A 57,671-nucleotide genomic window follows, 5' to 3' on the forward strand; every position below is an offset into this window, starting at 1 on the left:
CACTCTGTGTGGGGTGTTTTTTTGTGCTTAGAAATAGGGAATGACTTACCGTTTTCCTTACCACTAAGTTAGTGAATGATGGTGGTATCGGTAAGGAATTTCCTTTTTCCTTACTTATTTTTCTACAAAATTTGCGAAGTCTGAGCCGATAGCGTCTATAGTTCATAAAAAGAATCTAATTCTTAGTATAAGCGCCACAACCTTAATGCCAGAGACAAGAAAAAAGCCATCAAGTTTATAAACTTGATGGCTTTAACTTTTACACTCTACCCTACATCCTTCCGCCCAAACCACCAATAAGCCAGGCCCAGCGAGCAGGCTGACAAGACCAGCCCTACGCCGACATAGCCTAGGTTTAGGTTGTCGCCATGGATGCCTTCGGCGTCGTATACGTAAGCAAAGGGTGTAAGCCATTTGAGGCCACCTAGGCCGGGGGGCGATATTGGCTACTAGTTAGACTAGTAAGAAGCCAAGTGTTAGGTCGATTCCTAGTAGAGATTGGATACTGGGGAGGGAGCCACTTATGCTAGTTTCTTAGCTTATTTTTAAAATTCATCCGAGAATCGAATTTTATCCATGCCTTCAATCTCCTTATAGAAGTCGAAATCTGTCCGATTCAGTCTATCGCATATTTGCTTAATCATATATTTTCCGCGCTCCTCGATCCGCTCATTCACTGCCTTTAGAAAAATAGGGACATCTTGATTGCTTGGAAATAGGTTATCGTAACCGTAACTATGCTTATCCCAGAATAGCTCGGTTTGATAGTCCTTATTTACATAGGGTTGTAGATAAAACATCTCAACGAAATTTATCCATGCTTTAGAGGTTGGGGTTGTCGGATTCAGCCATTCTTGCAGTGATAGAAGGGTGATGTCCCAGTAATCTTTTGAGAAGTTGTATCGCGCAGTATTCATCCAATGAGGGAGTACGGTGAAGTTTCCAATTGTATGAGTGAGTGTAGCGAATGTTTGAAATGCGGGTCGGTTGTTTTTTACAACGTCAAAAGCCATATAAGGTTGTTCTTTAATATTCTTTTTTTCGTCATACAGATTAGAATAAGGTAATTTTTTTCCAGATTTTATTCCTAACTTATCAGATTGCGTATCGTAGTCAGAACTCTGCTCAAGTGCACATTTAAAAGTAGTAAGAAAGGAGTTCATAGTTTCGCCTCTAGTAATAGCGGTATCCGAATTTTGCCAGCCCAAAACTTTATATAGCCTTATCGCTTCCTTGTCACAGTCAGCATTGAAACCAGTATTTTTTGTAATATTAAAGTCACTAGTATTATCTTTGAACCCGCCATTTTTATATTTCAAGAAAGCTGTAATACTATCTTTGGATAACAAATCTTTAGGTTCCGAATCTTTAGGTTCCGAATCTTTAGATGGTGGAACTTTATAGCAATTCTTGAAATCCCATAACCAAGGCTTTTCTTGGATCCTATCGCATTCTTCTAGCCACTCGATAACTTTTTCGTGTTCTTCTTGGTCCATAATGATGCTCCTTAATATCTTCTTTATTCTGTTAGGTAACTATAGCTTTATTATAATTCTTCGATTTTAAAATACAAGGATGTGTTTTAATCATAATAAATGACGGCGGGACACCTAGAACTTTCGAGTAAGAAAGTCAATCTCGGAATAAGTCCCACAGCCTTAATGCCAGAGACAAGAAAAAAGCCATCAAGTTTATAAACTTGACGGCTTTTTCATTTGAGCTCTACCCTACATCCTTCCGACCAAACCACCAATAAGCCACTGCTAGCGAGCAGGATGACAAGACCAGCCCTACTCCGACATAGCCTAGGTTTAGGCTGCCATTAGGAATGATTTCGGCGCCGTCCACGTAAGCGAAGGGTGTGAGCCATTTGAGGGCGCCCAGGCCAGGGGCAATATTGGCGACTAGGTTGGCTAGGTAGAAGGCAAGTACCAGACCGATGCCGGCGCCTAGGCCAGTGCCGCGGCGTTTGCCGGACAAGGCTGACAGGCTTAGGCAGAGGGCGATGAACTCGAGGTGTAAGATTAGATAGGCCAAGTGCAAGAGTAGGAGTTGGCCCATAGGCGCGGACTCACCCGTCAGGGTCAGACTTAAGAGAACAACGGCCAGGGTCACCGCGTTGAGTATCAGAAGCTGGCTGACTAGGGCCAAGGCTTTGCTGGTGACAACAGAAGCCCGACTAAGGGGATGGGTCAGCAGGAATTCGGCGGTGCCGGCTTGCTCTTCTTTGGCTAGGGAATTGCTGGCCAGAATGGCGGCATAGAGGGCGCCACCCAGGCCTAGGACGCTCTGACATTCAACGGTATAGAAGCCGATGAAGCTGCCCATGTTGAGCTTGCCCAGGCCGAAGGCGTCGGAGAAGGCGCCCATGGTGCTGATTAGGCCGTTGATACTAGCCATCTGGTCCTTAACTTGAGGGAAAAGCAGGGAAATCAGGGCCATAAAACCCGCGATGGCCGCCGTCCACAGGATTAGGCTACGCCAACCTTGGCGTAATTCGTGGCGGAATAGAATCATGACAAATCGCCTCCTTCTTGGTAGTAGTGGCGGAAGATTTCTTCCAGACTTGGCTCGGCTAGGCTGAAATCGCGGACTTGGCCACCTGCCAAACAGGCTAGTAAGGCATTGAGGTCTCCTTGATAGAGGAAGCTGGCTTGGTCTTTGCCCTTTGTTTGCCAGTTGGAGACGCCTGCTAGGTCTGCTAGGCCAGGTACTTGGCCGGACAGGCTGACACGTTTGGCTTGGTGTTGCATGAGGCTGGCGACATCTTCGGTGGCTACGATTTGTCCTTGGCGGATAATAGCCGCTCGGTCGCAGTGGTTTTGGACTTCGGACAGGACATGGCTGGATAGGAAGACGGTCCCGCCGGCTTGGCGACGTTCCTCTAGGAGGGCGAAGAATTCTTCTTGGATGAGGGGATCCAAGCCACTAGTAGGCTCGTCCAGAATCAAGAGGTCAGGTTGGTGCTGGAGGGCCGCTACAATGCCCACCTTCTTGCGGTTACCCAGAGATAGTTGATCTGCCGCAATCCCCAGGTCTAGCTGCAGCCGGTCGCTGAGGCGGCGGCATTCGGCTTGGCAGTCCAGCCCTCTTAAATCAGCAGATAATTTGAGCAGGTCGCGGGCAGTCATGCCGGCATAGAATTGGGTTTCAGATGGCAGGTAGCCCACCCGGCGTAGGATTTGGCCTTGTTGGCGTCCAACTTCTAAGCCCAGGACCTGGGCGCTACCACTGGTAGGCTTAATCAGCCCCAACAGGGTGCGGATAGTGGTGGATTTGCCGGCCCCGTTAGGCCCGATAAAGCCAAAGAGCTCGCCCTCTCGGACGGTCAAGTTGAGCTTGTCGATGCCCCGGTGTTGGCCGTAAGTTTTGGTCAGTTGATGTGTTTGAATAGCGTACATGAGATCACTCCTTTCTAAGATAGAGAGACTTCCAGAAGTCAATCAGTTGGTTGAATTCCGCCTCGATGGTTTCGGGATCAACGGACCCTCGCTGGACATGCTCCCAGAGATAACCCTGGGCGGCCCAGGTCATATCCTTATACATGAGCTGAAAATCGATATCGGGCCGAAAGCAGCTCATATCTAGCTTGTCCATGAGCTGGACCTGTTTGGCCTTGACTTGTTTCATGCGTTGGGCCAATTCTGGCATAATCTCGGGATCCTGCTCGTAGTAGGTCTTAAGGCTAAAGGCCAACCAATCGGGATTGAGCCGGGCTAGTTGCACCTTAGTCTGGGTCACGCTCTTGAAGAGCTCGAAGAAGTCCAAGGTCTCATAGCAGCCTCCTTCTTTTAGGAAATCATCGGTCTGCTGAACTAAGAGGTCGAAGAGGAAGAAGTAAAGTTCCTTTTTATTATGGAAATAATGGAAGAGCAAGGGTTTGGAAATCCCCGCCGCCTCAGCAATGGCGCTCATAGGCGCCTTCTTATAGGTGTGCTGGCCGAAGACTCGGAAGCCGGCTTGGATAATGGCCTCCTGCTTGGCTTGGGGCAGGGCATAAAATTTAGGATTCATGGCTTTCTTGGCTCCTTTCATTAAGAAGTTAACTTCATTATAGACCCGTTGACCGTTTTTGAGAAGGGGGTCAGAAACTTGTGTACCCTATCTACTAGTTCTACTAGTAGATAGGGTGTAAGGTGGGCGAAATTACGTGGTGAGATGGTAACAAAATGTAGGGAAACGTGATATATAGGGGATTTAGCTAGTGAAAGCGATTTTCCCATTATATCATATATGATATAATGGGAAAAAGGAGGTGTGCGTCATGGACGCTCATTACAAGATTCCGGAAGACATTCTTGTCTTGGTAGAAGGCCTGCCTTGCAAGCAAGCAGTCAAGGCAGTTGCAGCATTAGAGATCATAGAGCGGGAAGGGCTGACACCCGCTGTGATTGAAAAATGGGGCCGAGGCAAAGGTCAGGCTAAGACACTGGTCATTCCTTTGGGAGAGACCAAAACAAGAAAGGAAGGTGAAGAGCATGTCAGTCGAGTCCTTAAAGAATCGCTTAGCATCCCAATATCCTGATTTCACTTTGGATTTGGCGGAGGAAGCTGCCCGCCAGGAAGTGGCCTTGAAGTTAGTAGAGTTGCGCCTGGAGCAGGGCCTAAGCCAAGCTCAAATGGCAGAAAAACTAGGCCTGCGCCAAGCCAACCTATCAAGGCTAGAGAGTGGCCAAGCCAATCCAACAGTGGGGATGTTGGGGAGGATAGTCGAGTCATTAAATTATGAATGGAATGTGGTGTTGACTAAGAAGGGCTAAGCTTGCAAAGGGGACGATTCAGTTGGAAGAAATTAAACTTGTTAGATCGAGGAAGTACGAAGACAAAATCAAGGAATACAATCTTCAGGATATTGAAAGGCACGAGCAAGAGATTCTAGAGCAGGCTAGGAAGTATCAGGAATATAAGGATGAGCTGAGTCGGAAAAATCTGATTATAAGACTTTGGCATAGAATACTGCAAGCTCTGCGCGTCAAGCATCCTGAAAGGAATTTCATCAATTCTTCATGGCATACGATTCAAGAGACTGAAAGTGATAAGTGGGAAATAGTGTATTTCTATAATCATAGGAAGAAGACGTTGAATTTCGATAATATCTTTCATTTACAATCAGGCGTTGCGAAAAGCGAATCGGAGGATAAATTTTTAAATGTTACCAATAAAGAGATTGATGTTCTTGATAAAATTGTGTTTTTGATGTCGTTTATGTATGCTTGTCTACTCCCTATTGCATCTACCTGGGAATTTATTCAAGAGCTTAAAAGTGGAACAGGCATATCTAAAGAGACTTGGTGGACTTATCTTTTTGTAATGTTGCTAACTGTTGCGCTAGATTTTTGCTTTTTCTATTTAGCTGTGAGTATTAGTAGGAAAGAAAACATAACACTGTGGAAAGTAGCAAAAGAAGCAAAATGGAATGAAAAGCTATCGATATTTTCAGAAAGCTCCACTAAACAGGCGCGCCAGATTATTTATGAATTTTTGTATTTCGTTGTATTATGGCTGAGTGTCGGTCTTGTTTTTCATGTGGAAGTAATAAAATATACACCATTTGAAGTACTAAAAGATGTGCATATGGAATATTTTATGCTATTCATCAATATCTATTGTGGCATTTCGCTGATATTCATTGTTCTGCGCTTGTTTATAAGTCCATTTGGATTTTTCGTTTGTTCAGTCGTTATAACTGCTTTTTTAATGAACGTCAATCTGTGGACCGGCATTACCTTGTTTGTTACTTTGTGGACCGCTCTACTCACGAAAAAGTTTTGGATGCTGAATCCCTCTAGTGAAGTGCCAGAATACATTATTAACCCTACAGATAAAAGTTCGAGGATAATGGAAGCAAATTTATTGAAGATAAAGGTGTATACTTCTATAGGTGTACTCGTCACTTATTATTTGATAGCTCTAGTTGACAAATACCGACCATATTATCATACGCTTTTATTTCTTGGGCGTTTGTCGGAGGAAGAATTGAATCCTTTCTATTATCAGATCTTCACGTATTTGATAGATAGGCTTATGGTGTTTGGATTTGTAATTATAATTATGTTCTTTGTAAAAGAATCATATACTGCTCGTATGAAAGGGGCTATCCATGACATTATAGATTCGTCGATTTCTAGCCTACATAATTTAATCTATCGTAACGTTAAGGAAGTAGAGACACCTATAATTAAAGAAAAAGTTGGTCTAAGTATAGCCTATCTAGATAAAATCAACCCAATCCAGCTATTAGAAAATAGCGAAGCACTTCCAAAGGGTATACAAGTCTTAGTTGAAGGGACTGATGACCCTCATAAACGTAAGGTCGTAGTTATCATGCCGGATTTAACAGTTCACAGTGGCATTGTAGAATTTGAACCCTAATAGCACCCTAGATTTCTCGCCCCCCAATTCTAGGGCTCCCACCCTTCTTTTCAGCTATACTCAACTTGTCAGGAGGTCATACACATGAATATGATGGAAGCTTTTAACCGGACGCTGGACTATCTAGAGTCGACCCTGGACGGGGAGCTAGATGAGTTGCGGGTGGCGCGACTGTCGGGCTATCCTTATGCTATGTTTAGCCGGCTTTTCTCCATGTTGACAGGGACGTCACTGTCAGAGTATTTGCGGGAACGTCGCTTGACAGAGGCAGCGCTGGCTCTGCGCCGGTCTGAGGCCCGAATCATCGACATCGCCATCCAATATGGCTATGAATCAGCCGATGCCTTCGGGGCAGCTTTCAAGAAATTTCATGGGGCAACTCCGACACAAATTAGGCAGGGGGCGCCTTTGCGCCTAGTCGGGCGACTACAGCTACGGCTGACCCTGCAAGGAGGAGATAGTATGAAAATCAATATCCAACAGAAGCCTGCCTTGACTGTGGCAGGGCTCAATGCCAATCATATCCTCAACAGCCAGTGCCCTCAAATCTGGCAAGACCTCTACAGCAAATTCTCCCATGAGGACTTAGCCAGCCTAGGTAGGGGCCAAAGCCTGGGGGTCTGCCATGACATTGATACGCCAGAACGCCTCAACTATATGGCTGGCTATGAGGTAACTGACCGGGCTAAGGCTGAGACTATGGGGCTCGATATCTTGGAGGTGGCAGCCACTGAATATGCGGTGGTTGAGTTGAATGGGCCAGTGCCAGACTGTATCCACGCGGGTTGGCGCTACCTCATGGAAGTCTTCTTCCCTGAGCAAGGTTTCCAACATTCGGGCGCACCTGACTTCGAGGTTTATGGTGAGGGCAATATGGGGGCCCAAGACTATCGTATGGAACTCTGGGTGCCGATTGTCAAGGTGGACTGAGCTAAGTTGAGTTAAGAGAGATAAGAGGACGGGCACTTTAAGAATAGGGGCTCGTCTTCTTACCTATAAGCAATCTGTTCTTTCCTGTGCATTTTGGACATGAGCCGGCAAGTGGACTATAATAGGAAACATCATTAAATTAGAGAGGTGATCCTATGAATAGACTGAAGCAAATGTTCCGATCCCTAGACCGTGACTGGTTAGTCCGTCATTATCTCTTTGCTTTTGCCTTTTATGCCTTTTTCGTCTTTACATCTATTAGTCAAACGGGAAAATTCGAGACGAAACTTTTATTCTTCTTGCTTTGTGCTCTCCTTTATCCCTTCGCTATGTTTGTCTATGAGAGTCTCATCAACCTGATTGTGGGTGACAATGTCTTCTTGATTGGCGGGTTCTTAATGCTAGCCTGGAAGATTTTCCGTTTTGTCATTATCTGGTTCTTGGCGGTGCCAATTGGCTTGATTGGGTTCATTTATCTCTATTTTGTTTGCGGACGTCAATAATAGTTTGCTGTCTCAAGGCCCCGTCATTTTCGAGTGATGGGGCCTTTTGAAATGCCTTTTGTTACCCTGCAACAAAAGGGCCAAATAATCATTTGCTATGTATATTTGGGGCGACTTATGGTACACTATAAGTGATATGCAAAGAATCATCGAAGATTGAAATTAGGAGTTATATATAATGAAGAAACTAGTCATCCGCGGAGGCAAGCCCCTCACAGGTGAAATTACCATTAACGGGGCCAAGAACTCTACAGTTGCCTTAATTCCAGCTGCTATTTTGGCTGATTCAGAAGTTGTTCTAGAAGGCGTGCCAGATATTGCTGACGTCTATTCTTTAATCGATATTTTGGAAGATTTCAATGTTAAGGCCTCTTTTAAGGATAATGTCTTAACCATTGATCCAAGTGATATTAAATCCATCCCAATGCCAAGTGGGAAAATTCAGAGCCTACGTGCCTCTTATTACTTTATGGGGGCGACTTTGTCGCGCTTTGGTGAAGGGGTCATTGGCTTGCCTGGGGGCTGCTTCTTAGGCCCTCGCCCTATCGACCAACACCTCAAGGCCTTCCGTTCCTTAGGGGCTAAGGTAGAGGACGACTTCGGCGTTGTGACTCTGACGACCGACCAAGAAGGCTTAGTAGGGGCACGTATCTATATGGACGTGGTCAGTGTTGGGGCAACCATCAACTGTATCCTGGCGGCCGTTAAGGCCAAGGGCAAGACCATTATTGAGAATGCCGCTCGCGAACCGGAAATTATTGATGTCGTTAACCTCCTCAACAAGATGGGGGCTAAGATTCGCGGTGCCGGGACTAGCGTCATCCGGGTAGAGGGCGTTGAGCATCTGCATGGCTGTACCCACACCATCATTCCGGACCGGATTGAAGCAGGGACCTATATTACGGCTGCCGTGGCAGCAGGCCAAGGGGTCCGCGTCAACAACGTTATTTTCGAACACATCGAAGGTTTCATTGCTAAGATTGAAGAAATGGGCGCGCAATTGGAGATTGGTGAAGATTCCATCTACGTTCATCCAAGTCCAAACCTCCGTATGGTCAGCGTCAAGACTCAGCCTTATCCAGGTTTTGCCACTGACTTGCAACAACCGCTGACGCCACTCTTGGCGATTGCGGCAGGTAACGGGACCATCATTGACACTATCTACCCAGCCCGTGTCAAGCATATTCCGGAACTCAACCGCATGGGGGCCGATATCAAGGTCGAAGGGGCCATGATTCGGGTCAATGGACCAGCTCAGCTGAGCGGGGCACAAGTTAAGGCCAGTGACCTACGGGCAGGGGCCTGCCTAGTCATTGCCGGCTTGGTGGCGGATGGCGTAACCGAGATTACTGGCGTCGACCATATCTTACGTGGCTACTCTAATATCGTAGGCAAATTGCGCGATTTGGGTGCCGATATTGAAATGATTGAAGTAAGCGAGATGCAAGAGGCCTAAGGGCCTTTTGCTGTTTAGTGGAGGCTCTTAGCCATGAAAATACATAAAACCAATGCTATGCGACTACTCGACCAACACAAGGTGACCTATCAAGTACGAGACTACAGTCAGACGGGCGCCTTATCAGGCTTGGAAGTAGCAGAAACCTTGGGCCAGAATCCTGACCAGGTCTTCAAAACCCTAGTAACCGTGGGTAAATCGGGTGGCCATTATGTCTTTGTCATTCCCGTGGTGGCTAGCCTGGATTTGAAGAAGGCCGCGCGTGCCGTAGGTGAGAAGCATATCGCTATGATTAAGGAACGCGACCTCTTGCCCCTAACGGGTTATGTTCACGGCGGTTGCTCGCCGCTAGGTATGAAGAAGACCTTCCCAACCCATGTTCATGCTAGTGCCTGGGAGCATCCTTCTATCATGGTTTCGGCCGGCAAGATTGGCCTGCAGCTAGAGCTAGACGTTCGGGATCTGGCTTCTGTCTTAGCTCTGAGCGCGGATGATTTAATTGAATAAGTGATGGCAAGCAGCAGTCCTCAGGGGCTTGCTGCTTTTGATTTTCAAAAAAACCTTGCTTTAGCATAGACGCAAGGGGCGTCTTGCGCTATAATAGAATTAAGAAAACGTATACATAGCAGGAGGGGTCAACATGTCAGACTTAAACAAGCAACAACACGTGGTGACCGTCATTCAAGCTAATGGGCAAAGCGAATTTGAAAGTATTCCTATTGAAACCATTGAAGGGGATAGTCAATTGTGGCAGATGCTCGGCTTGAGTGCGGCCCAACTTACTTATTTCCTAGAAGATGAAATTCTAGAGAATCCCTTCATTGAACTAGACTATCCTAAGACCAAGCCCCAGCAAGCATCGGTTACCCTACAAGAACACAGTGCCATTATTGGGGTGGATCCGCAGATGCCGGAAGCACCGCGTAATCTGCCCATGTTTCTCTTCGAACAGATTATGATGTACCGCCATACCATCATTCGGGACGCCATGGTGCGCTTGATTGATTTATTAAATCCTCAAGGTTATCTGCCATACAGCTACCAGGAAGTGGCCAAACAACTAGGCATCGAACCCATTATTGCCTTGGATGCTATTACCCTATTCCAACAATTGGAACCTGCCGGGATTGGGGCCTATGACTTGCGTGAATGCTTGATGTTGCAGACCGAGCAAGATGCGCATGCCCCTAATGTGGCCTACTACCTCTTAGAAGAATATTTTGACCAACTCAAGGCAGAAGATTATCAAGCCATCGTGACAGCTACTGGCCTGTCGCTAGCAGATGTCCTGGCCTGCGTTAGCTACTATCAAACCTTGCGGACCAGTCCAGCCGATCTCTTCCAAGTGGAAGAAGAGGAGGGTCTCCTAGATGACGTGACCGTTCTCCAAGACCAGGAAGGCATGAAGGTACGCTATAACGCCCACTACTATCCAAAAATAATCTTCAATGAGCCCTACTATCAAGAGATGTTAGCGACCCAAGATCCTGAGGTCGTCGCCTTCTCCAAGCCGCAGAAACTCATGTATGATCGTCTAGCACGTAACTTGCGGGTGCGGGAGCAATTGATTCTGAAAGTCGCGCAAGCCATTGCAGCGGTTCAGCACGATTACTTTAGCCAACTTTCAGATTCTAAGGTGCCACTCTTGCTCAAGCAGGTGGCAGAGATTACCGGCTTGCCTGAACCAGTCGTCAACCTCTTGGTGTCTAACAAGAACATGGGCTTTGGCCAATATGTCCTGCCAATGACGGACTTTATCACAGTGGCGACACGAGAAGACCGAGATGGCTTCTCCGCTGAGAAGATTAAGCAAATTATTCATGAGATTCTACATGTTGCGCCAGCTGATTTAAGCGATGAGGAGCTAGTGGAACGCCTAGAAGAACGTAAGATTATGATTAGTCCTTTTATGGTGCGTAACTATCGCCAAGCACTAGGACATTAAAAGTAAACACCCGCTCTAGCCTTGACGCTTGAGCGGGTATTTTATGTTAAATTGAAAAGCAAGATTTTGGTGTGACTTGTGGTTAACTAGAAGTCGCCCTAAAATCGTGATAGGACAAGAAAGTGATAGTTACTCCTGTAATTGCCGTCAAAATAAGATAGGGACTCATTTTATTGTTGAAAATATCGTATTTTAGACAAAAAGAATCCCCCGACTTCCATCAAGGAGTCCGGGGGATTTTACTAAGTTACTATTTAACTTCTGCACGGTTGAAGAGTTTAACTGCAATCCAGAAGAAGAGAAGGAAGTAAGCAAAGGCGACGACTGGCGTCAAGTCGAAGTTTAGGTTGCCCCAGGTCAGCGGCTTGCCTACTTTTAGGAAGGTGAAGAAGAAGGCAAAAGCCTCATTCGCACTCATGAATTTCTGAACCACATTCCCCATGCTATCGCGATTAGTGGTTAAGAAGGTATAGGCTCCGCTTAAGATTGGGTTAATGAAGCTGAGCAGGAGGTAAGTGAAAATCAGTGGTCCCTGGCCAGCGAAGAGGAAGGCAGGAATGCTTAAGAGGGCGATGTATCCTAGGAAGAGAGGGATGCTAGGAATCAAATAGTTGGTGAAAAATTCGAGGATTTCATTGCTTTTGAAAGTAGCTCCCGACATGCTGCTCCCGATTACGAGAGCAACTAGGCCCAAGCATAAAGCCAGTAGGAGGTAGAAGAGTCCTACCAGGATCTTGCTGAGGACGACAGAGCGACGGCGGTGGCCATAACTGATGGTGTTAATCAAGGTCCGGTTCTTAGTCTCGTTGTTAAAGGTCAGGATTTGAGCCACAAAACAAAGAATCAGAGGCATTTCCTTTAGGCCAATGATATAGGAACTCAAAACTTGATTGCCCACAAGAGCCTTTTGCAGTTCAGTGATTTCTACAGTCCTTAGTCCGGCGAAAAGCATGATGGTAGCCAGATAGGCAATACCGAGTGTCGCCAAAAAGCTGAGCAGCAGCATAGTAAAAGGCGCCACCCGATGACGGATTTGATAGAATTCTGCGCGTAATAGCTGGAACATCTTAGTTGCCTCCTTCTGTAAGATTCAAGAAGACGGATTCGAGGTCATTCTTGTGGCTACCCAGGAAGAGAAGTTCGAAGCCTTCATTTACTAGGCGTTTGGCAATTTCAGGTAGGTGCACTTCTAAGTCATAGATGGCAATTAGATCCTTGCCATCTGCTGCCACCTTATCTTGGCCCAGCCATTGACTGAGGAAGTCCAGTGCCTTGGCATTGTCGGTTGTTTGAACTTGATAATAGGTGCTAGCTTGATGGGCGAGTTCTTGAGAGCTAATGTCGGCTACCTTGCGGCCTTTGTTAACGAAGACGAAGCGACTTGCCAAGTGCTCCAATTCCGACAGGATATGGGAAGAAATCAAGATGGTCATGTTCTTTTCCCGGTTGAGTTTCAAGAGTAGCTCCCGCACATGGATAATCCCAGCAGGGTCCAAGCCGTTAATAGGCTCGTCTAGAATTAAGAGGTCGGGATCATGTAAGAGGGTTAAGGCAATGGCCAAACGTTGCTTCATCCCCAGGGAGAAGTTTTTGACTTTCTTATTGCCGGTCTTGTCTAAGCCAACCAAGGCCAAAACTTCGTTGATACGGGCGCCGCGGTCTTTGACCTTGCGTTGCAGGGCATAATGAATCATATTCTCCTTAGCGCTCATATTATCGACAAAGGCAGGAGCCTCAATCAAGGCGCCGACGAAGTGGCGGTTGGTTAAGAGGGCCTCGTAGTCCACCGAGCCAAAGAGCTGAATGTTCTTCTCAGATGCAGGGGTTAGGCCCACGATGCTACGTAGCAGGGTGGATTTACCAGCCCCGTTGGGTCCGATGATGCCGACGATTTCACCGCGCGAGACGGAGAGGTCGAAGGAATCTAGGGCCCGTTGCTTCTTATAAATCTTAGTCAGCTGGCTTACTTCCAAGACAGACTCTAAGACGGATTCGGTCATGTAAATCTTCCTTTCTTAAAGGGAATCGCTATCTATAGTATAGCAAGGATGCCTCTTGATTCCAAGCCAGATGGGTAGTAGGCGGGTGTGCCTGAGGCAAAAAGATAAAGATTACGGTTGACATCCAGTCAGAAAGGCGTATAATAAATTATGGAAAAAGTAACCATTACATATTTTCATAGGAGGAAGATCGAATGAAACGTAAATTATCTGCACTTTTAGCAAGCCTTGTATTGGTAATTGGCTTATTAGCACCATTGGCAAGCACCGTCTCTGCCGCTGGTAAGAAGAAGGTTATGACTACCTTCTATCCAGTCTACTACTTAGCTCAACGCATTGCCGGGGATAAGGCGGAAGTTTCCATGCTCTTAGAAGGCAACCAAGATGCCCATGACTACGAAATGAGCGCCCGCGATGCAGCTAAGGTTCAAACGAGTGACCTCTTTATCTACCAAGATGATGAGATGGAGCACTTTGTTGAAGACTTAACCAAACTCTTGGATACTGACAAGACTAAAGTTCAAAAGACTACCGAAGGTATTGAACTCCTCAAGGGCGATGCCGACCACGAAGATCATGAAGACCACGACCACGATCACGAAGCGGAATCTGGTCAATCTGGGGAAGAGCATCATGAAGAGGGCGAAGAAGGCCATCACCATGAATTTGACCCGCACACATGGATGGACCCAATGACTTACGCTAAGCAAGCTGAAAATGTGAAGAAGGCTTTGGTGGCCTTAGACCCTGAAAATGCGTCCACCTATGAAGCCAATGCTACTAGCTTAACAGAAGATCTTAAGAAATTAGACCAAGAATTTAAGGACGCAACCGCTAAGTTAAGCGACAAGAACTTTGTGGTACAACATGCTGCCTTTGGCTACCTAGCCCACGCTTACGGCTTAGAGCAACATGCCATTACGGGGATCTCTTCTACGGCAGAACCAAGTGCGGCTGCCCTAGCTAAGATGCAAGAATTTGTTAAGGAACACAAGACCAAGGTCATCTTTGTCGACCCATCCTTGGATGATGCCATTGCCAAGACCGTAGCATCTGCGACTGGCGCTGAGCTCCGTCCATTGCGTACCTTGGAAACTGTCAGCGCAGAAGAAATTGCGGCTGGGGCTGACTACTTCAGCCTTATGCGCGAAAACCTAGCTAACTTAACCAAGTAAGCTAGTCAAGATTAAGACACCTCAAGCAAGCGGTGGCACTGGCCACTGCTTGCATTTTTTGTCCTGAGTGGTCTATAATAGGAGAAGCCAAGTGTAGCAATTACTATCCAACTAATTGCAACGCGATCGTTTGCGTCCCGCCTAGCAGGAGGGACCTTTTTAGCCAGCAAATTATCTGCCAAGGAGGCAAGTCATGACCCTAGTCAGTGTCAAAAACCTCTCCTTCTACTATGATCGGGAGAAGGTCCTTAATGAAGTAAACTTTGAAGTCAACCCGGGCGAGTTCGTCATTCTGACCGGGGAAAATGGGGCGGCCAAGTCCACCCTCTTGAAGAATATCCTAGGCCTACTTAAGCCAGCGTCAGGAACGGTCACGATTGCCAAGACTAATGCCCTAGGCAAGCCCTTGTCTATTGGCTATGTGCCACAGAACGTCAACTCTTTTAATGCTGGCTTCCCTAGCCGAGTTCAGGAGTTTGTCGAGTCCGGTCGTTATCCAAAAGGGCGTTGGTTCAAGCGCCTAGATGCCCATGACAAGGAACATGTGGATCGGGCCCTATCGGCTGTCGGCATGAGCCATTTGCGCCATAAGAAAATCGGAGAATTGTCAGGCGGTCAGAAGCAACGTATCTGCCTAGCGCGGGTCTTCGCTACTGATCCGGACTTCTTCGTCTTAGATGAGCCAACCACCGGTATGGATATTGAGTCCCGACGGGCCTTCTACCGGCTCTTACGCCATGCCTGTAAACATCACGGCAAGTCCATCCTCATGGTGACTCATGCCGACCAAGAAATTGAAGGTTTCTATACCCGAGAAATCCGACTAGTGAGAGAGGAGGGAACCCCATGGAGATGTTTCAGCTTGACTTCATCCAACGCGCACTCCTAGCAGGCCTGGCTATTTCTTGCATTACGCCTATTATCGGCCTCTTGCTGATTCTGAAGCGCCAATCCATGATGGCCGATACTTTGTCCCATATCTCCTTAGCGGGGGTAGCCTTGGGAATGATTTTGCGGGTCAGTCCAACGGTGACCACTCTACTAGTCGTCATTGTGGCTTCGGTCTTACTAGAATATTTGCGACTCATTTACCGCGACTTCTCCGAAGTGTCGGTGGCCATTATGATGGCTGGAGGTATGTCGGTGGCCTTGGTGCTTATGAATCTTAACCGCAACGCCTCAAACTTTAAGATTGAGCAGTTCCTTTTCGGTTCTATTATTTTGATTTCACCTCAAGAGGTAATTCTCTTGGCCGTCCTAGCGGGCATTGTCTTGGCCCTCTATCTGCTCTTCCGTCGCCCCCTCTATGTCATGAGTTTTGATGAAGCAACGGCGCATACGGCGGGTCTGCCTGTCAAGTTCATGTCCATTCTACTGTCTGTTGTGACAGGGGTGGCCATTAGTGTCATGATGCCGATTGTGGGGGCCTTACTGGTCTCTGCCCTCATTGTAATCCCGGCGGCCACTGCCATTAAGCTGTCCTCAAGTTTCAGACAGACTATCTTGATTGGCTTTGTTATTAATGTGGTAGGGATTATCGCTGGTTTGATGGCCTCTTACCATCTGAATACACCGCCAGGAGCTTCGATTACCCTGGGCTTTGTTATCTTATTCATGCTTATTTCGCTAGGCCAAGGCATTCTGAGCTGGTGGCGGAATCGTAACTAGTTGTGTGATGCTCCGATTGAGTCAATAGATTCAATCGGATTTTTGTTTTTATTTCACTAAATAGACAACAATGATTTGATAGTCAATATAATGCGCGTAAGTTATATATTGAGAGTATGGCTTGAGTGTTTTAGATGCTTCATGAGCATGTTTTGTATATAGGCGCGCACGCCTAGGCTTTCTAAATGTCTAGACCTATAGCGAAAAAATTCATGAGTAGAACGAATATTGTGAAAAATAACTATGTAAAAGGCTCAAGTATCTGATATAATAGAGTCAAACCAAAAAGGAGTTGTGTATCATGGGTGTAGAAGCCAAGAAATTTAAACGCAATCATCGGATTGTTTTCATATGCCAGTACTTAATGGAACATCCCAATCAGCTAGTCACCTTGTCCTTCTTTGCAGACTACTTTGATTCTGCCAAGTCCTCAATCAGTGAAGATATTAACTTTGTACGTGACGTTTTCCAAGAGAATGATTTAGGGGATATTCGGACTGTAGCAGGGGTGTCCGGCGGCATTATCTTCTACCCCACCATTCAAGATCGTGACTTGAAGGATCTTTTTCAGCGTGTCGCTAAGAAAATGGAGTCCGGCAAGCGGGTCCTGCCTGGCAACTATATTTATATGGGCGATGTCTTGCAAGATTCTGACATTCTTAACCGTTTAGGTAAGTTGATTGCCTCTCGTTACCAACGTAGTGGCGTGGATGCTGTTATGACCATTGAGACCAAGGGGATTGGCTTGGCAGTCGCTGTTGCTCGCTATCTCAATGTCCCTCACGTGGTGGTGCGTCGTGACTCACGTGACGCTGAAGGGTCAACTATTTCTATTAGCTATCTATCTGGCTCTCTGCAAACCGTCAACAAGATGGAGCTATCCAAACTAGCCTTAGCGCCTAGAAGTAAGGTTTTGATTGTTGACGACTTCCTCCGCAATGGGGGGACTATTTTTGGTCTCTTGTCTATGCTGGATGAATTTGAGTGTCAGCTAGCCGGTGTCTGTGTCTTTGCGGAGAATACGGACCAAGAAAAGCAAAAATTGCCACCTCACGAGTCCTTGATGAAGATTCAAATGGTCTATAACCCAGAAATCGAACATTTTGAGCTCTATACGGAACCTGGCAGCTTCTTCACAGAAGGAGAGGCTTTCGAACCATTCACAACGTCTCTACACTAGAAAATAACAAATTGATAAAAAAAGATAATTCGATTGGATATCTGCGCCTGAAATCGGTATAATAGTATCGGTAGATTACGAAATCAACGTGCCATGTCGTACGTAGTAAGCAAAGGAGTATGATGAATGGAGAATCGGATGGCAGTCATTCTAGCTGCAGGGAAGGGCACACGCATGAAATCTTCCCTCTATAAGGTGCTACACCCCGTGTGTGGTTTGCCTATGGTAGCCCATGTGGTGCGAGCGGTTGAAGCCAGCGGTGTCAATCAAATCGTCACCATCGTGGGGCATGGAGCGGAAGCTGTACAAGCCTACTTGGGCGATAAGTCTAGCTATGCCTTACAGGCAGAACAACTAGGGACAGGCCACGCAGTCTTACAGGCAGAAGCTGCCTTGGGACATTTAGCGGGCAGCACTCTGGTGATTTGTGGTGATACACCGCTCTTAACTGCTGAGACTTTATCGGCCCTTTTTGACTATCATCAAGCGCAAGGGGCAGGGGCAACCATTTTGACCGCTGTTACCGAAGACGCGACAGGTTACGGACGGATTGTCCGTGACGCTGAGGGACAAGTTCTGAAGATTGTGGAACAGAAGGATGCCACAGAGCAAGAGGCGCTGATTCGTGAATTCAACACGGGGACCTATGTCTTCGACAATCAATTATTGTTTGATTGCCTCAAACGTGTCGGCAACGACAACGCCCAAGGCGAATACTACTTGCCGGATGTCATTGCTCTAGCCCGTCAAGCAGGGCGGACTGTAGCTGCTTACGTTATGGCAGATGAGACCGAAGCCATTGGGGTTAACGACCGAGTAGCCCTAGCGGAAGCGACCCAATCTATGCGCCGCCGCATTAATGAATATCATATGCGCCAAGGCGTGACCATGATAGATCCAGCTTCAACCTATATTGAAGCCGATGTGGTCATTGGTTCAGATACCATTTTGGAAGCTAATGTTAGCCTCAAGGGCCAAACCCGTATTGGGGCTCAGTGCCAAATCGGGGCCAATACTGAAATCCATGACAGCCAATTAGCGGATGGCGTATCTGTGACCCAATCCGTTATCGAGTCTTCGACGGTCGCCACTGGTGCTACTGTGGGACCATTTGCCCACCTGCGACCAAATAGCCACCTAGGCCAAGATGTTCATATCGGCAACTTCGTCGAAGTCAAGAACTCTACCTTAGGGGCAGGCGTCAAGTCAGGCCACCTAACCTATATTGGCGATGCTGACCTAGGTCGTGATATCAATATCGGTTGCGGCACCATCTTCGTCAACTATGACGGCAAGAAGAAGCACCGTTCAACTGTAGGTGACCAAGCCTTTATCGGCTGTAATGCTAACATTGTCTCACCAGTTAAGATTGGCGACCAAACCTTTATTGCGGCGGGTACCACCGTGACACGCGACGTGCCAGATCAAGCCTTGGCCATTTCCCGTGTCAAGCAAGACAACATTCCCAACTATTGGCAAAAATTTAGCAAAAAGTAATTTTTAGGAGGAACCATTGTGGGTAAACATTATAAAGATCCGAAGTTGAAGATTTTCTCTTTGAGTTCAAACCGTCCTTTGGCAGAGAAGATTGCAGAGGCAGTTGGTTTAGAACTAGGGAAAATTAGTATTTCGCGTTTTTCAGACGGTGAAGTCAAGGTCAACGTGGAAGAAAGTATTCGGGGGGCGCACGTCTACATCGTGCAGTCGACTTCTGACCCAGTCAACGACAACTTGATGGAACTCTTGATTATGATTGACGCTTTACGCCGGGCAAGTGCCAAGACTATTAACGTAGTCATGCCATACTACGGCTATGCGCGTCAAGAACGTAAGGCTCAGTCGCGTGAACCAATTACCGCTAAATTAGTTGCTAACATGATTACTATTGCCGGGGCAGACCGTGTCTTAACCTTAGACTTGCATGCACCGCAAATTCAAGGCTTCTTCGATATCCCAGTGGACCACTTAATTGGGGTGCCACTCTTAGCTGACTATTTCTTAGAAAAAGGCCTCTTCGGGGAAGATGTCGTGGTTGTTTCTCCTGACCACGGTGGGGTAGTGCGGGCTCGCAAACTGGCCGACTTCCTCAAGTCGCCGATTGCCATTATCGACAAACGCCGTCCGCGTCCTAATGTCTCTGAAGTCATGAACATTATCGGGGATGTGGCAGGCAAGAAATGTATCATTATCGATGACATGATTGATACCGCAGGGACCATTACCTTAGCGGCAGCCGCCCTCCTAGACAAGGGTGCTGATTCCGTCTATGCTTGCTGTACCCATGCTGTCCTATCTGGTCCAGCTGTCGAGCGCTTAGATGAATCTGAAATCAAAGAAGTCATCGTGACTGACTCTATCCAACAACCAGAAGGTCGCCACTTAGACAAACTCCAAACCATTTCTGTCGGCAACTTAGTCGGGGAAGCTATCAAGCGTATCCACGAAAACCGTTCAGTAAGTCCACTCTTCCAAGAAAAATTCAAGTTGGAAGATTTAAGCAAGGAAGACTAATCCTATTCCAGTCTAGAAAGGAAGAACCCCATGAAACAATTCTTCAAAAAAATGGCCGCTCTTTTAATGGCCCTGACCCTGATTTTCATCTCTTTACCTAAAGTACAAGCAGAAGATTTAGCAATCTCTGAACTTTTAGGCCGTAGCTATGAAGCCTACCGCGGCCTTAAGAGCTTCCACACCCAAGGGACGCTCAAGGCTGCTATTGATCGTCAGACCCAGCATATGGACCTAGGCCAAGTGCAAGTCGATGGTTATGTTGATATCCAAAACCTAAACGTTGATCTGAAAATGGTCATTGATTCAATTTTCCTACCGCAATTCCGCAATGTTCGTTGGGGTGTGAAGGACAATCAAACCTTCTATGAAATTGATGATCGCATTGCCCAAGTGGAAGACACTAGCGCGGAAAAAGCTGATCTTAAGAAAACTTTAGAGCGTGAAGGTTTCAACTTCCCTGCCAAAGACGAAGTCGTTAAGGCTTTGGCTCAACATGATGAGCTAATCAAGCAAATTTTCAAGCTCACTGAGACAGATAGCGAGTATGTACTTAGTCTTCGCGATGATATTGATGCCAAGAAACTCTTCGATGATAACAAGGCTGCTTTGGATGAATTTAAGCAACGAATCTATGATGAGATGGAAGAGCGTGGCGAAAAAGTGTCGCCAAGCTACAAGGCACAAGTTGACCGTTTCTATAGTGCTGAGACCTTAAGCAAGTTCTTGGAAAGCAAGCCGGTTTATGAAGTTCATTTTGCTAAGGATAGCTACCTGGTGACATCTTATAAGGTGGAAGTGACCTTGCGCTTCACAGACTTCCTAGATAGCAAAGAAGTTGAACAATTTGGTCTCTATAGCTTCTACTACAATGCAGAAATGACCTTCGACGGCTTCAACGAGAGCCGCGAGATTAGAGTGCCAGAAGAAAAATTACCTGGTTCAGAGTCTGAGTCAAGTCGCTTGACAGAATCAAGTGAAGACAGCTCTTCAAGTTCTGCTTCAGAATAAGGACAATTTTCTAGCAGCCCCTAGGGGTTGCTTTTTTTTGTAGAGCCAAGGCTAGGGACGAACTTTCCTTGCTTTAGACCCTGTGTTTTGTTCGGAATAAAGGGCTTTTTCTCGGTCTAAAGTATGAAATTTATATGAAATCGAGGGCTTTTGGTTGTAATTTGAGCTGAGCGCGTTATAATAGGAACATGTAAAATCTTTTACGTAAAGGAGAATGATGATGAAATCCATCAAGAAATTTTTTGCTGTAACAGCTGTAGCTGCTACTGTATTCGCTACTACCCCTGCTACTACTGCTCACGCTGTAGGTTTGAATGAACTCTTCAGCAAAGCAGATGCAGCTTTGAAGACTGTGAAGTCTGTAGAATTGAAAGGTGACTTAGCTGTTGCTTTTGACCAAAACGGGACTAAAGTTAACTTCGCTAACGTTAACTTTGAAACAGAGTTAGACTTAGAGAACGTTCAAGGTGAAGGTAAAGTTGAGATTGCAAGCCAATTGTCTCCATCTGCTCAGAAACAAGCTTTCCAATTGAAAGATGACACCTTATCAACTCAAACTGGCGATAAAGATTGGACAAAGGCAGACTACTCTGCGCAACGTAACCAATTCAAGACAGCTCTCCAAAACGCAATGAAAGAAGCATACAAGGATTTAACTCCTGAACAAGAAGCTACTTTAGGTCAATACTTTGAAATCAAAGAAGACGGCGAAGACTATGTTTACGCCCTCAAACAAGGCATCGACGGGAAGAAATTCTACGAAGATAACAAAGCAACCTTCGAACGCGTTAAGGAGCAAGCTTTAAAACAATCAGAAGCTAACGGTCAATCTGTATCTGATCAACAAAAAGCAACCTTCGACAAGCTTTTCAGCGCTGATACCATGGAAAAATTCTTTGCATCAAACCCTAAAGTAGAAATTCGTTACAACAAATCTACTTTCTTAGTTTCTAAGGTTACCCTTGATGTTAACTTGAAACCTGCTGACTTCTTACCAGCTCAATCAGCTCAAGGTGCACCAGGCAATATCGCTGTGCAAGCTAACTTAGAAGCTAAAGACTACAACCAACCAATCGAATTAGAAAACCACTAATCCGTAATGAAAGCACCCCTAGGGGTGCTTTTTTGTAGCTTGCTAACTGGTCGCTAGCAAAAAACGATGGTTATTCTACTGATGTCTGATTTATAGGAGGAAAGACTTGAAGTCTAAGCTCTAAAGTGTTAGCATAAAATTAACAGGAGTTTGACTAGTCAACTCCTGCAATGTAACTGAGACTAAGAGGAGGAATGAAAATGAAAAAATTAGTCAAAGTGTTAGTAGTCTTCTTGGCTTTCTTTAGCCAATTACCTTTCGCTGCAGCTCAAGATGCTGCCCCATCTTTCGCTGATTTGATGGCCCAAGCCAACGAAGCAGCACTCAAGTTGGAGACTTTCCACTTGGAATCTAGCCTGTCCGTTATTGGTACTACTAAGACTACACCACGTAGTTTAACGGCTAACCTAACAGGTGACGTGGATGTTAAGAATGCTGAACTCCAAGGTTCACTTGATTTACAATTGCCACCAACCACCAATGGCCAATTTGAGGCAGTGGTAAAAGGTGCCAAAGCCTTCTTCCGTGAAGGAGACAAAGACTGGCATGTATCAGATGTTTCCGTCAACAAACAAGAATTCCAAAAAGCTTATGCCAAGTTTTTAGAAGTAGCTAAGACAAATTCTGAGTTAGACAAAGAATTTAATACAGCTCTTTCTGAATTATTCAATGTGGAAGCAAAAGATGACGAGTATCAAGTTTCCCTCAAACAAAACATTGATGGTGCTAAGTTCTATCAAGATCACGAAGCCCTCTTCAAGAAATTGCAACAAGCGGCTCTAGACCAAGCTAAACAAGCAGGTCAAAACGTTAGCGAAGAAAGCTTCAGCAAGGTCTTCACTGCTGAGAACTTCAAGAAGTTCTTCGAATTGAACCCTAGCTTGGTAGTGAGCTATGATAAAGAAACTCACTTCATCAAAGCTTTCAACCTTGTCCTTCATGTAGACGTGGCTCAAGTAAATCCTAAATTGGCTGAGGGCGACGACGCACCACAAACAGTGGATGTGACTTTCTCTGTGACTGTAAGCAACCACAACCAACCAGTTGATATCAAGGAACCTGAAGCAGGGGCTGGCAATGCTAATTCCGCTTCATCTTCTGAAGAATAAGCAAGCAATAAGGCTAGGACTTGGTCCTAGCTTTTTCTTGTCTAGGATTTATTTTAGCATCAAAAGTGCTCAGGATTGCTTGTCCTCTAAGCCTTAAGGTATAATGAAGAGGTAGATGAATCCTGGAGGGATAATATGAATATCAAAGCAATTGCCAAGGAAGTCTTAGAATTCCTGGTTTACTTAATTATTATGGTAGCGGCGGTTTTCGCCTTGCGTCATTTTGTGGTGGAGTCCTTCCGTGTGGATGGACACTCGATGGACTATACTTTACAACATGATGAACGTCTCTTTATGTGGAAACTGGCTAAAATCGAACGTTTCGACGTGGTAGTTATTAAGGCGCCGAGCGACCCTAGCAAACGTTACATCAAAAGGGTCATTGGCGTGCCAGGTGACACCATTGAAGTGCGCGACGACAAACTTTACCTCAATGGCGTGGCTACTGACGAGCCATACTTAGCTGAGAAGGTGAAGGAGTACCAGGCAGCCAATCCAAATGGCAACTTCACGCAAAACTTCACCCTAGCTCAAGTTGCAGGAGCTAGCACAGTGCCAGAAGGTAAGTACTTCGTCTTGGGGGATAACCGTCAGAACTCACTAGACGGCCGTTCCTTTGGCTTTATTGATGCCAACACGGTCGAAGGGGAAGCCGATGTCAGCTATTGGCCTTTAAATCGCCTAGGCCTCTTGCAAAAGTATAAATTAAATGATGCGGGGCAAATTGTGAACCGCTAAGTGAGTCAGGTCCAGGGACGCAGTCCTGGACCTTTTTTCTTGCTAGGAGCCAGCAGAGGACAGCTTGACAAAGGGCTTAAAAATGCGTATATTTATAGCTGTAAATAGACTAGTACAGTCCCTATGGTTTTAGAGAGTGCGTCCTTGGCTGGAAGATGCATACCCTCTGGTGGCTTGGAACCTACTATTGAAGAGAACAAGTGGGTTGGCCTCCTTATCGGCTATAAGTTGGCCGGCGTCTATGTCGGCAAACAAGGTGGTACCGCGGAGTGACTGTGCTTCGTCCTTGATTAAGGATGGGGCACAGTCACGATTTTTTGTAAGGAGGTTTACCAGATGGTAACAAGACAAGAAGATTTCTCAAAATGGTATTTACAAACCATTCAACAAGCAGATTTAATGGACTACTCGCCAGTGCGAGGCTGTATGATTTTTAAACCAGATGGCTATGAAATCTGGGAACATATCCAAAAAGCCATGGATGCTCGTTTCAAGGAAGAGGGCATCCGTAATGCCTACTTCCCAATGTTAATTCCTGAATCATTCTTCAACAAGGAGAAGGATCACATCGAAGGCTTTAGCCCAGAATTACCATGGGTAACGGAAGCAGCAGGGGAGAAGTTAGAAGAACGTTTGGCCTTACGTCCAACATCTGAGACCATTATTGGGGATGCCTTCTCTAACTGGATCCAGTCCTACCGTGACCTACCACTCGAAATCAACCAATGGGCCAACGTGTTCCGTTGGGAGAAGAAGACCTTACCATTCTTGCGGACCTCTGAGTTCCTCTGGCAAGAAGGCCATACGGCTCACGCTGACGGTCAAGAAGCCTTGGACCGTACCATGCGTATGCTCCAAATCTATAAGGAAGTCGTGGAAGGTGTCTTGGCGGTGCCAGTGGTAGATGGTGAGAAAACACCTTCTGAGCGCTTTGCCGGGGCAGTGAGCACCTTCTCCATTGAAGCCATGATGCAAGATGGCAAAGCTGTTCAAGCCGGGACTTCCCACTACATGGGGACCAAGTTTGCGGAGGCTTTCGACATCCGTTACCTCAATACTGATAACGAGCACGTTTACGCGCACACCAGCTCCTTCGGGGTATCCACTCGTTTAATTGGGGCCATGATTATGACTCACGGCGACGACAAGGGCTTGGTCTTGCCACCAGCTGTTGCCCCAACTCAGGTAGTCTTCGTTCCAGTAGGCCCATGGCAAAAGAACCCAGCCATTCTGGACAAAATCCATGAATTACAGGCACAACTCAAAGCTGCAGGTATCCGTTGCCGCGTAGACGACAGCAACAACTCACCAGGTTTCAAATTCAATGAATGGGAACTTCGCGGGGTGCCAGTTCGGATTGAGTGTGGTCCACGCGACTTAGAAAATGCGCAAGTCATGATGAAGGCTCGCGACTTAGATGACAAAGTAGCCGTGCCATTTGACAACTTCTTGGCGAGCGTTCAAGCGGAATTGACTGGCTTGCAAGGGCGACTCTTAGAAAAGGCGCGCCAAATGAACCAAGCCAACTACTATATGGACATCAATAGCTTAGACGAGCTCAAGGCCCACATCGAAAGCAAGCGAGCAGCTGGCCAAGTGCCTGGTTGGGTGTTAGCAGGTTGGGATGGCACTGAAGAGAGCGAAGCCAAGATTAAGGAAGAAACAGGCTTCACCACGCGTAACATTCCATTTGCAGGTCAAGTGCCAGAGAAAGCAACCTGTATCGTGACAGGCCAACCGGCTAAACACACCGTATGGTTGGCGCGGGCCTACTAAGAAAGAAGGAAGCTAAGATGGAGGCTAAGTTTTGCCGCGAATCACGAGCGGTGCAAACCCACCGTATTCTACCTTTCCATTGTAATATGCACCAAACCCTCTATGGCGGTCAGCTCATGGAATTCATTGATAACTGTGCCAGTATTACAGTGTCCCGCCATACGCGCAGTCTCTGTGTGACGGCCTCGATGGACCAGCTCAACTTTATCCGGCCTCTGCACTTGTCTGACTCCGTCTGTGTGGAAACCATTGTCACAGGTACCGGCCGTACCTCGGTTGAAGTCTTTGCCAAGGTAGTAGGGGAACGACTTGAGACGGGGGAACGTTATTTAGCAGCGACGGCCTTCTTGACCTTTGTGGCCATCGATGAGACGGGGGCTTCGGTTGAGGTCGCCCCTATTCAGCCAGAGGGCCCAGAGGAAATTTTCGTCTGCGCAGGCTACCCAGAACGCCAGGCCAAACGCATGGCCGAACGCCAAGCATCGGCTCAATTCCAGTCAGGCCTCAACTTAGATTTTCCCTGGGATATCCACTAAGGTCTGTCTGACGCCAGGTGCTAGCTTTTCTAGTTAAGGGCCAAATTTATTCTTTACATTTGGCAGAGAATTAGGTATGATATTAGTGTTGCACCGAGTGCAGACAAATAACTCTAGACTAGCAAATAGCCTAGGGCAGAAAGGAAGTTCATAAATGAGACCAGATATTCATCCAAACTACCAACCAGTTGTCTTCATGGACACTACTACTGGTTACAAATTCTTGTCAGGTTCAACGAAAACTTCTAACGAAACGGTTGAGTGGGAAGATGGCAACACTTACCCATTAATCCGCGTGGAAATTTCGTCTGATTCACATCCATTCTACACTGGGCGTCAAAAATTCACCCAAGCAGATGGTCGTGTGGACCGCTTCAACAAGAAGTACGGCTTCAACAAATAAGCCACTATTCTATCCACAGAAGACTAAGAGCCCCTCGGGGCTCTTTTTTGATTTTACTTAACAATCTTTCGCAAAGCGTGACAAGACAAGGTTTTTGGCTTATAATAGAGGACGAGACTAAAATTCGAAAGGATGTTTTTTTATGAGTACATTATGGACTGTTTTAGGGATTATTGCTGGGATTGTGGTCCTATTAGTAGTCTTCTGGGCATCTGTCTACAACCGTTTAGTTCGTTTACGTAACTGGTCTGAAGAGAGCTTCAGCCAAGTAGACGTGCAACTCCAACGTCGTAACGACTTAATTCCAAACTTAGTGGAAACAGTCAAAGGTTACTCTAAACACGAGAGTGAAACCTTAGATGCCGTAGTGAAGGCACGTCAACAAATCGTCAACTTGCCAATGGATGCAACACCTGAGCAAAAGAACGAATTATCAAACCAATTGACAGGCGCTTTATCACGTTTATTGGCTGTAGCAGAAGCTTATCCTGAGCTCAAAGCTAACCAAAACTACTTAGACTTACAACGTAGCTTGGAAGAAACCGAAGACTTGATTGCCAAAGCACGTCAAATCTACAACTCAAGCATTGGCCAATACAATACTGGGATCCAAACCTTCCCTAACAGCTTGGTAGCTGGCTTAAGTGGCTTTGCACCAAAGGCTTACCTACAAGCACCAGCTGAAGCAAAAGAAGCACCAAAAGTAAGCTTCTAAGTCTAAACTTGCTCCCATTATATTATTGACTTACTAGCTAGCATGGAAAGGAGGCATGAGATGAAACGGGTTAACCTCTATGTGCATTATGACTCGGTTACCAACTATATGATGACCCGGGCCCTAAGTCTGACTAGTGACGACTTTAGTGCACAGAATTTACCTAATAACTTGATTTTGGCAGAAGCGCCGGCTAATTTTGGTCGCTTTGATGTGCAGACCAACTTCAAGATTTTGCGGGGACGGTCAGAAGTCTTACGGTATATGGAGACAGTCCAAGCCCAGAAGCTGCGGATGTCTAACTGGATTGACTTCGAATCCATTGAACTCATGCATCAATTGACTCCTCAGGAAATTGCGGAATTGCTTTACCTCTTCCACTCTTCCAATGTCCTGCGCTCAGCTTTCTTCTATAAGTTGCAGAACAACTTTGTCTATCTCACTTTACCTAATGGGCTCAACAAGCTCTTCTATCGGCATATTCAAGACTTCTACCCGCGCTTCGCTCGGAATATGACCGAACGCATGACGGAGCTAGTCAATGAGAATAAGAACCTCTTCTTCTCTAAGCGTCAGACCGTATCTCTTTTGCCTGCGCACGTAGCTGAGGAATTGGCTCCCTTATTTGCTAATGGTATTAAAGTAGACTTTGTGCAAGCTCACTACCTAAATGGAAAATGGTTAGTTCCCCTATTTGTCATTGAAGATGAATTGACCTTGCTCTCCCAGAATCAGAATTTGGCTGAGCAGATTGGGGAGATTGTCTATGATACTAGTGCCAGCCATTGGCGCCTAGTATTGAATATCTAAAATTGATGGAGGAACTTTACATGAAAATCGTCTTACTCTATGGTGGGCAGAGTGCTGAACATGATATTTCCTTGATTTCAGCACATAATATTATGCAGTCCATCATGTACAATTACTATGAAGTACAACCAGTTTATATTACCAAGCAAGGAGACTGGCTCAAGGGGGCTCCTTTATCAGGTCCGCTTAGCCACTCTAATCAACTTGCCCTAAGCGCTGGTCCGCAAGCACGTTGGGCTGAGGGGCCAGAGGGTCAATCAGTCGGGACCTTAATTCAACCTGGCGACATTAAGGAAGCAGATACCATTGTCTTTCCTATCTTACATGGGCCTAACGGCGAAGATGGGACCATCCAAGGTTTCTTGGAAGTCTTGGGTATGCCTTATGTCGGGGCTGGCGTGACTGCTAGCGCCTGCGGTATGGACAAGGTCATTTCCAAACAACTTTTCCACCAAGCTGGCTTACCACAAGTGCCATACGTGGCCTTTGATTCTCGTGAATGGGCTCAGTCCCCTGAGGAATGGATGAATCGCTGCGAGGGCAACTTGCTCTATCCGCTCTTTGTAAAGCCTGCTAATATGGGCTCTAGCGTGGGGATTTCTAAAGCCACCACAACCGAAGAGCTGCGTGCAGCCGTAGAGAAAGCCCTGCAATTTGACCGTCGCATCGTGGTGGAACAAGGGATTTCTGCTCAAGAATGCGAAGTAGCAGTTCTAGGCAACGATGACGCACACGCTAGTGTAGTCGGCCGTCTGGTTAAGACCGCTGATTTCTATGACTACGATGAAAAGTATGTCAACAACACAGTTGAAATGGAGATTCCGGCTCAATTGCCAGACGCCATTAGTGACAAGATTCAAGAATATGCCCTACGCGCCTACCGCGCATTGGATGGCAAGGGCTTGTCGCGGGTTGACTTCTTTGTGACGGCTAGCCACGATATCTATATCAATGAAATTAACACCATGCCAGGCTTTACCCCTTACAGCATGTATCCTTGTCTTTGGGAAGCGACCGGGCTTAATACCCGTGACTTGATTGAAGAGCTCTTGCAGTTAGCGCTTAAGAGCTTCGAAGACAAGCAAGCTTATAAACAAGTAAGTCGTTAAAGACAAAACCACATGGCAGATGCCGTGTGGTTTTCTTTGTCGCACAAAAACTTTATCAGAAAGGAAGTTAGCTGTGTCAGTCACTGCCAAACGCGTTTCCAACTACGAATTATTTTATGACTTGGTCTTTGTCATGGCCACTTCGTCTATGGTGGGCATGTTCCATCACGTTGGGGAGCACTCGCCTATTGGAGCTTTAGATATCATCCAATTTGTGGTGGTCAACATTAGTTTCTGGAGCCTATGGTTTACTCAAAATATCTATATGAATAAGTACAGTCGCAGGGACCGTAATGATATTTACTCCCTGATTCTGTCCATGTTAGTCATCGGTAATCTGGCCATCAACTTGCATGCTGAATGGCGCACGACTATCCTTAATTTTAATGGGCTGAGTCTCCCAACATATTTTGTATTTAATGGCTTATTAATCCTAGCTTATGCCATTATTTTGCTTCAGTACTGGCTGCATGGTCGCCGCTATAAGGTTTGCACGCCAGATATGGCAATGCAAATGCGTCTGATAGTCTTCGTAATCGTCATTCTCTTATTGACTTTGCCGCTTATCGCAGTGCTTCCTGTTGAGATGGGAGTCTATGTTTATGGGCTAGCCTATCTCTTGATTGTAGGGGTGCCTCTATGGATTGAGCGCTATAACAATCATGATGCCATGAACTTTCCCCATTTGGTTGAGCGGATGCAGCTGATTACGATTCTGACCTTTGGGGAAGCTGTTATTAGTGTAATTCGAACTTTCCCTCTGAGTCAGAATGTCTGGCTAGCGCTTGTGACCTTTGCCTGTCTGGGGGCAGCCTTTATTAATTATGTCTCACAAACGGCCATTTCCTTGGAACATAACCAAAAGAATAGTCCAACCCTTTTAATTTCTGCTCATCTAGTACTCTTAATGGGACTCAATATGTTTACGGTTGGAATTGAGCTAACAACAAGTGATTTAGCCTATTTGACTAGCCCCTTCTTAGTCTTGCTAGGCCTGGTGATTTATCATCTTTGCCTACTCTTAACCTCTCGCTATAACAAAGAAGAGCTGCGTTTGACCCGGCGCTTGCTATTACAATATGTAGGGTTATTGGCTCTAGGCGTAGGCTTGGCTTGGTACTTCCGGGACAGCATTTGGATCTTCTTCTCTGTTATTGCCCTTATGGAGTATGCCATGATGCGTGTGGGTTATCTTCATAGACGAGACTGGATTCGTCAAAACCTCAAATTCTAATGAGAAAAGCGAAGTGCAGAAGCACTTCGCTTTTTCTTAGGCATTGAGGGCCTGAATAATGTCTGCGATTAAATCTTGCGGGTCTTCAATCCCTACGGATACTCGTAGTAAGTCGGCTGTTAAACCATAAGACTCGCGAATGTCTTGCGGGATGTCAGCATGGGTTTGGGTGGTTGGATAGGTGATGAAGCTTTCGACACCCCCTAAGCTCTCCGCAAAGGTGAAGACCTTGAGAGCGCGTAAGAAGCTGTCTACCTTGCTGGCATCTTGAATCTTAATGGACATCATGGCACCGCGACCAGGGTAGAGTACTTCTTTGATTTGCGGGTGTTGGCTTAGGGCTTGGGCTAGGGCCTGAGCATTGGCTTCTTGCCGGTCTAATCGCAGGGACAGGGTTTTAAGTGAGCGGATAAAGAGCCAACAGTCAAAAGGTGACAAGGTTGGGCCTGTTGTGTTGGACAACCAGACTAGTTGCTCGCCCAAGCTAGCATCCTTGGCCACCACCACACCAGCCAAGATGTCGTTATGGCCAGTCAGGTATTTGGTGCCTGAATGAATGACTAGGTCAGCCCCTAATTCTAGGGGACGTTGACGTAGGGGCGTCAAGAAGGTGTTGTCCACGATAAGGCGTGTTTGGTGGTGTTGACAGAGTTGGGCCACAGCCGCCAAATCAATTTCCTGCATTAGCGGGTTGGTAGGTGTCTCGACGAAGACAGCAGCTACTTGGTCGCTAATTAAGGAGGTCAAGTCTTCAAAATCTTGGAAATAAGTAAATTGATAGAAGCCTTGCGCTTGGAGCTTATCGAAGTAGCGGAAGCTGCCCCCATATACGTCTCGTGTTACCAGGAATTGACTGCCAGCTGGGAAGAGGCCCAGGACTAGTTGGATGGCACTCATACCAGAAGAGGTCACCACTGCTTGGGCGCCACCTTCGAGGGCAGCCAGGCCTTCTTCTAAGACCGTACGAGTAGGGTTTTTGGTTCGGGTATAGTCAAAGCCTGTACTTTGGCCCAAACCGGGATGGGCGTAGGCGGTAGACAGGTGAATAGGCAGGGAGACCGCGCCAGTTTGTTTATCTTGTCGGTTGCCCAGTTGGGCTAGTTGAGTGTCGCGATGGGTCATCAGGGTCAACTCCTTTATGGATTAATAGGTCAAAGAAAAAGCCCGACGCACAGGAAAAGGCCTGCGCGCCGGGACGAATCTTCGTGGTACCACCCGATTTTGTACTTGCCTCACAGCAAGCACCTTGGTAAGTCTAAGACTTGGCAGTAACGTTGCGAACGTCTCACTGGCTGAAAAACAGTGAAATTCTCAGAGGTCATCTTGGGTCAAGGTGGCCACCCCTTTGCAGCAACTAGGGCTCTCTATAGACCGTGGCTTGACTTACTCATCTCGTCATCGAAGTAGTATTTGCCTCAGTGTAACACGAAAGCAGAAGCCTGTCAACAGAGCCATTTTGTCCTGAGTCGACTAATATGACTGTCATGGGCTTTAATCATATTATTACCTCTCGGTGGCAATTCTTGACCTTGAACCACTAGGGGCTATCCAGTATAATAGAGACTATATTGGTGACCAATTGGACTGAAAGGGAGGCACTATAATGGCGCAAAAAAATACAAAAAAATCTTGGGTTTGGCTTCAGCTAGGCTATTTAGTCTTGTGTCTTTTAGTCGGTGCTGCAGTTGGCTTGCTGATTGGGCGCTTCTTCGGTTCTTCACTGGCCAATCAGATACGTCATGTGTCCATTACCTATTTGCTGGCGACCTTTATAGTGAGCACGATTTTACATATTATTATTCATGAAGGGGGCCATTTGCTTGGTGGTCTGCTGACGGGTTATAAATTTGTTAGTTTCCGGGTCATGGATTTAAAATTGGAAAAATCTGAGTCAGGTGGCTTTAAGTTTCGTTGGCAACATGTGGCCGGAACAGGTGGCCAATGTTTGATGCGCCCACCACGCTATCAAAGTCAACATTTTCCCTTTAGGCTCTACTTAGCGGGTGGATTTCTGGCCAATATTTTGACTAGTGTCTGGGCCTATTGGCTCTGGCCTAATATCTATGTCTTTGTCTTTGCTAGTCTAGGGATTTTAATGGGCCTGACTAACGCCATTCCCATGAGTTTTAATGATGGCAAAAACTTACTTTTATTGAGCAAAAGTGAATTAAACCGCCTGGTTCTCTTCATAATGTTAGAAGATAATTACTGGGCCAATCGTGGTAAGTCTTATGATGAGAAATATCGCTATCTACGGCGTGTTACTATTAATGAGACGAACTTCTTGACTGATGCTACGATTTTCTATGACTTAGAGCAACTAGTGGATCAGGGTCAGTTCGAAGAAGTCTATATCCTGGCTAAGAAAATCTACCAGGAACGGGAGGATATGGTGACGCCCTATCGTCAGGAAATCTTGCGTCTCTTATTTTTTGCGGCTAGCCTACAACATCCGGAAGATCCCCTGATTACGACCTTACTGGAAGATCCACTCTTAGTGGCCATGCTGAAAACCAAGCGACCAGAAAATTCAACGGCCCAGGCCGCCTATCACTGGCGGGTCAAGGGTGATATGGTAACGGCTCTGGAGCATTTGGCGCAAGCTAAGAAACGACTACCTCGTGCCCATAATCTTAGAGCCCAGGAGCAGGAAGCTCGCATTATTGATTACCTGGAAGAGAAAATCCAGGCAGAACAAACCAGCAATAATTAAGAACCTCAAGAATCGGCTACTAAACCGATTCTTGAGGTTTTTGGTTAAGTCAGAATACAGGACTAAAAAAACGGACGTTTACATATAGTAGGCGCTTTTTGTTCGGAAAAGCTTTACTTTGAGCAGGATAATCGCTATATTTAGATTAAACAATTTGAAAGGAGTGACAGTATGAACTGGTTCATATTAATTGGTATTGTTATTATTGTCCTTGGTTTTTCGCTTAAGTTGGATACCATGGCGGTCTTAATTGTAGCAGCCCTATCCACAGCCTTGGTGGCTGGTATTAACTGGCAAGAGGCGCTAATTCTCTTGGGGGAGAACTTCGTCAAGAACCGTTTGGTCACCATCTTCTTGATTCCAATTCCTATGATTGCTATGGTAGAGCGCTTCGGCCTGCGTCAACAAGCCCAGCATCTGATTAGTAAGCTCAAGGGCTTGACGGCACCTATTTTGCTTTATACCTATGTCTTGATTCGTGAGGTGTCCCTAGCCTTCCATATCCCTCTGGGTGGACATGTTCAGTTCGTTCGCCCCTTGATTTATCCTATGACCGACGCCACTGTGCGAGAAAAATGCGGCGATGATTTAAGCGATGAGGAGGTTGACGCTATTAAGGGTAAATGTGCGGCCGTAGAAAATATCGCCAACTTCTACTCTCAAAATATCTTTGTCGGTTCTTCAGGGGTCTTGCTGATTATTTCTACTTTAACTGAAGCAGGTTATGATGCGGCGGCAACAGATGTTGCCAACACAGCTCTGACTGTAGGGATTGCTAGCTTAATCGTGGTAGCACTCTATATGGCATACTGGCAGCAAAGTCTGAATAGAAGGGGGAGAAAATAATGGAAATCACTGCAGTACGTGATCTGATTTTAGAATTCGCTTATTACATTGCGGGGGTAATCTTCTTCCTGTCAGCCTTCTATGTTTATCGCTCAGATAGTAAGACTCGATTGGGGGCTACCATCTTCTGGAGTCTCTTAGGGGTTATTTTTGCCTTTGGGTCTTACTTGCCACCATTTATAGTAGGGGTTCTGTTAGTAGTCATGGCGATTTTAACTGTGACTAAGCAAGTGACTACTCCTAGTCTTCATACGGTGTCCGATGCTGTGAAGGAGGAACGTGCTAAGCGCTATGGCTTATGGATTTTCTTGCCTTCTCTGACCTTGGCCTTAGTTGCCGTCTTGTTAGTTTACAATGTTAAAGGTTTAGGGGGGCAAGCGCCTTTAGTAATTGGTGGCTTAATTTCCTTGGCGGTTGCTTTGATTATGTTACGTCCTAAGCCAAAAGAAGTCTATGATGGGACCACTCAGATGACGCTACAAATGGGGGTAACCATCATTCTGCCTCAATTACTTGCTGCTCTGGGAGTTATCTTTACCAAGGCACAAGTAGGAACCTTGATTTCGACAGCTGTAGCCTCAGTGGTGCCAGCGGAGAATCGTTTGTTAGGTGTAGTAGCCTATGTTTTAGGGATGGTAATTTTCACCATGATTATGGGGAATGCCTTCGCAGCCTTTACAGTAATTACGGCAGGGATTGGGATTCCGTTTGTTTTCGCTTTGGGAGCTAATCCGGTGGTAGCCGGCACCTTAGCTATGACAGCGGGCTATTGTGGGACCTTGATGACACCGATGGCAGCCAATTTTAACTCTATGCCTGCTTCTCTCTTAGAAATGAAAGACCCGAATGGCGTCATCAAGCAGCAAATTCCTGTTGCGCTTGTCATGATTGTCTTGCACATTGCCTTGATTTACTTTATGGCATATTAGAATAGGAGATCAACTTATGAAAATTTTAGTAACAGGTTTCGATCCTTTTGGCGGAGAAGCCATTAACCCCGCCTGGGAAGCCGTTAGTCGCTTACCTAAGGAAATTGAGGGTGCTGAGATTGTGACGGTTCAGATTCCAACCGTTTTTGGTGATTCGGCTAAAGTCCTCTTTGAAGCAGTTGAGCAGCTCCAACCCCATGCGGTGGTCTGCGTCGGTCAAGCGGGCGGTCGCTTTGGCATTACGCCTGAACGGGTAGCCATTAACGTGGATGATGCGCGAATCGCTGATAACAAGGGCCAACAACCTCTAGATACAGTCATTCAAGCTGACGGGGCGCCAGCCTACTTTACGACCTTGCCGGTTAAGGCCATGGTAGAGGCAGTTAAGGCAGCGGGCTTGCCTGCTAGCCTATCTAACACGGCTGGGACCTTTGTCTGCAACCATATTATGTATCAGAATCTCTATTATCTGGCTAAGCATCATCCTAATACTCAAGGGGGCTTCATTCATGTCCCTTATGTGACGGAACAAGTGGTAGACAAGCCGGGTCAAGCCTCTATGGCTTTAGCTGATATTGTTAAGGGACTGACGGTCTGCTTAGAGACTCTTGTGGCCTACCAAGGCAAGACGGATGCTCGACTTGTGGGCGGCGAAACCCATTAATAACAAAAAATGAAGCCAACCCAGGGTTAGGCTTCATTTTTTTTGTCTGAACTTGCTTCTGTTTCCTTAATGATATAGATTGGACGCCGTTTGGTTTCCATAAAGATTTTACCGATATAGTTACCGATAATCCCTAAAGATAGGAGTTGGATACCTGAGAAGAAGAGGATGATGGAGACAATTGAAGGCCAACCAGCCACTCGGTCGCCGAAGAGAAGGGCTCTTACGATAATAACAACTAAGAAAAAGGCTGAAATTAGGCAGGTGATGGTCCCCATAATGGAGGCTAAGGTCAAAGGAGCCTCGGAGAAGTTAATAATGCCATCAATGGAGTAACGCAGCAATTGGAAGAAGTTCCAACTAGTTTGGCCAGCTACCCGGTCACGGTTCTCGAATTCTAGGTAGATTGTATCAAAGCCCACCCAGCTGAATAAGCCTTTGGAGAAGCGATTGTATTCTGATAATTCCAAGATGGCGTCCACCATTTGGCGAGTCATTAGGCGATAGTCGCGCGCCCCATCTACGATTTCGGTCTGGCTAATGCGATTGATGATTTTGTAGAAGAGACGGGCGAAAAAACTACGAATGGGTGGCTCACCCTTGCGGGTAGTCCGTCTAGTCCCGACGCAGTCTACCTCTTTGCTTTGGATAAGTTCAAACATCTGTGGAAGGAGCTCCGGTGGATCTTGTAGGTCAGCATCCATTAAGGTGATGTAGTCACCACGACAGGCTTTGAGTCCAGCAAAAATGGCGGCTTCTTTACCGAAATTACGAGAAAAGGAGAGGTATCTCACTCTGTCAGGATGCTTTTGATGTAAGTTACGTAGGACAGTTAGGGTCTCATCCTTTGAGCCGTCGTTAACAAAAATATATTCTGTTTGGCAGCCAAGGCCTGTGATCACTTCTTCGGTCGCAGCAAAGAAATATGGGATGGCATCTGCTTCATTGTAGCAGGGCACAATAATAGATAACATGCTGATTCCTCCTATCCTATCTCGTGACTATTATAGCACAGAGACCTTACTATTGCGAGGTTTGTGGCGAAAGCCTGCGCCTGGTCCTTGTATCAAGTGATGATAAAAATGCCTGAGGAGAAATTATGTTAGCTCAAATGAAATAGCTTACAAACAGTTCAAAATATGCTAAAATAAAGTTGGCATCCATTCGATGATGGATAGCGAATAGAATATCGCCCCACTAGGGGTGTTAGGGGAGTCTTACAGATGAAAGAACCAATCCTGGTCATCATGGCAGCCGGAATGGGCAGTCGTTATGGTGGCCTCAAACAGCTTGATTCAGTCGGACCAAGAGGGGAGGTTATGCTGGATTATTCGCTCTATGATGCGAAAGAAGCAGGCTTTAAGAAGGTTATTTTTATCATTAAACCCGACATGGCCGAACGATTTAAGGCCCAAGTTGGCGACCGTGTAGCACAATATATGACAGTAGAATATGCCTATCAGAAATTAGAAGATTTACCGGCGGGTTTTGCTGTGCCGACTAGCCGAACCAAGCCTTGGGGGACCGCCCATGCGGTTTGGTGCGCGCGAGACCTGATTGACGCGCCTTTTGCGGTTATTAATGCCGATGATTTCTATGGCCGGCATGCCTTCCAATCAGTCTATGATTATTTGGTTAAAATGCAGACCTATCGTAATCCACGTTATAGTATGGTGGGTTATCCTCTCAAGAAAACTATCTCGGCTAACGGGGCGGTTTCGCGTGGCCTTTGCCAGATTAATGAGTCAGGCTACTTAGTTGAAATCGAAGAGCAGACTCAGATTGAAGCCTATCCAGAAGGGATTCACTATACGCAAGACGGCTTAAACTGGGTGGATGTAGATCCAGAAACCATTGTGTCCATGAACCTCTGGGGCTTCCCCGAAGCTTTCATCCAAGTTATTGAAGGCTATCTACCAGAGTTCTTGGAGAAGGGTCTTCGGACTAAACCTGATAAATGTGAGTACTACCTACCAAGTGTAGTTCGCAAACAAATTAAGTCTGACCAAGCCAGAGTCAAGATTTTAGAAACCCAATCCCAGTGGTTTGGGGTCACCTATCAAGAAGACAAACCTTTAGTGGTAGAAGCCATTGAAAGCTTGACTCAGTCAGGTGTGTACCCAAGCCCCTTGTGGCCAGAAGTTTAGGATAGCAGTAAAAGGAGTGAAGCATATGTCAACCGTTCTAGCGACCGATTCGCCGGCCTACTTGGCCTATCAAGCTTATGATTTACCAGGGAACTTGCTTGCCCTAGAGCCCTTAGGCAACGGCCTGATTAATAAAACCTACCGCATCCAACAAGGGAATCATCAAGGCTGGCAAGGGGAGTATGTCCTCCAAGAAATCAACCAGTCTATCTTCCCAGATGTGCCCGGACTTATGCAGAATATCTTGGCCGTGACAGATTATATGAAGGGAATTATCAGTCGCCGTGGTGGCGACCCCGAACGGGAAACCTTGACGGTTGTGCTTAATCGTGAGGGCTTACCATATACGCGCTTGGAAGATGGGACCTATTGGCGCATCTATGAGTTTATTAAGGATAGCTTCAGCATTGAACAAGTCACCAATGAGGACGAGTTCTATCGGGCTGGCCAAGCCTTTGGGGCTTTTGCCGCTGATTTAGATGATTTTGATGCTAGCCAGCTGACTGAAGTCATTCCCAAATTCCATGATACTCGTCATCGCTATGCTCAGTTTGAAGAGGCCATCGCCCAAGACCGTGCGGGACGTGTGGCAGAGGTTCAGGAATGGATTGATTTTGTACGAGCCCGCAAATCTGATTGCTACCTGCTCTATGACTTGCTAGATGCAGGCCAATTACCTCTGCGCGTGACCCACAATGATACCAAGCTCAATAATATTCTCATGGATGCTAGCACTGGCCAGGCCCTCTGTATCGTAGACTTGGATACCATTATGCCAGGTCTGGTGCTCTTCGATTATGGGGATGCCATTCGCTTTGGGGCCAACCATAATATGGAAGACGAGTCGGATTTGAGCAAGGTCCAATTTGATGCCCATTTATTTGAAGTCTATACGCGCGGCTTTTTGAAGGGGATGGGGGATCGCCTAACCACCTTAGAAATTGAATTGCTGCCTTGGGGGGCACGGGTCATTACCTTGGAGCAGGGGATTCGATTCCTGACCGACTACCTCAATGGCGATATCTATTATGGCACCAGCCGTCCAGGTCAGAATTTGGATCGGACAGCTACCCAGTTGACCTTAGTGGCTCAGATGGAAGCTCAATGGCCAGAGCTTAAAGCCATTGTAGCGCGCGCGGCTCAAAGTCGCTAATCACTAATAAATGAGACTCGAAAATGCCGACTGAGTCGGCATTTTTGCTTGGCATTGAATAAGTCAAAAAAGTTTTTATGGCTTTAAGTAGATTTTAAGTAAGCATCCTATACTTAAGCTATCAACTAAAACAAAAGAGTTGACGAAAGGATGATTAAGATGTAAAAACTACATAAAATTGCCGCACTCACTACTTCTGCTTTTATCTTAGCGCAAGCCAGTCTCATGACGCTGACGCTTAATACCCCACTTGTTCAAGTTCAGGCAGCACCACCTCAAGCACCTCCAGGTGGAGGCGGAGGATTTGGTGGATCTGGCACCGTTAATCAAGGGACGACTGCTACTGAAATTACCGAGGACGGCACTGTGACCGATACTCAGTATAGCTCTACTGGTGATGATGAAAATGCCCTCAGAGTAAGTAATGCTAAAGTGACCTTAACAGGCGTCAAAGTGGATAAGACAGCAGGAGCAAGCTCTAACACAGAAGACGGTGACTTCTACGGGATGAATGCTGGCTTACTAGCAACAGATGGTGCCACCGTGACCATCAAAGATGCGACCGTTAATACCAGCGCTCAAAACGGGAATGGGATTTTCTCCTATGGCCAAGGCACGACGGTGAATGTAGCGGATACGACCATTACAACCACGGCTGACAACTCTGGTGGGATTCAGACGACAGGGGGCGCGACTATGAGTGCGACCAACTTGACCGTCGAGACAGCCGGGAACTCAGCAGCTGCTGTCCGGTCAGACCGGGGTGGTGGCACAGTAGTGGTTGATGGCGGGACCTATACTTCTAAAGGTTACAACTCACCAGCCATTTACTCAACGGCCAATATTACAGCTAAAAATGGGACCTTCACAGCTCAGAACTCTGAAGCCCTCGTAATCGAAGGGCAAAACTCGATTACCTTAGAGAATGCGACAGTTGAAGGCAATATGAGTGATACCAAAGGTAGCAGCTCTGATACCAATGTCCACAATGTCATGATTTACCAGTCTATGTCTGGGGATGCTGAAGTCGGTAAAGCTGCCTTCACCATGACGGATGGGAACTTGATTAGCAACAATGGCGATTTAATCTATGTCACCAACACGCATGCTGACATTAACTTAAGCAATGTCACCATCAAAAACCTGGATACAGAAGGTCGACTCTTAGCTGTCTTAGGGAATGATGCTAGCCATGGTTGGGGGACTGCCGGTGCCAATGGCGCTAACGTCACCATGACAACCCAAAATCAAACTTTGGAAGGCGCAATTGAGGTCGATACCATCTCTACCTTGAATTGGACCTTAGGCAAAGGCACCAACTTTACCGGCACCATCAAAATCGTCGATAACGCAGATGGGGGTACGGCAGTTGCGGATAATGCAGTGGTCACAGTAGAAGAAGGGGCGACTTGGAACTTAACTGGGGATGTCACCTTGACTAGCTTAACCAACAACGGCACGATCAACTTCAATGGCCACACCATCACCTTAGCAGACGGGACTGTCCTTAAATAAGCACAAAAAGCAGCCCTCCCACTTAGGGGAGGGCTCTTGCTGTGTTCGGAGGTTTATTTGGCTGACTGGTCATCAAGCCTGGTTAAATCATAAGGTGTTTGTTGATAAACCAAGTTCAACCAATTATGGAAGAAGAGATAAGCGCTAGATCGCCAACGATGTTGGGGCGGTAAATCCGCTTGGTCTTGCGGATAGTAGTTCAGAGGTAGGCAAACTTGGGGATTAGAACCGAGGTCTCGTCGATATTCCTGATCTAAGGTTAAGGCGTCGTATTCCATATGACCCGTGACAAAAATCTGACGATTGTCCTTAGAGGCGGCCAATAGGGTGCCTGTTTCAGGTGCAGTGGCCAGTACATCTAACTCTGGGTGCTGGGCCAGTCTCGCTTCGTCAATACCTGTGTGACGTGATTGTGGCGCCAAGAAAGAGTCGTCCATTCCTCGTGTTAGGGGATGGTGACGTTGGGTCAATTCATGACTAAAAATACCAAAGAGCTTAATAGGTAGGCTATGTTTAGTGATGCCATAGTCGGTATAGAGCCTTGCTTGCGCCCCCCAGCAGATATGGAGGCAAGAAAAGACATGGTTTTTAGACCAGTCGAAGATGCTTTGGAGTTCCGACCAGTAGGTGACGTCTTCGAAGTCAAGGTGCTCTACTGGAGCTCCCGTCACGATTAAGCCGTCATAATAGCGGTCCTGGATTTGATTAAATTGGTAGTAGAATTTCTCCAAGTGCGAGGCATTGGTGTGGCTGGACTTACGGCTCGACATCTGGAGGAAGTCAACTTCAATTTGCAGAGGTTGGCTACCTAGAAGGCGTAGAAATTGAAGTTCAGTTTCTTCTTTTTTGGGCATGAGGTTGAGGAGCAAAATTTTAAGCGGGCGAATATCCTGGCGCTGTGCTGTCTGCTCTTCCATGACCTGGATACCTTCATGAAGTAATTCTTGTTTGGCGGGTAGGCCATCAGCAATACGAATAGGCAAAGGGCAACCTCCTTACGCGATAACTCCTATCAAGTAAAGGAGCTTTTCTCTTATTGTAAGGGCTAAAGCGGGCAAGGGTCAATCATCTGGCTATATTGATTTTATAGGAGTATCTATAGTTTTTAACTATAAATATGTAGGATAAATAAAAAATATAGGGTATAAATAGCTATTTATCTTATAAAAGGCGAAAGAAAACATATAAAATAGGTGCTATTATTAAGTTGGAAATAAAAAATAAGAATACATTTAGAGAATATTCTAAGAAAGTTCAGCTTATTCCGAATATTTAGTGAAACGAATCTCTATTTATTTAGGAAAAGATTATGAAAATCAATGTATTGACCAAATGTCATTGACGTGATATAATTATTTCGAATTCGAGATAACTAAGTGCTTTAAGCGACTGCTTTTAGAACAGAGGGGAAGTAGTTCTTTTACTATGAGTCATTTCGAATTTAAGATGAGTGTGACAACGGGTGATATCAATTACTTCAATCACTTGTTTGGTAGAAACCTAAATCTTTAGCTACTTATGGTTCTTTTTCTCGCCCGATGGCGAGATCGGCTAACAGAAACTAACTTTGTCAAGCAACTGCGGCGCGTTGTAAATGGTGACAAAATATGTGAGTAGGCGAGAGAGGCGGGACAAGTGATAGCCACTAATTGGTAGTTGCAATGAATAGTGAACTCACTATTCGGATGGAGTGGAGACTTTCTCCCGTTGTTCACATTATCTGAGGTTGCCTTTTGAAAAGGCGGAAGATACCTCGCCTTGGCACCTATCGTAGACCACTAAGATTGAGGGATCTTGGTCAGATAGTCAAGGTACCATAGCTAGCAACAGGCTAGCGCAACCTTTTTAATTATTGGTTACTATTGATGATAGATGGCTCAGTTAGTGCTTTTCCCTTTAGGGGAAGGTAAAAGTACAGTTGGGTGGAGCATCTTCAGTCAAATAGGAAGTTTAGGGGCTTACCGATTACTTTTCTATTTTGACGCGTCTATCATTATGAGAAAAGCGTGTTGACTTGGGGAAGTCAACACGCTTATTCTTTATTATTGAGTTTTAAGGAAATGGATATACTTGTTTCCCCAGGCCCCCAATTGTTGAAGCACTAAACGAAATTCCATGCCGATAGCGGAAAGTTGATATTCTACCTTAGGTGGAATCTGAGGATAGGCCTTGCGAATAATGATGCCATCTTCTTCCAACTGACGTAATTGTTTGGTGAGGGTAGCTTGAGTGATTCCAGATAATTCACGGTGGAGAACATTAAAGCGTTTAGGACCTTGCTCGAGGGCGTGGAGGATGAGAATACTCCATTTGCCAGAGAGAACTTTTTGGGTAACAACAAAGGGGCAAGTAGGGAGTTTGTCACTGCTGAAGCGTGCCATATCTATTAAGTCCTTTACATAATTATTTTTGATACTTAATACAGTGTATAAAGTTATATTTAAAAGGTCAAGTATAAATATTTCTCTTGTTTAAAAAAACAAGACTTGTTATAATGGGACCTTAAGAAAAAATAGGAGGAGGTTGGCCAATGCATCAAGAATTAGCTTTGAAAGTGGTTGTGGGACTTATGCGGACCAGTGGCCAACTGACACAATTTTTAAAGAATGACGTTAGTAGTTACGGACTTAATTCGACAGAGTTTGGTGTTTTAGAATTGCTCTGGTCTAAAGGAGAGTACCCTGTACAGCAAATTGCTAAGAAGATTCTGATTTCTTCCTCCTCGACCACCTATGTCATTAATCAGCTAGAAAAAAAGGGGCTTGTTCAACGGAGAATTGATGCTAAGGATAGAAGGGTAGCTTATATTGGCCTAAGTCCATCAGGTTTTGATTTGATGCGAGAGATTTTTCCTGTTCACGTAGCCAAACTTGATAAAGTATTTGGTAACTTAAGCGAAGCGGAGTTGCAAGGGCTTAGCACCCTACTCAAGAAGATAAATTTCGATCTACCATAGGCGATTTCCATCCGTTTATAATAAAGTAGCGCTGTTCTGCCAGAAGAACAGCGCTACTTTTATATTTCAAGAAAGGACTGCTTTACTTAGTCATGCCCCACCCAGAAAGATGGGGCGTGTGAGTGCTACTCATAAGCCTATAGTTTGTCGCAAAAGGTCTATATTTTGTACAGTCAGGGTCATGCTATAATAAGGGTGAGGTGATGACGATGAAAGTAACATTTCCAGTAGATTTTTGGTGGGGTGGGGCAACTTCTGGCCCACAAAATGAAGGGCGATTCCATAAACCCCATGTCAATGTATTCGATTATCATTATGATACCAAGCCGGAAGATTTCTTCCGCTATGTTGGGCCGGATGTGGCATCCGATTTCTACCATTTATATGAGTCTGATATCGCCCTGTTCAAGGAGTTAGGGTTTAATAGTTTGCGGACCTCCATTCAATGGACCCGCTTGATTGATGATTTAGAGGAAGGAAGCTTGAATCCAAAGGGAGTAGCTTACTACAACCGGGTCATTGATGCCCTCATGGCTGCCGGCATTCGGCCGATTATCAATCTTCACCACTTTGATTTACCAATCGAACTCTATGAGCGTTACGGTGGTTGGGAGTCCAAGCATGTCGTAGAGCTTTTTGTGAAATTTGCGTGCCGGGCCTTTGAGTGTTTCGGTGATCGTGTAACGGACTGGATGACCTTCAATGAACCCATGGTAGTCGTAGAAGGCCAGTATCTCTATGGTTTCCACTATCCTATGTTGGTAGATGGCAAGAAGGCGGTTCAAGTAGCCTATAACCTACAATTAGCCTCTGCCAAGGCCATTCAAGCCTACCGCCAAATCAATCAAAATCCGCAAGGTCGGGTCACCATTGCTCTTAACCTAACGCCGGCTTATCCAGCTAGCCAATCTGAAGAAGATTTGGCGGCGGCACATTTTGCCAACTTATTTGTCAACCGCCTCTTCTTAGATGCTTCCGTTAAGGGGGAGTTTCCAGAGGAATTAGTGGCCATTCTGGCTAAAGATGGTGTGTTATGGGAATCGACGCCAGAAGAGTTAGCCATTATCCGCGACAATCGCGTGGATTATATCGGGGTTAACTACTACCACCCTCATCGGGTCAAGGCGCCAGAAATTTCGCCTAACAGTTTAACGGTTGACTGGATGCCGCAACGCTACTTTAACGATTATCAAATGCCAGGTCGGCGTATGAATGTGGACAAAGGCTGGGAAATCTATCCTCAAGCTCTCTATGATATTGCTAAGAACCTTCAAGACAATTATGATAATATCCCTTGGTTCGTCTCCGAGAACGGGATTGGCGTTTCGCGTGAGGAGCGCTATCTGGATCAGAAAGGGATTATCCAGGATCAGTATCGGATTCAGTTCTTCAGCGAACATCTCTACTGGCTTAACCAGGCCATGCAAGAAGGGGCCAACTGCTTTGGCTACCATGTCTGGACACCAGTCGACGGTTGGTCCTGGCTCAATGCCTACAAGAACCGCTATGGCTTAATCTCTAACGATATTCATACCCAGACCCGGACCGTCAAACAATCCGGCTGGTGGTTCAAAGATTTAACTGCTAATCATGAATTTGAATGGGAGGAAATGACATGACCGAGCAACTACTAGTTTGCGATGTCGGGGGAACAAGCGTGAAGTATGGCATCTTTGATGGGCAAGTCTTGAGCCATCAAGGGAAGTTTCCCACGCCAGAAACTTGGGAGGGACTCCAGTCCGAGCTTGCTAAACTCCGCCAAGAATTGGACGTGCCTATCAAAGGAATTGGCTTTTCCGTGCCAGGGAGCGTTTTGCCGGACAAGGGCCTTATCGAAGGCATTAGTGCCGTCCCTTATATCCATCATCGGCCTTTTGTTAAAGAAATGACCCAGGCCTTCCAAGTGCCTATCACCATTGAAAATGACGCCAACTGTGCGGCGGTAGCTGAAGTTCATTCAGGAGCTGCTCAGGGAGCCCAAGCCGCCGCCCTCCTAGTCTTAGGATCTGGTATTGGGGGCGCCCTAGTCTTAAATGGCCAGCTTTACCGGGGGCCAGGGGGCTTTGCTGGTGAGTTTGGTTATGGCATGGTCGACTTTAGTCGCCGGGTCAGCCCAACCATGAGCCCGGTCAATGTGGCACGGCGTTATAATGGGTCGAGCGACTTCAAGGCCCTTTTGGAACTGGCGGAACAAGGCTATCCAGAAGCTAAGGAAGCCGTCGATCAAATGGTAGATGACTTGGCTCTCTTGATTCATAATCTCTACGTCTTCATGGATTTGCCACTTATTTTGATTGGGGGGGCCTTGTCAGGCAATCAGGACTTCAGCCGGGCACTGGAAGAAAGGGTCAAGGCCTTCTTAGAAGCGTCTGAAGTTCCCCATCATCCTCAGGTACGTTCTTGTGCCCATCAAGCAGATGCTAATCTGATTGGGGCAGGAGTAACCTGGTTGGCAGCAGCTGAACTTAGTGAGTAGCCTGGCTTCCAAGGAGTCTAACTCGTTTAGCTTATATTTCAGGCATGACTGAAGTCATGCCTTTTTACTTTGATCTAACGCGACCATAAAGTCTAGTAAAATATCTGCTTAATTTAAGAGCGAGAGAGGGCCTTAAAAAGTACAAGTTAGTTGCTAGAGTCTCGGGCGAAATAACTATTTGCCTATACGGGTTTAGTGCACAATGTATGATTTAATACCTATAATTTTTAATAAATTACCTATGATTTGAGGATAGGAAGTCAGGGGCAATTGGCGTATAATACAAACTGTAAACGTTAACAGAAAAGAGGAGTGACAATGGAAGCAGCGAAAAAAGCTAAAAGCTCCAAAAAACGACGCAAATGGAAACAAAATATACCCTTGCTTATTATGACTTTACCGGGGCTGATTTGGCTCATTTTTTTCTACTATATTCCAGTATTGGGGAACGTGGTGGCCTTTAAGCAGTTCCGTTTCTCCAAGGGAGGATTTGTTCAGTCTATCCTCGACAGTAAATGGGTAGGGTTCGCCAACTTTAACTACCTATTTTCAAGTTCTAAGGCCTATCTTATTACCCGGAACACTGTCTTATACAACCTAGCCTTCATTATTATTGGCCTTATCTTCGCCGTTATGTTTGCGATTATTCTTAGCCAATTACGTAGTAAGCTTTTGGTTAAGACCATTCAAACCTCCATGCTCTTACCTTATTTCTTGTCATGGGTTATCATCAGTATTTTCGTCTTAACCTTCCTGTCTACGGACCGCGGGCTATTGAACCAAATGTTAGGGGATATGGGCATGAAGGCCGACACTAACTGGTATACAACGCCTGACATGTGGCCACCATTCCTTGTCTTCATGGGGATTTGGAAAGGGATTGGTTATTCTTCCATTATCTACTTCGCGACCATTGTGGGGATTGACCGGACCTACTATGAAGCCGCCCAAATGGATGGGGCCAGCAAGTGGGACCAAATTCGCCACGTTGTGATTCCGCATTTGGTACCAATGATGATTATTCTGGTTATCTTGGGGATTGGGAACATCTTCCGGGCCGACTTCGGTCTCTTCTACCAAGTGCCACTTCAATCTGGTCCACTTAAGAATGTGACGTCCGTCTTAGATACCTATATCTATGATGGTTTGAAAAACGCAGGGAACCTGGGGATGACCACCGCAGCCGGGCTTTATCAGTCCTTCGTTGGTTTCATCTTGTTGCTGTCAGCTAACTTGATTGTGCGCAAGATTGATCCAGATTCTGCTTTATTCTAGGAGGTGCCACCATGACTCAGACCAAGAAAAAACTGGGTAAGGTATCGGTGGATACCTTCGGCCCCAAAGCTAACTTCTTCTTCAGTCTTCTGATGACCTTGGTTGGTTTGACGGGTGTCTTTCCCTTCATCTTTGTTATCATCTTATCGCTGACCGATGAAAACTCTATTGTGCGGAACGGCTATCGCTTGATTCCGGATGCCTGGTCTACAGCAGGTTACGAGTATCTCTTTACGCAAAGTTCTACCATCGTCAATGCCTTTATGGTGACGGTCTTCGTGACCGTGGTTGGGACCTTGATTAACGTAACAGTTACGTCGACTTATGCCTATGCCTTATCACGACCTTACTTCATCTTCCGCCGCTTCTTCCTCTTCATCATTTTGGTGACCATGTTGGTAGGGGCTGGGATGGTGCCAAGCTATATCGTGATGACTTCCTTACTCAAGCTAAGAAACTCTATCTGGGCCTTGATCTTGCCAATGGCCTTGAGTCCATTCAACGTCATCATCATGCGGACCTTCTTCCGCAAGTCTATTCCTGAATCTATCATTGAATCCGCTCGGATTGACGGGGCAGGCGAATTTCGGATTTTCCGCCAAATCGTCCTACCACTGGCCATCCCAGGGATCGCAACTATCTCTCTCTTTGCGGCTATTGGTTTTTGGAACGACTGGTTTAGCGCTTTGCTTTACTTAGATGATCAAAACCTCTTCCCACTGCAATATGTCTTGATGCAAATCCAAGCCAATATTGACTATATCGTTAAAAATGCTGCCCAAGGGGCTTCGGCCGTATCGGGCGTCTCGATTCCGCGGGAAGCAACGCGTATGGCCATGGTGGTTATCTCAACCCTGCCAATCGCCTTAAGCTATCCTTTCTTCCAGAAATACTTTATTTCTGGTTTAACCATCGGTGGCGTCAAGGAATAGACGTGTCCACTCCATTCTTACAGGTAATAACAATATAAAAATTTTAGGAGGAATCCACAATGAAAATGAAACGTCTTGTACGTAATATGGCTATGTCTGCTTTAGCAGCAGTATCGGTAGCTTCTGTCTTCACTCCAGCTGTTAAAGCTGAAGAGCCAACTACTATCACCATGTACCAAATCGGGACACCACCTGATAACTTGGATCAACTTTTGGCTAAAGTTAACGAAGCTTTCGTTCGTGACTTAAACCTTAAACTTGAAATCCGCTACCTAGGTTGGGGTGAGTACGATGACAAGATGAACGTGATGACCAACTCAGGTGAAAAATACGACATCGCACGTGCCTCTGGCTACATCCAAAATGCTTCAAAAGGCGCTTATGCTGACTTGACTGACTTAATCAAAGAACACGCTCAAGACTCCTTCAAGTACTTAGATGAAGCTTACATCAAAGGGAACACAGTTGACGGCAAGATGTATGCTTTCCCAGTGAACGGGAACGTTTATGCGCAAGAGTTCTACACCTTCAACCCAACCTTCTTGAAGAAATATGACCTCAAATTAGACGGTATCAAAGAACTCAAAGATGTAGAACCTCTCTTACAAACCATTAAAGACAAAGAACCTAGTGTAGCACCTTTAGCTGCAGGTCGTGGCTGGCGTGTAGGGCATGACTTTGACTATGTCATTGGGGATGCTGTACCACTCGGGGTTTACCTCAAAGGCGATACTGCCAAAATTGTGAACCCTTATGAAGAAACAGATGCCTTCATTCCAGAAATCAAGGTAATGCACGAATTCTACAAGAAAGGCTTCGTACCTAAAGACGCTGCCACTTCTGACCAAGGTTACCCATTAGATGCTGATACTTGGTTCATGCGTCGTGAAACAGTAGGGCCACGTGACTACGGTAACTACTTACTCCGTGCTGTTTCTGGTAAAGCCTTAGAAATCGTGCCTCACGGCGACACCATTATCAAGACTAACGCTCAAGCACGCATGTCTAACTTCGTTATCGCTCAAAACTCTGATCACGTTGAAGAGTCAGTTAAATTGCTTAACTACATCAACTCTAAACCAGAAATCATGAACACCTTGGTTTACGGTCTAGAAGGCGAGAACTGGGAAAAAGTTGGCGAAGACAAGATCAAACTCTTGCCTAAGTACAACGAAGGTGCAACTCACATGTCTGCATGGAACACAGGGAACGCTGCCTTGCTTTACAAAGATGAACGCATCACACCAGAACAATTGGCTGCTTCTGAAAAAGGCTTGAAAGAAGCAACAGAGTCTCCACTCTTAGGTTTCAACTTCAACCAAGAACCTGTAGCGGACGAAATTGCTAACGTCAACAACGTCGTTAACGAATATGTTGCAGGTCTCCACACTGGTACTGTTGACCCTGAAAAAGTCTTACCTGAGTTCAACAAAGCTTTGAAAGACGCAGGTATTGATAAGATCAAGGAAGAAATGCAACGTCAATACGACGAATTCTTGAAAAACAAAAACTAATGCCTAATGAATGAGGCGAGGCTGGGACTCAGTTCCAGCCTCTTGTTGTTAAAAGACGGCTCAATCCTTGCGGCTCGAAAGCAGAAGGCGGGAGCTTTTGCACTCCCTCGTATCAAAGATTAAGGATTGAAAGAAAGGAAGAAAAGAGATGTCAGCTCCTTACCAAACCATTGATACCCGTTGGGGGACGCGGAATAGTCACCGCTTAGGTCAGGGCAACACCCTGCCTTATACTGGGGTGCCCTTTGGCATGAACCATTTTGTTTTGGAGACTCGGCCTGGGGAACCACGCTTTTTCCATCCGGAAGATGGGACTGCCTTTGGGATTCGTTTGACCCACCAACCCAGTCCCTGGATGGGCGACTTTGCCTGGGTGACTTGGCAGGTGGCCTGCCTAACGGATAAGGAGTGGGGTCAACTTAAGAGTCCGTTGTCGGCTGAGGCCAGTCGAGAACTAGCGAGTTCTGGCTATCGCGGTGATCTAGCTCAATTTCGGCCGGGCTTTTTGTCCTACCAACGTTTGCGGGATGGTTTGCAGGTGGCTTGTTGTCCAACGCGGGATGGGGCCAGTCTTAAGGTGACACCTAACCGGCGCTATCCTAAGGGGCATTGGGTCATGAGCTTGATTTTGGCCCAAAGTGGTTGGTATGAGTTAGAGGGTCATCAGCTGACTTTCTACACCAATCAGCTGGCAGGGTCTAAGTACGGTCAGTATGGTCAATATAGCCGGATGCTAGCGCCGGAGGGGGTGACCTTTGAGCTGTGCCAGGTGGTGGATTTGGGAGAGGGTCTCCACCAACTTTGGCTAGAGTTGGCCGGCATTGAAGCTATCTCAAACCAGTCCTTGCATTTGGAATGGGTGACCTCTTATATTAGTCCAGCCCAGCTGGAGCTTAATTATCGGCAATCCAATTTCTTCGGCCAGTCCTGGGACCAGCAGTGCGCACAGACAGAGGCAGCGTGGGAGGACTATCTAAGCCGTTTGACAGTTAGTCATCGAGAGGCCAAGCTAGTCGATCGATTTTATCATTGTCTCTATCGGACGGCCACCTTCCCTCAGGCGGCCTATGAGTGGTCGGCGGCCGGGGAGCCTATTCATCAATCGCCTTATACGGGGAAGTTGGAGCCTGGCTACTTCTTGACCAATAATGGCTACTGGGACACCTTCCGGACTAATTACCCACTCTATGCCTTAATTGTGCCTGAAATGGTGCCACTCTTCCTAGAAGGCATTCTAGCAGTTGCCCGAGAAGATGGCTTCTTGCCTAAATGGTTGTCTCCTGACGAACGGGGGCTTATGCCAGGGACCTTGGTGGATGCAGTCATTGCGGATGCCGTCGTTAAGGACCTAGTCCCATCAGATTTGGCCCTGGAGCTTTATCAGGCCATGCTTTATACGGCTGAGACAGAGAGTGTTCACCACTTGGAAGGCCGCCAGGGAGCTAGCGATTATCGTCGCTTGGGCTATTTGCCAGTAAGCGATGGCGAGTCGGTCAATAAAAGTCTGGACTACGCCTACAGCGACTTCTGTATTAGTCAGGTAGCCCAGGCCTTGGGCGATTGGGAGAGAGCTAAGGACTACCGCCAACAATCACTCAACTACCGCCATCTATTCGATGACGAAACTGGGCTGATGCGGGCCAAGGATCAAGCTGGCCAATTCCTAGGCGACTTTGTCAGCCAAGCCTGGGGTGGCCCTTATACCGAAGGTTCTGCTTGGCAGCAGTCTTTCGCGGTCTATCATAATTTGGCTGATTTAGTGGCCCTACATGGCGGAGATGCTGCCTTCTACGAGCAGCTGCGGGCTTTAGTTAATCAACCTGCCAGCTACCGGGTGGATGGCTATGGCTATGAAATTCATGAAATGTTAGAAATGGCCCGTCGCGACTGGGGCCAGCTGGCCCTGTCCAATCAGCCCAGCTTCCATTTGCCTTACTTGCCAATCTATGCTGGCTACCCACATATGGCCCATCAATTGCTTAAATCGCTCATGCTAGAAGCCTTTAAGTTGGAAGAAGAGGGCTATATTGGCGACGAGGACAACGGCTCCTTATCAGCCTGGTTTGTTTTGAGTTCTCTTGGAATTTATGCCGTGACCCCAGGGACTAATCAATATGTCTTAGGGATCAGTATCTGGGACCAGGCCAGTCTCAACCTAAGTGAGGGACGGGGCTTCCAATGGACTACCCTGAATCCTAGCCAGGTACTCAATGTGGTTTTGAGCCGCCAATTAAATGGCCAAGATTATGATGCTCACTTCCTGACTTATGAGGATATCATGGCGGGTGGCCAATTAGAGCAAGAGCTAGGCTTCCTGCCGTCACTGAATCCAACGGAGCCATCTTTAAGACCGTTTTCTCTAGCGCTAAATGGCCAAAGGGAGTATAATAGTCTTGATTGTAAGATAGAGGAGGAAGCGCATGGAAACTAAACTTGTTGAGATGATGATGCGAGTCTACTATTGGATGAAGGGAGCTGCCTTTTTCTGGTTAGGGTGGTTGGCTGGATTGGGCATTTTTGGCACCATGGCTAGTCTGACGGCCTTAACTGAAGCCCACCAAAGCGCTAAGTGGCGGGCAGACCTGCTAACCTTCTCTGGCTTTTGGGATAGCTATAAGGCCAACCGCCGTGATAGTTGGGGCCTTAATCTCTTCTATACCCTCTTGTCTGTTTTCCTGTGCTGGTTGATTTTTATTACGTCTCAAATGCGGGGTCTGATCTTCTTGGTGGCCCTTGTCATCCAAGTGACCGTTTTAGTCTTAGTGAACCTAGCTTTAGTGGCAGAGAGTCAAATGCGGGTAGTCTACCAGGGGGAAGCTAGCCAATTCATTAAGTTTAGCTTCTTCCAACTTTTGGTGACGCCACGTCCCAACCTTCTGACCTTGGTTTATAGTTTGGTTATTGTCTGGGTGGTGATGACCTTCCCCGCCTTGGCCTTTATCTTCGCGGTCCCTCTCTGGGTGACTAGCTTGTCGTCCTTCTATTTGAGAGAATGGCGCCGGCAAGGAGTGATTCCGCATGAGCCAGAAGAAGAATCCCAATCGCTTTAGTCGGCTCTTACGCTACTATGCGACCCTGATTTTGGTCTTAGTTTTTCTTCTGCCTCTAGTAGCGGTCTACTTGCTCTATCAACATAACATTAACAATGCCCTGGCTGAGCTCAATCTCATGCACTACCATATTCAGACAGAACTCAGTCAGGCCGACCAAGACACCCAAAAAATTGCGCAAAAACTGACGGAGTCAACCAAGCAGATTGAAGCCTTGCGCCATTATGCCAATTATAGCTACCAGGAGTCGTTAGAGAGTTTTCTGATGAATCGTCAGTACAATCTCTATTTACCTGATAAGCTCTATCGGCTTCATCGGGAGTTTCAAGACATTACCTCGATTCTTATCCATGTCGATAATGCCAAAGAACTGATTGTCTCTACAGCGGACAACACACGTGGGCGTAAGATGATGCCGTCTGATATAAGTAAAGAAGAGGGTCAAGAGATTGGCTTTGACCGCCCTTTATTTGACTTGCGTTCTGGCCATAGTTTGGGGCAGGTACAAGTCAACTACCATGCCGATCGTTTCTTCCAAGGGCTGGCTGAGTCGCCGCTCTTAACCAAGGCTCAAACTGTCGTCGTCGATGCCAAGCTAAAACGCATGCTCCTAGAACGAGGCAAGCTGAGTCAAGACAAGCTGCAAGCGGTCATCAGAGGAGAAAACGTGCCTTCTGGCTACCTGATCAGCCGCATGGAGACGGGCGAAGATTTACTAATCATCAGCCTTCTGCCTAAGTCGATCATCTGGCAACGGGTTACGGGTCCAGTATTAGTGATTACCTTGATTACCATACTTGTGGCAGTCATCCTCTTGGCCTTGCTTTATCGTTTCTTCGGGGCCTATTCCAATCAGGTTCATGATATGGTCACGACCCTCAAGCGAATTGGAGAAGGGCAATTTTACTATCGTATTCGGGAAACGGATAAGCGGGATGAACTACGGGAAATTACCCATTCCATTAATACCATGTTAGACCAGTATCAGGTTAACATACAGGAACTCTATTCCATGGAAGCCCGAGAGCACGAAGCCATTCTCAAGGCTTTGCAGTCGCAAATCAATCCGCATTTTATGTATAATACCTTGGAATTTATTCGCATGAGTGCCCTAACGGAGGGGGCGGATGAGTTAGCCGATATCGTCTATGACTTCGCTGCCCTACTCAGGAATAATATTAGCGATGAGAAGGAGACGACCTTGGAACGTGAGCTTTCCTTCTGTCGCAAATATATCCATCTCTACCAGGTGCGTTATCCTAACAAACTACAGGTAGAGATTGAAGTGGCGCCAGAATGTCAAGCCTTCGTCTTGCCTAAGTTTACCCTGCAACCCTTAATCGAAAACTATTTTGTGCATGGCGTAGATTTTGCCAGAAGCGATAACCGCTTGGCCATCAAAGCCTGGGTGGAAGGCGTGGCCGACCAAGCTAGCCTGACTAGCAGGCTCTGGATTGAAGTGTCTGATAATGGGAGAGGTATGTCCCCAGAAACCCTCAGCGCCTTAAATCAAGGATTAAGAGAAGGAGCTCGACCCATTGAACCGAATAGCCGGCAGTCAATTGGAATCTTTAATGTGGCTGAGCGACTCCATCATTATTTTGGTAGCGAGGCTACTTTATCTTATCAAATAAATGAAGAAGGAGGTGTCCGTGTATGGCTCCAGTGTCCTTTCAACCCACCCCACTCAGGGTCATGATTGTGGACGATGAGTACATGATTGTCAAAGGCTTAGAACGCCTGATCCGCTGGCAAGAACTAGGTTTGCAACTTGTGGGGACAGCTGGTAATGGCCAGGAAGCCTTGGACTTAATGTGTCACCAAGCGGTGGATATTGTCATCACCGATGTCAATATGCCTAACGTGACGGGGATTGATTTTATTAGTCAAGCCAAGGACCTAGGCCAGGACTTTGTCTTCATTTTTGTGTCAGGTTATCAGGAATTTGAGTACGTTAAGCGAGGCATGGAATTAGGAGCCAAAAATTATCTGCTTAAGCCTATCGACAAGGTAGAGCTTCATCGGGTGCTTAGCCAAGTGGCCCAAGAAATCCGGGATAAGCGAGCCCTAGCTCAGGTTATTTCTGACCATGAGCAAGCTCAACTGACTAGTTGGCTAGAGATAGGCCAAGGGAGCTTGCCTCTTCGTTACCAGGATGTCACTGCCCCCAATTGGCAGTGGGTTTTGGCACAAAAGACTTGTCAGCCCCAATTGTTGGCTGCAGGTGGTTGGTCTATTATGGTGCTAGGTGACTGGCTACTAGGGATTATACCTCAGTCGGATTTTAAGCAAGATCCTCAAGATAGTGGCATGCAAATACAGACTAATCTGTCGCTGACCAACATCCATCATAAACTCCAAGCCTTCCTTCAGGCTGAGAGTCGACGGCTTTTCTATGAATGGGAGTGGGATGAGGAGCGAGCTAGGCAAATCTTTTGGCAGAATGAGAGTGACGCTTCCCAAACGGATCCTACAACCGTTAAGTTAGTCGATCAATTAGTGGGCCACCTCTATGAAGCCATCGATAATCAGAATAGCATTAAACTGGATGCGGACTTAGATAGCTTCTTGGCCTTTTGTCAGGAGCAGGAACTAGCGCCTCAGGAAGTGGTGCAATTAACGGCCTTGATTCGGCATTACTTTGATATTAAATCTAACCAGCATACCCCAACCAGTCTCCTAGATGAAGGGGCCAATCAGCCTCTGACTTTTGCCTCGCTAAGCCAACACCTCAAGGAAAGTTTGGATTTAGGTGGACGTGAGAAGCGTCACCACCTCTATCCGCCAATAGTCAATGAAGTCTTGGCGGCTATCTATGAACGCTATAACGAGAATATCTCCATGAAGAGTTTGGCCGATGACCTCCATGTCAATGTCATGTACTTGGGCCAACTCTTTAAGCGTGAGGTCGGTATGACTCTGTCCCGCTATATCAATCAATATCGTCTAGCCATCGCCAAGGATTTACTGATTGCGTCTAAGCTGTCGGTGGCCCAGATTGCGGTCAAGGTTGGCTATCAGAATCAAGCCTATTTTTATCGGGTCTTTAAACAATCTGAGGGTGTCAGTCCCAAAGAGTATCGTCAACACTATCATGATCACCTTAAGGCTCAGGAAGATAAGCAAACTACACGGTAAGGTTTGGCCTTGCCGTGTTTTTATTTAGGACCGGGACAGAATCCTGTGGACTAAGTGGGGCTCTTTTTAGCGAAAATACATTGTATTTTGACCCAATCAAGAGTAAAATAGTACTGATACAAAAGAATGCAAATCTATAGAAAAGGTGGCAGTATGATTTTGAATAAAGATATAGCCGGCTATGTCATAGACATCGTTGAAAGATTAAATCGGGGGCAGAAACAATTTTTCTGGGCCATCAGTGACTTAATAAGTTTTATTGTAGCCATTGTGGTATCCTATGTCCTCTTCTATACCTTGATTAACCCCAATCCCTTTGACTATATTGTGTATGTGGGGTTAACTTTTGCAATTTACCAAGTCTTAACCCATCTTATGGGCTTGGCAGCAAGTATGAGCCGCTACAATTCCCTAGATGAATTTATGAAGCTCTTTTCCACCATCGCCATTTCCAGTGTGGTGGGCTATGGCATTAGCTATGTTTTCTTGCCTCAGTTTTCAGTTCGCTTCTTGGTTCTCTTCATTCTCTTGAGTACCTTCTTGGTCTTTGCACCACGTTTGATTTGGCAGCTCTTATACTCCCAACGTGATCGCGGCCAGGAGGTGGCGACCAGTCGCCGGATTTTCCTAATTGGGGCTGGGGACGGAGGCGCGGCCTTCATGAACAGCTATCAACCTCAAACCAGTGATTTGGACATTGTGGGGATATTGGATAACGACCTCAATAAGAAGGGGCAACAGCTAAGTGGCGTGCCGGTCTTAGGTCGTTACGATGACTTAGCCAGCCTAGCCAAAGAATATGATATTGATGAAGTCATTGTGGCTATTCCCTCTCTTGAACCGCGCGAATATGAACGTATCCTCGAAATGTGTAACGAGGCGGGCTTAACTGTCTATAAAATGCCTAAGGTTGAAGATGTTATTCAAGGGGCTGGCCCACAACGCAATGAGATTAAGAAAATTGACATTGTAGACCTCTTGGGTCGTAAGGAAATCCGCCTGGATGAGTCATGCCTAGACCAAGAGTTAAGCCATAAAACCATCTTAGTGACCGGGGCAGGTGGCTCAATCGGGAGCGAAATCTGTCGCCAAGTGAGTCGCTTCAAGCCTAAACGGGTTATTCTCTTAGGTCATGGCGAAAACTCTATTTATCTGATTTACCATGAATTAATTAAGAGTCATCCAGAAATTGAATATGTGCCCGTTATTGCAGATATTCAAGATTACCCACGCTTATTACAAGTTTTCCAAGATTATCAACCAGCTATCGTCTATCATGCAGCAGCTCATAAGCATGTGCCGATGATGGAACGTAACCCTAAGGAAGCCCTCAAGAATAATATCCACGGGACCTATAATGTAGCCAAAGCAGTCGACCAAGCCGGTGTACCTAAGATGGTCATGATCTCGACAGATAAGGCGGTCAACCCACCTAACGTGATGGGGGCAACCAAGCGTGTGGCCGAACTGATTGTGACAGGCTTCAATAAGACCAGTCAATCTACCTATTGTGCCGTTCGCTTCGGTAATGTCTTAGGTAGCCGAGGCAGTGTCATTCCAGTCTTCGAACGACAAATTGCTGCAGGTGGCCCGCTGACGGTGACCGATTTCCGCATGACCCGTTACTTTATGACCATTCCGGAAGCTAGCCGCTTAGTCATTCATGCCGGAGCATATGCCCGCGACGGCGAAGTCTTCATCTTAGATATGGGTGAACCTGTTAAGATTTATGACTTAGCTAAGAAAATGGTCCTGCTTAGTGGTCATACTGAAAAAGAAATCCCAATTGTTGAAGTAGGCATTCGTCCGGGTGAGAAACTCTATGAAGAGCTCTTGGTGGCATCAGAATTTGTAGATAACCAAGTACATGATCAAATCTTCGTTGGTAAGGTAAATACCATGCCACTGGCTACCATTGAAGCTAAGATGGCAGAATTCGACACCTTAGAAGGCGATGTGCTCAAGGAAGCCATCATTGGTTTCGCCAATCAAACCACTCAAGCTGACTAGGAGGCTCCCTAGATGAAATCAAAACTCCAGCATTTGCTTTTAATGGTCGTCTTGGCCCTAGTGGCCAGTCTGTGGCAAGGGC

At 46.3% G+C, this 57,671-nt stretch carries 54 protein-coding genes (1 of these 54 cut by a window edge); 44 read left to right on the forward strand and 10 right to left on the reverse strand.

Translation table 11 applies throughout. From position 1 onward, the window contains the following. Positions 1-545: 545 nt before the first annotated feature. The 4 genes from HMPREF3093_RS06525 to HMPREF3093_RS06540 all read right to left on the reverse strand — a co-directional run bounded on the left by HMPREF3093_RS06525 (position 546) and on the right by HMPREF3093_RS06540 (position 4,014). Entirely contained in the window at positions 546-1,496 is a 951-nt protein-coding gene (locus HMPREF3093_RS06525; protein ID WP_070756194.1) for a hypothetical protein, read from the reverse strand. Positions 1,497-1,722: 226 nt separating this feature from the next. Next, positions 1,723-2,517: an ABC transporter permease subunit gene (locus HMPREF3093_RS06530; protein WP_070756195.1), complete on the reverse strand. Its 795-nt coding sequence runs from the start codon at positions 2,515-2,517 to the stop codon at positions 1,723-1,725. Next, positions 2,514-3,401 (reverse strand): ABC transporter ATP-binding protein, encoded by an 888-nt coding sequence (locus tag HMPREF3093_RS06535; protein ID WP_070756196.1) that lies wholly within the window; start codon positions 3,399-3,401, stop codon positions 2,514-2,516. Before HMPREF3093_RS06535 ends, HMPREF3093_RS06530 begins: the two co-directional genes overlap by 4 nt. A 4-nt stretch (positions 3,402-3,405) precedes the next feature. Then, positions 3,406-4,014, reverse strand: coding sequence for a TetR/AcrR family transcriptional regulator (locus HMPREF3093_RS06540; protein WP_070756197.1), 609 nt, complete (start codon positions 4,012-4,014; stop codon positions 3,406-3,408). 250 nt (positions 4,015-4,264) lie between these two features. Between HMPREF3093_RS06540 and HMPREF3093_RS06545 the strand changes: the two genes are divergently transcribed. The 8 genes from HMPREF3093_RS06545 (at position 4,265) to HMPREF3093_RS06580 (ending at position 11,206) form a co-directional block, all read left to right on the forward strand. After that, positions 4,265-4,525, forward strand: a complete 261-nt coding sequence (locus tag HMPREF3093_RS06545; protein ID WP_070756198.1) for a hypothetical protein — start codon at positions 4,265-4,267, stop codon at positions 4,523-4,525. Beyond that, on the forward strand, positions 4,479-4,760 hold the full coding sequence (locus HMPREF3093_RS06550) for a helix-turn-helix domain-containing protein (protein ID WP_070756199.1): 282 nt from the start codon (positions 4,479-4,481) through the stop codon (positions 4,758-4,760). The genes HMPREF3093_RS06545 and HMPREF3093_RS06550 overlap by 47 nt, the downstream gene beginning before the upstream one ends. Before the next feature lie 22 nt (positions 4,761-4,782). Further along, positions 4,783-6,372 carry a hypothetical protein gene (locus tag HMPREF3093_RS06555; RefSeq protein ID WP_070756200.1) on the forward strand — a complete coding sequence of 530 codons (1,590 nt, stop codon included), beginning with the start codon at positions 4,783-4,785 and terminating at the stop codon, positions 6,370-6,372. A gap of 84 nt (positions 6,373-6,456) precedes the next feature. Next, the gene (locus HMPREF3093_RS06560; RefSeq protein ID WP_070756201.1) at positions 6,457-7,302 is read left to right on the forward strand and encodes an AraC family transcriptional regulator; all 846 of its coding nucleotides are present in this window, start codon (positions 6,457-6,459) and stop codon (positions 7,300-7,302) included. Positions 7,303-7,457: 155 nt separating this feature from the next. Continuing rightward, positions 7,458-7,805, forward strand: a complete 348-nt coding sequence (locus HMPREF3093_RS06565) for a hypothetical protein (protein WP_070756202.1) — start codon at positions 7,458-7,460, stop codon at positions 7,803-7,805. Between the two features lie 178 nt (positions 7,806-7,983). Then, positions 7,984-9,261 carry a UDP-N-acetylglucosamine 1-carboxyvinyltransferase gene (locus tag HMPREF3093_RS06570; protein WP_070756203.1) on the forward strand — a complete coding sequence of 426 codons (1,278 nt, stop codon included), beginning with the start codon at positions 7,984-7,986 and terminating at the stop codon, positions 9,259-9,261. 33 nt (positions 9,262-9,294) lie between these two features. Further along, complete coding sequence (gene ybaK / locus HMPREF3093_RS06575) at positions 9,295-9,768, forward strand: Cys-tRNA(Pro) deacylase (protein ID WP_070756204.1); 474 nt, start codon at positions 9,295-9,297, stop codon at positions 9,766-9,768. 133 nt (positions 9,769-9,901) lie between these two features. Further along, positions 9,902-11,206 (forward strand): RNA polymerase factor sigma-54, encoded by a 1,305-nt coding sequence (locus tag HMPREF3093_RS06580; RefSeq protein ID WP_083316301.1) that lies wholly within the window; start codon positions 9,902-9,904, stop codon positions 11,204-11,206. Positions 11,207-11,456: 250 nt separating this feature from the next. Here the strand turns inward: HMPREF3093_RS06580 and HMPREF3093_RS06585 are convergent, their stop codons facing one another. Both HMPREF3093_RS06585 and HMPREF3093_RS06590 read right to left on the reverse strand, forming a co-directional pair. Beyond that, the gene (locus tag HMPREF3093_RS06585) at positions 11,457-12,272 is read right to left on the reverse strand and encodes an ABC transporter permease (protein ID WP_070756205.1); all 816 of its coding nucleotides are present in this window, start codon (positions 12,270-12,272) and stop codon (positions 11,457-11,459) included. 1 nt (position 12,273) lies between these two features. Further along, positions 12,274-13,206, reverse strand: coding sequence for an ABC transporter ATP-binding protein (locus tag HMPREF3093_RS06590; protein ID WP_070756206.1), 933 nt, complete (start codon positions 13,204-13,206; stop codon positions 12,274-12,276). A 194-nt stretch (positions 13,207-13,400) separates the two neighbouring features. On the opposite strand from HMPREF3093_RS06590, the gene HMPREF3093_RS06595 reads away from it, so the two are divergent. The 17 genes from HMPREF3093_RS06595 (at position 13,401) to HMPREF3093_RS06675 (ending at position 30,271) form a co-directional block, all read left to right on the forward strand. Continuing rightward, positions 13,401-14,381, forward strand: coding sequence for a metal ABC transporter solute-binding protein, Zn/Mn family (locus tag HMPREF3093_RS06595; protein WP_070756207.1), 981 nt, complete (start codon positions 13,401-13,403; stop codon positions 14,379-14,381). Positions 14,382-14,574: 193 nt separating this feature from the next. Then, positions 14,575-15,270 (forward strand): metal ABC transporter ATP-binding protein, encoded by a 696-nt coding sequence (locus HMPREF3093_RS06600; RefSeq protein WP_023391323.1) that lies wholly within the window; start codon positions 14,575-14,577, stop codon positions 15,268-15,270. After that, a complete protein-coding gene (locus HMPREF3093_RS06605) occupies positions 15,228-16,049 on the forward strand; it encodes a metal ABC transporter permease (RefSeq protein WP_070756208.1) in 822 nt (273 codons plus the stop codon). The genes HMPREF3093_RS06600 and HMPREF3093_RS06605 overlap by 43 nt, the downstream gene beginning before the upstream one ends. A gap of 301 nt (positions 16,050-16,350) precedes the next feature. Beyond that, a complete protein-coding gene (gene purR / locus HMPREF3093_RS06610; RefSeq protein WP_070756209.1) occupies positions 16,351-17,229 on the forward strand; it encodes a pur operon repressor in 879 nt (292 codons plus the stop codon). Positions 17,230-17,355: 126 nt separating this feature from the next. Then, complete coding sequence (gene glmU, locus HMPREF3093_RS06615) at positions 17,356-18,726, forward strand: bifunctional UDP-N-acetylglucosamine diphosphorylase/glucosamine-1-phosphate N-acetyltransferase GlmU (protein WP_070756210.1); 1,371 nt, start codon at positions 17,356-17,358, stop codon at positions 18,724-18,726. Between the two features lie 18 nt (positions 18,727-18,744). Then, the gene (locus tag HMPREF3093_RS06620) at positions 18,745-19,740 is read left to right on the forward strand and encodes a ribose-phosphate diphosphokinase (protein WP_070756211.1); all 996 of its coding nucleotides are present in this window, start codon (positions 18,745-18,747) and stop codon (positions 19,738-19,740) included. Positions 19,741-19,770: 30 nt separating this feature from the next. Beyond that, positions 19,771-20,748, forward strand: coding sequence for a hypothetical protein (locus HMPREF3093_RS06625; RefSeq protein WP_070756212.1), 978 nt, complete (start codon positions 19,771-19,773; stop codon positions 20,746-20,748). A 220-nt stretch (positions 20,749-20,968) separates the two neighbouring features. Next, entirely contained in the window at positions 20,969-21,841 is an 873-nt protein-coding gene (locus tag HMPREF3093_RS06630) for a hypothetical protein (protein ID WP_070756213.1), read from the forward strand. 200 nt (positions 21,842-22,041) lie between these two features. After that, positions 22,042-22,950: a hypothetical protein gene (locus tag HMPREF3093_RS06635; protein WP_070756214.1), complete on the forward strand. Its 909-nt coding sequence runs from the start codon at positions 22,042-22,044 to the stop codon at positions 22,948-22,950. 135 nt (positions 22,951-23,085) lie between these two features. After that, positions 23,086-23,688: a signal peptidase I gene (gene lepB / locus HMPREF3093_RS06640; protein ID WP_023391315.1), complete on the forward strand. Its 603-nt coding sequence runs from the start codon at positions 23,086-23,088 to the stop codon at positions 23,686-23,688. Between the two features lie 336 nt (positions 23,689-24,024). Then, a complete protein-coding gene (proS, locus tag HMPREF3093_RS06645) occupies positions 24,025-25,464 on the forward strand; it encodes a proline--tRNA ligase (RefSeq protein WP_070756215.1) in 1,440 nt (479 codons plus the stop codon). Positions 25,465-25,481: 17 nt separating this feature from the next. Further along, positions 25,482-26,000, forward strand: a complete 519-nt coding sequence (locus HMPREF3093_RS06650; protein WP_070756216.1) for an acyl-CoA thioesterase — start codon at positions 25,482-25,484, stop codon at positions 25,998-26,000. Positions 26,001-26,154: 154 nt separating this feature from the next. Next, positions 26,155-26,403, forward strand: coding sequence for a type B 50S ribosomal protein L31 (locus HMPREF3093_RS06655; RefSeq protein ID WP_023391311.1), 249 nt, complete (start codon positions 26,155-26,157; stop codon positions 26,401-26,403). Between the two features lie 142 nt (positions 26,404-26,545). Continuing rightward, positions 26,546-27,118 carry a LemA family protein gene (locus tag HMPREF3093_RS06660; RefSeq protein WP_070756217.1) on the forward strand — a complete coding sequence of 191 codons (573 nt, stop codon included), beginning with the start codon at positions 26,546-26,548 and terminating at the stop codon, positions 27,116-27,118. 60 nt (positions 27,119-27,178) lie between these two features. Continuing rightward, the gene (locus HMPREF3093_RS06665; RefSeq protein WP_070756218.1) at positions 27,179-27,928 is read left to right on the forward strand and encodes a hypothetical protein; all 750 of its coding nucleotides are present in this window, start codon (positions 27,179-27,181) and stop codon (positions 27,926-27,928) included. Positions 27,929-27,948: 20 nt separating this feature from the next. Further along, positions 27,949-29,037: a D-alanine--D-alanine ligase gene (locus HMPREF3093_RS06670; RefSeq protein ID WP_070756219.1), complete on the forward strand. Its 1,089-nt coding sequence runs from the start codon at positions 27,949-27,951 to the stop codon at positions 29,035-29,037. A 73-nt stretch (positions 29,038-29,110) separates the two neighbouring features. Further along, positions 29,111-30,271: a low temperature requirement protein A gene (locus HMPREF3093_RS06675; RefSeq protein WP_070756220.1), complete on the forward strand. Its 1,161-nt coding sequence runs from the start codon at positions 29,111-29,113 to the stop codon at positions 30,269-30,271. Positions 30,272-30,307: 36 nt separating this feature from the next. Here HMPREF3093_RS06675 and HMPREF3093_RS06680 read toward each other — a convergent pair whose 3' ends face one another. Beyond that, positions 30,308-31,393: an aminotransferase class I/II-fold pyridoxal phosphate-dependent enzyme gene (locus HMPREF3093_RS06680; protein WP_070756221.1), complete on the reverse strand. Its 1,086-nt coding sequence runs from the start codon at positions 31,391-31,393 to the stop codon at positions 30,308-30,310. Positions 31,394-31,874: 481 nt separating this feature from the next. On the opposite strand from HMPREF3093_RS06680, the gene HMPREF3093_RS06685 reads away from it, so the two are divergent. From HMPREF3093_RS06685 to pcp, 4 genes are all read left to right on the forward strand, one after another. Continuing rightward, complete coding sequence (locus HMPREF3093_RS06685; protein ID WP_070756222.1) at positions 31,875-32,984, forward strand: hypothetical protein; 1,110 nt, start codon at positions 31,875-31,877, stop codon at positions 32,982-32,984. Positions 32,985-33,155: 171 nt separating this feature from the next. Further along, positions 33,156-33,830, forward strand: a complete 675-nt coding sequence (locus tag HMPREF3093_RS06690) for a 5-oxoproline transporter, DUF969 family subunit (RefSeq protein ID WP_070756223.1) — start codon at positions 33,156-33,158, stop codon at positions 33,828-33,830. 5 nt (positions 33,831-33,835) lie between these two features. After that, entirely contained in the window at positions 33,836-34,759 is a 924-nt protein-coding gene (locus HMPREF3093_RS06695; RefSeq protein WP_143227688.1) for a DUF979 domain-containing protein, read from the forward strand. 16 nt (positions 34,760-34,775) lie between these two features. Then, positions 34,776-35,423, forward strand: coding sequence for a pyroglutamyl-peptidase I (pcp, locus tag HMPREF3093_RS06700; RefSeq protein ID WP_070756225.1), 648 nt, complete (start codon positions 34,776-34,778; stop codon positions 35,421-35,423). A gap of 26 nt (positions 35,424-35,449) precedes the next feature. Here pcp and HMPREF3093_RS06705 read toward each other — a convergent pair whose 3' ends face one another. Then, positions 35,450-36,397, reverse strand: a complete 948-nt coding sequence (locus HMPREF3093_RS06705; RefSeq protein ID WP_070756226.1) for a glycosyltransferase family 2 protein — start codon at positions 36,395-36,397, stop codon at positions 35,450-35,452. 249 nt (positions 36,398-36,646) lie between these two features. Between HMPREF3093_RS06705 and HMPREF3093_RS06710 the strand changes: the two genes are divergently transcribed. The 3 genes from HMPREF3093_RS06710 (at position 36,647) to HMPREF3093_RS06720 (ending at position 40,238) form a co-directional block, all read left to right on the forward strand. After that, entirely contained in the window at positions 36,647-37,570 is a 924-nt protein-coding gene (locus tag HMPREF3093_RS06710) for a nucleotidyltransferase family protein (RefSeq protein WP_070756227.1), read from the forward strand. A gap of 25 nt (positions 37,571-37,595) precedes the next feature. Beyond that, positions 37,596-38,723 (forward strand): phosphotransferase enzyme family protein, encoded by a 1,128-nt coding sequence (locus HMPREF3093_RS06715; protein WP_070756228.1) that lies wholly within the window; start codon positions 37,596-37,598, stop codon positions 38,721-38,723. 225 nt (positions 38,724-38,948) lie between these two features. Further along, on the forward strand, positions 38,949-40,238 hold the full coding sequence (locus HMPREF3093_RS06720; protein ID WP_143227678.1) for a hypothetical protein: 1,290 nt from the start codon (positions 38,949-38,951) through the stop codon (positions 40,236-40,238). A 53-nt stretch (positions 40,239-40,291) separates the two neighbouring features. Here HMPREF3093_RS06720 and metA read toward each other — a convergent pair whose 3' ends face one another. Both metA and HMPREF3093_RS06730 read right to left on the reverse strand, forming a co-directional pair. Continuing rightward, positions 40,292-41,221, reverse strand: a complete 930-nt coding sequence (gene metA / locus HMPREF3093_RS06725) for a homoserine O-succinyltransferase (protein ID WP_070756230.1) — start codon at positions 41,219-41,221, stop codon at positions 40,292-40,294. Between the two features lie 1,059 nt (positions 41,222-42,280). Beyond that, the gene (locus HMPREF3093_RS06730) at positions 42,281-42,619 is read right to left on the reverse strand and encodes a winged helix-turn-helix transcriptional regulator (RefSeq protein ID WP_070756231.1); all 339 of its coding nucleotides are present in this window, start codon (positions 42,617-42,619) and stop codon (positions 42,281-42,283) included. 149 nt (positions 42,620-42,768) lie between these two features. Here HMPREF3093_RS06730 and HMPREF3093_RS06735 point away from each other — a divergent pair, with 149 nt between their 5' ends. The 12 genes from HMPREF3093_RS06735 to HMPREF3093_RS06790 all read left to right on the forward strand — a co-directional run. Continuing rightward, the gene (locus tag HMPREF3093_RS06735) at positions 42,769-43,194 is read left to right on the forward strand and encodes a MarR family winged helix-turn-helix transcriptional regulator (RefSeq protein WP_070756232.1); all 426 of its coding nucleotides are present in this window, start codon (positions 42,769-42,771) and stop codon (positions 43,192-43,194) included. Between the two features lie 209 nt (positions 43,195-43,403). Next, the gene (locus HMPREF3093_RS06740) at positions 43,404-44,813 is read left to right on the forward strand and encodes a glycoside hydrolase family 1 protein (RefSeq protein WP_070756233.1); all 1,410 of its coding nucleotides are present in this window, start codon (positions 43,404-43,406) and stop codon (positions 44,811-44,813) included. Beyond that, positions 44,810-45,670 (forward strand): ROK family protein, encoded by an 861-nt coding sequence (locus HMPREF3093_RS06745; protein ID WP_070756234.1) that lies wholly within the window; start codon positions 44,810-44,812, stop codon positions 45,668-45,670. The genes HMPREF3093_RS06740 and HMPREF3093_RS06745 overlap by 4 nt, the downstream gene beginning before the upstream one ends. 318 nt (positions 45,671-45,988) lie before the next feature. After that, complete coding sequence (locus HMPREF3093_RS06750; protein WP_023391291.1) at positions 45,989-46,945, forward strand: ABC transporter permease; 957 nt, start codon at positions 45,989-45,991, stop codon at positions 46,943-46,945. An 11-nt stretch (positions 46,946-46,956) separates the two neighbouring features. Continuing rightward, on the forward strand, positions 46,957-47,877 hold the full coding sequence (locus HMPREF3093_RS06755; protein ID WP_023391290.1) for a carbohydrate ABC transporter permease: 921 nt from the start codon (positions 46,957-46,959) through the stop codon (positions 47,875-47,877). A gap of 59 nt (positions 47,878-47,936) precedes the next feature. Beyond that, positions 47,937-49,391 carry an ABC transporter substrate-binding protein gene (locus tag HMPREF3093_RS06760; protein WP_070756235.1) on the forward strand — a complete coding sequence of 485 codons (1,455 nt, stop codon included), beginning with the start codon at positions 47,937-47,939 and terminating at the stop codon, positions 49,389-49,391. A gap of 148 nt (positions 49,392-49,539) precedes the next feature. Beyond that, on the forward strand, positions 49,540-51,822 hold the full coding sequence (locus tag HMPREF3093_RS06765; protein WP_070756236.1) for a GH92 family glycosyl hydrolase: 2,283 nt from the start codon (positions 49,540-49,542) through the stop codon (positions 51,820-51,822). Beyond that, positions 51,812-52,441, forward strand: coding sequence for a DUF624 domain-containing protein (locus HMPREF3093_RS06770; protein ID WP_070756237.1), 630 nt, complete (start codon positions 51,812-51,814; stop codon positions 52,439-52,441). Before HMPREF3093_RS06765 ends, HMPREF3093_RS06770 begins: the two co-directional genes overlap by 11 nt. Further along, positions 52,410-54,140: a sensor histidine kinase gene (locus HMPREF3093_RS06775; protein WP_070756238.1), complete on the forward strand. Its 1,731-nt coding sequence runs from the start codon at positions 52,410-52,412 to the stop codon at positions 54,138-54,140. Before HMPREF3093_RS06770 ends, HMPREF3093_RS06775 begins: the two co-directional genes overlap by 32 nt. Beyond that, positions 54,098-55,579, forward strand: coding sequence for a response regulator transcription factor (locus tag HMPREF3093_RS06780; protein WP_070756239.1), 1,482 nt, complete (start codon positions 54,098-54,100; stop codon positions 55,577-55,579). The genes HMPREF3093_RS06775 and HMPREF3093_RS06780 overlap by 43 nt, the downstream gene beginning before the upstream one ends. A gap of 159 nt (positions 55,580-55,738) precedes the next feature. Further along, positions 55,739-57,589 (forward strand): polysaccharide biosynthesis protein, encoded by a 1,851-nt coding sequence (locus tag HMPREF3093_RS06785; RefSeq protein ID WP_070756385.1) that lies wholly within the window; start codon positions 55,739-55,741, stop codon positions 57,587-57,589. Positions 57,590-57,601: 12 nt separating this feature from the next. Continuing rightward, positions 57,602-57,671, forward strand: partial view of an LCP family protein gene (locus tag HMPREF3093_RS06790; RefSeq protein ID WP_070756240.1) — the start only. 761 nt of this gene lie beyond the right edge of the window; only the first 70 of its 831 coding nucleotides appear in the window; it begins with the start codon at positions 57,602-57,604; the stop codon falls past the right edge of the window.

This window comes from Abiotrophia sp. HMSC24B09, from assembly GCF_001815865.1.
Lineage (GTDB): Bacteria > Bacillota > Bacilli > Lactobacillales > Aerococcaceae > Abiotrophia.

Coding starts and splice junctions, on each gene's coding strand:
- HMPREF3093_RS06525 (WP_070756194.1), bottom strand. CDS start 1,496: ATGGACCAAGAAGAACACGAAAAAGTTATCGAGTGGCTAGAAGAATGC.
- HMPREF3093_RS06530 (WP_070756195.1), bottom strand. CDS start 2,517: ATGATTCTATTCCGCCACGAATTACGCCAAGGTTGGCGTAGCCTAATC.
- HMPREF3093_RS06535 (WP_070756196.1), bottom strand. CDS start 3,401: ATGTACGCTATTCAAACACATCAACTGACCAAAACTTACGGCCAACAC.
- HMPREF3093_RS06540 (WP_070756197.1), bottom strand. CDS start 4,014: ATGAATCCTAAATTTTATGCCCTGCCCCAAGCCAAGCAGGAGGCCATT.
- HMPREF3093_RS06545 (WP_070756198.1), top strand. CDS start 4,265: ATGGACGCTCATTACAAGATTCCGGAAGACATTCTTGTCTTGGTAGAA.
- HMPREF3093_RS06550 (WP_070756199.1), top strand. CDS start 4,479: ATGTCAGTCGAGTCCTTAAAGAATCGCTTAGCATCCCAATATCCTGAT.
- HMPREF3093_RS06560 (WP_070756201.1), top strand. CDS start 6,457: ATGAATATGATGGAAGCTTTTAACCGGACGCTGGACTATCTAGAGTCG.
- HMPREF3093_RS06565 (WP_070756202.1), top strand. CDS start 7,458: ATGAATAGACTGAAGCAAATGTTCCGATCCCTAGACCGTGACTGGTTA.
- HMPREF3093_RS06570 (WP_070756203.1), top strand. CDS start 7,984: ATGAAGAAACTAGTCATCCGCGGAGGCAAGCCCCTCACAGGTGAAATT.
- ybaK (WP_070756204.1), top strand. CDS start 9,295: ATGAAAATACATAAAACCAATGCTATGCGACTACTCGACCAACACAAG.
- HMPREF3093_RS06580 (WP_083316301.1), top strand. CDS start 9,902: ATGTCAGACTTAAACAAGCAACAACACGTGGTGACCGTCATTCAAGCT.
- HMPREF3093_RS06585 (WP_070756205.1), bottom strand. CDS start 12,272: ATGTTCCAGCTATTACGCGCAGAATTCTATCAAATCCGTCATCGGGTG.
- HMPREF3093_RS06590 (WP_070756206.1), bottom strand. CDS start 13,206: ATGACCGAATCCGTCTTAGAGTCTGTCTTGGAAGTAAGCCAGCTGACT.
- HMPREF3093_RS06595 (WP_070756207.1), top strand. CDS start 13,401: ATGAAACGTAAATTATCTGCACTTTTAGCAAGCCTTGTATTGGTAATT.
- HMPREF3093_RS06600 (WP_023391323.1), top strand. CDS start 14,575: ATGACCCTAGTCAGTGTCAAAAACCTCTCCTTCTACTATGATCGGGAG.
- HMPREF3093_RS06605 (WP_070756208.1), top strand. CDS start 15,228: ATGGAGATGTTTCAGCTTGACTTCATCCAACGCGCACTCCTAGCAGGC.
- purR (WP_070756209.1), top strand. CDS start 16,351: ATGGGTGTAGAAGCCAAGAAATTTAAACGCAATCATCGGATTGTTTTC.
- glmU (WP_070756210.1), top strand. CDS start 17,356: ATGGAGAATCGGATGGCAGTCATTCTAGCTGCAGGGAAGGGCACACGC.
- HMPREF3093_RS06625 (WP_070756212.1), top strand. CDS start 19,771: ATGAAACAATTCTTCAAAAAAATGGCCGCTCTTTTAATGGCCCTGACC.
- HMPREF3093_RS06630 (WP_070756213.1), top strand. CDS start 20,969: ATGAAATCCATCAAGAAATTTTTTGCTGTAACAGCTGTAGCTGCTACT.
- HMPREF3093_RS06635 (WP_070756214.1), top strand. CDS start 22,042: ATGAAAAAATTAGTCAAAGTGTTAGTAGTCTTCTTGGCTTTCTTTAGC.
- lepB (WP_023391315.1), top strand. CDS start 23,086: ATGAATATCAAAGCAATTGCCAAGGAAGTCTTAGAATTCCTGGTTTAC.
- proS (WP_070756215.1), top strand. CDS start 24,025: ATGGTAACAAGACAAGAAGATTTCTCAAAATGGTATTTACAAACCATT.
- HMPREF3093_RS06650 (WP_070756216.1), top strand. CDS start 25,482: ATGGAGGCTAAGTTTTGCCGCGAATCACGAGCGGTGCAAACCCACCGT.
- HMPREF3093_RS06655 (WP_023391311.1), top strand. CDS start 26,155: ATGAGACCAGATATTCATCCAAACTACCAACCAGTTGTCTTCATGGAC.
- HMPREF3093_RS06660 (WP_070756217.1), top strand. CDS start 26,546: ATGAGTACATTATGGACTGTTTTAGGGATTATTGCTGGGATTGTGGTC.
- HMPREF3093_RS06665 (WP_070756218.1), top strand. CDS start 27,179: ATGAAACGGGTTAACCTCTATGTGCATTATGACTCGGTTACCAACTAT.
- HMPREF3093_RS06670 (WP_070756219.1), top strand. CDS start 27,949: ATGAAAATCGTCTTACTCTATGGTGGGCAGAGTGCTGAACATGATATT.
- HMPREF3093_RS06680 (WP_070756221.1), bottom strand. CDS start 31,393: ATGACCCATCGCGACACTCAACTAGCCCAACTGGGCAACCGACAAGAT.
- HMPREF3093_RS06685 (WP_070756222.1), top strand. CDS start 31,875: ATGGCGCAAAAAAATACAAAAAAATCTTGGGTTTGGCTTCAGCTAGGC.
- HMPREF3093_RS06690 (WP_070756223.1), top strand. CDS start 33,156: ATGAACTGGTTCATATTAATTGGTATTGTTATTATTGTCCTTGGTTTT.
- pcp (WP_070756225.1), top strand. CDS start 34,776: ATGAAAATTTTAGTAACAGGTTTCGATCCTTTTGGCGGAGAAGCCATT.
- HMPREF3093_RS06705 (WP_070756226.1), bottom strand. CDS start 36,397: ATGTTATCTATTATTGTGCCCTGCTACAATGAAGCAGATGCCATCCCA.
- HMPREF3093_RS06710 (WP_070756227.1), top strand. CDS start 36,647: ATGAAAGAACCAATCCTGGTCATCATGGCAGCCGGAATGGGCAGTCGT.
- HMPREF3093_RS06715 (WP_070756228.1), top strand. CDS start 37,596: ATGTCAACCGTTCTAGCGACCGATTCGCCGGCCTACTTGGCCTATCAA.
- HMPREF3093_RS06720 (WP_143227678.1), top strand. CDS start 38,949: ATGACGCTGACGCTTAATACCCCACTTGTTCAAGTTCAGGCAGCACCA.
- HMPREF3093_RS06730 (WP_070756231.1), bottom strand. CDS start 42,619: ATGGCACGCTTCAGCAGTGACAAACTCCCTACTTGCCCCTTTGTTGTT.
- HMPREF3093_RS06735 (WP_070756232.1), top strand. CDS start 42,769: ATGCATCAAGAATTAGCTTTGAAAGTGGTTGTGGGACTTATGCGGACC.
- HMPREF3093_RS06740 (WP_070756233.1), top strand. CDS start 43,404: ATGAAAGTAACATTTCCAGTAGATTTTTGGTGGGGTGGGGCAACTTCT.
- HMPREF3093_RS06745 (WP_070756234.1), top strand. CDS start 44,810: ATGACCGAGCAACTACTAGTTTGCGATGTCGGGGGAACAAGCGTGAAG.
- HMPREF3093_RS06750 (WP_023391291.1), top strand. CDS start 45,989: ATGGAAGCAGCGAAAAAAGCTAAAAGCTCCAAAAAACGACGCAAATGG.
- HMPREF3093_RS06755 (WP_023391290.1), top strand. CDS start 46,957: ATGACTCAGACCAAGAAAAAACTGGGTAAGGTATCGGTGGATACCTTC.
- HMPREF3093_RS06760 (WP_070756235.1), top strand. CDS start 47,937: ATGAAAATGAAACGTCTTGTACGTAATATGGCTATGTCTGCTTTAGCA.
- HMPREF3093_RS06765 (WP_070756236.1), top strand. CDS start 49,540: ATGTCAGCTCCTTACCAAACCATTGATACCCGTTGGGGGACGCGGAAT.
- HMPREF3093_RS06770 (WP_070756237.1), top strand. CDS start 51,812: ATGGAAACTAAACTTGTTGAGATGATGATGCGAGTCTACTATTGGATG.
- HMPREF3093_RS06775 (WP_070756238.1), top strand. CDS start 52,410: ATGAGCCAGAAGAAGAATCCCAATCGCTTTAGTCGGCTCTTACGCTAC.
- HMPREF3093_RS06780 (WP_070756239.1), top strand. CDS start 54,098: ATGGCTCCAGTGTCCTTTCAACCCACCCCACTCAGGGTCATGATTGTG.